The organism is Paenibacillus sp. NPDC057967 (assembly GCF_042887015.1).
In the GTDB taxonomy this organism is placed as follows: Bacteria; Bacillota; Bacilli; order Paenibacillales; family Paenibacillaceae; genus Pristimantibacillus.
The window spans coordinates 548674-605929 of sequence record NZ_JBHVQB010000003.1 but is presented as its reverse complement, the minus strand read 5'-3'; the positions used below and the strand labels follow the sequence as shown (position 1 = coordinate 605929).

At 52.8% G+C, this 57256-nt stretch carries 57 protein-coding genes, 1 tRNA gene and 1 other annotated feature (1 of these 59 cut by a window edge); of the genes, 51 read left to right on the top strand and 7 right to left on the bottom strand.

From position 1 onward, the window contains the following. The 3 genes from ACFVSO_RS10175 to glpX all read left to right on the top strand — a co-directional run. Positions 1 to 490, top strand: the end of a protein-coding gene (locus ACFVSO_RS10175; RefSeq protein WP_387472814.1) for a sensor histidine kinase. It extends 1274 nt beyond the left edge of the window; the window shows 490 of its 1764 coding nt (coding positions 1275-1764); its start codon lies beyond the left edge, outside the window; its stop codon occupies positions 488 to 490. 143 nt (positions 491 to 633) lie between these two features. Next, positions 634 to 2343, top strand: coding sequence for an extracellular solute-binding protein (locus ACFVSO_RS10170; protein WP_387472812.1), 1710 nt, complete (start codon positions 634 to 636; stop codon positions 2341 to 2343). Between the two features lie 225 nt (positions 2344 to 2568). Beyond that, positions 2569 to 3537: a class II fructose-bisphosphatase gene (glpX, locus tag ACFVSO_RS10165; protein WP_387472810.1), complete on the top strand. Its 969-nt coding sequence runs from the start codon at positions 2569 to 2571 to the stop codon at positions 3535 to 3537. Between the two features lie 83 nt (positions 3538 to 3620). Here the strand turns inward: glpX and ACFVSO_RS10160 are convergent, their stop codons facing one another. Further along, positions 3621 to 4163: a phosphatidylglycerophosphatase A family protein gene (locus ACFVSO_RS10160; protein WP_387472808.1), complete on the bottom strand. Its 543-nt coding sequence runs from the start codon at positions 4161 to 4163 to the stop codon at positions 3621 to 3623. 129 nt (positions 4164 to 4292) lie between these two features. Here ACFVSO_RS10160 and ACFVSO_RS10155 point away from each other — a divergent pair, with 129 nt between their 5' ends. The 4 genes from ACFVSO_RS10155 (at position 4293) to ACFVSO_RS10140 (ending at position 7514) form a co-directional block, all read left to right on the top strand. Next, positions 4293 to 5360, top strand: a complete 1068-nt coding sequence (locus ACFVSO_RS10155) for a GerMN domain-containing protein (protein WP_387472806.1) — start codon at positions 4293 to 4295, stop codon at positions 5358 to 5360. A 193-nt stretch (positions 5361 to 5553) separates the two neighbouring features. Next, positions 5554 to 5967, top strand: a complete 414-nt coding sequence (locus ACFVSO_RS10150; RefSeq protein ID WP_387472804.1) for a DUF6843 domain-containing protein — start codon at positions 5554 to 5556, stop codon at positions 5965 to 5967. 145 nt (positions 5968 to 6112) lie between these two features. After that, positions 6113 to 6850, top strand: a complete 738-nt coding sequence (gene rph, locus ACFVSO_RS10145; protein ID WP_387472802.1) for a ribonuclease PH — start codon at positions 6113 to 6115, stop codon at positions 6848 to 6850. A gap of 4 nt (positions 6851 to 6854) precedes the next feature. After that, the gene (locus ACFVSO_RS10140; RefSeq protein WP_387472800.1) at positions 6855 to 7514 is read left to right on the top strand and encodes an XTP/dITP diphosphatase; all 660 of its coding nucleotides are present in this window, start codon (positions 6855 to 6857) and stop codon (positions 7512 to 7514) included. A gap of 156 nt (positions 7515 to 7670) precedes the next feature. On the opposite strand, the gene asnB is transcribed toward ACFVSO_RS10140, so the two are convergent. Then, the gene (asnB, locus tag ACFVSO_RS10135; protein WP_387472798.1) at positions 7671 to 9515 is read right to left on the bottom strand and encodes an asparagine synthase (glutamine-hydrolyzing); all 1845 of its coding nucleotides are present in this window, start codon (positions 9513 to 9515) and stop codon (positions 7671 to 7673) included. 149 nt (positions 9516 to 9664) lie between these two features. On the opposite strand from asnB, the gene ACFVSO_RS10130 reads away from it, so the two are divergent. The 4 genes from ACFVSO_RS10130 (at position 9665) to ACFVSO_RS10115 (ending at position 11520) form a co-directional block, all read left to right on the top strand. Beyond that, a complete protein-coding gene (locus ACFVSO_RS10130; protein WP_387472796.1) occupies positions 9665 to 10006 on the top strand; it encodes a hypothetical protein in 342 nt (113 codons plus the stop codon). A gap of 22 nt (positions 10007 to 10028) precedes the next feature. Then, a complete protein-coding gene (locus tag ACFVSO_RS10125) occupies positions 10029 to 10364 on the top strand; it encodes a hypothetical protein (RefSeq protein ID WP_387472794.1) in 336 nt (111 codons plus the stop codon). 49 nt (positions 10365 to 10413) lie between these two features. Then, positions 10414 to 11004 carry a P-loop nucleotide/nucleoside kinase family protein gene (locus tag ACFVSO_RS10120; RefSeq protein WP_387472792.1) on the top strand — a complete coding sequence of 197 codons (591 nt, stop codon included), beginning with the start codon at positions 10414 to 10416 and terminating at the stop codon, positions 11002 to 11004. Positions 11005 to 11379: 375 nt separating this feature from the next. After that, a complete protein-coding gene (locus ACFVSO_RS10115) occupies positions 11380 to 11520 on the top strand; it encodes a hypothetical protein (RefSeq protein ID WP_387472790.1) in 141 nt (46 codons plus the stop codon). Positions 11521 to 11775: 255 nt separating this feature from the next. Here ACFVSO_RS10115 and ACFVSO_RS10110 read toward each other — a convergent pair. Further along, positions 11776 to 11852, bottom strand: a tRNA-Arg gene (locus ACFVSO_RS10110). 229 nt (positions 11853 to 12081) lie between these two features. Here ACFVSO_RS10110 and ACFVSO_RS10105 point away from each other — a divergent pair. The 5 genes from ACFVSO_RS10105 (at position 12082) to ispG (ending at position 17763) form a co-directional block, all read left to right on the top strand. Further along, positions 12082 to 12957, top strand: coding sequence for a hypothetical protein (locus tag ACFVSO_RS10105; protein WP_387472788.1), 876 nt, complete (start codon positions 12082 to 12084; stop codon positions 12955 to 12957). A 94-nt stretch (positions 12958 to 13051) separates the two neighbouring features. Further along, positions 13052 to 14341: a trigger factor gene (gene tig / locus ACFVSO_RS10100; protein WP_387472786.1), complete on the top strand. Its 1290-nt coding sequence runs from the start codon at positions 13052 to 13054 to the stop codon at positions 14339 to 14341. 240 nt (positions 14342 to 14581) lie between these two features. Further along, positions 14582 to 15172 (top strand): ATP-dependent Clp endopeptidase proteolytic subunit ClpP, encoded by a 591-nt coding sequence (gene clpP / locus ACFVSO_RS10095; protein WP_387472784.1) that lies wholly within the window; start codon positions 14582 to 14584, stop codon positions 15170 to 15172. A gap of 31 nt (positions 15173 to 15203) precedes the next feature. Beyond that, positions 15204 to 16460 carry an ATP-dependent protease ATP-binding subunit ClpX gene (gene clpX, locus ACFVSO_RS10090; protein WP_119798596.1) on the top strand — a complete coding sequence of 419 codons (1257 nt, stop codon included), beginning with the start codon at positions 15204 to 15206 and terminating at the stop codon, positions 16458 to 16460. Positions 16461 to 16653: 193 nt separating this feature from the next. After that, positions 16654 to 17763: a flavodoxin-dependent (E)-4-hydroxy-3-methylbut-2-enyl-diphosphate synthase gene (gene ispG / locus ACFVSO_RS10085; protein WP_387472781.1), complete on the top strand. Its 1110-nt coding sequence runs from the start codon at positions 16654 to 16656 to the stop codon at positions 17761 to 17763. A gap of 71 nt (positions 17764 to 17834) precedes the next feature. Here the strand turns inward: ispG and ACFVSO_RS10080 are convergent, their stop codons facing one another. Genes ACFVSO_RS10080 through ACFVSO_RS10065 form a run of 4 tightly spaced genes read right to left on the bottom strand, consistent with a single transcriptional unit; the run spans position 17835 to position 18632 of the window. Next, the gene (locus ACFVSO_RS10080; RefSeq protein WP_387472778.1) at positions 17835 to 18041 is read right to left on the bottom strand and encodes a hypothetical protein; all 207 of its coding nucleotides are present in this window, start codon (positions 18039 to 18041) and stop codon (positions 17835 to 17837) included. 15 nt (positions 18042 to 18056) lie between these two features. Continuing rightward, entirely contained in the window at positions 18057 to 18194 is a 138-nt protein-coding gene (locus ACFVSO_RS10075) for a hypothetical protein (RefSeq protein WP_387472776.1), read from the bottom strand. Continuing rightward, the gene (locus ACFVSO_RS10070; protein WP_387472774.1) at positions 18166 to 18300 is read right to left on the bottom strand and encodes a hypothetical protein; all 135 of its coding nucleotides are present in this window, start codon (positions 18298 to 18300) and stop codon (positions 18166 to 18168) included. The genes ACFVSO_RS10075 and ACFVSO_RS10070 overlap by 29 nt, the downstream gene beginning before the upstream one ends. Further along, complete coding sequence (locus ACFVSO_RS10065) at positions 18297 to 18632, bottom strand: hypothetical protein (RefSeq protein WP_387472772.1); 336 nt, start codon at positions 18630 to 18632, stop codon at positions 18297 to 18299. Before ACFVSO_RS10065 ends, ACFVSO_RS10070 begins: the two co-directional genes overlap by 4 nt. A gap of 263 nt (positions 18633 to 18895) precedes the next feature. Here ACFVSO_RS10065 and lonB point away from each other — a divergent pair, with 263 nt between their 5' ends. From lonB to obgE, 35 genes are all read left to right on the top strand, one after another. Next, a complete protein-coding gene (lonB, locus tag ACFVSO_RS10060; RefSeq protein WP_387472770.1) occupies positions 18896 to 20599 on the top strand; it encodes an ATP-dependent protease LonB in 1704 nt (567 codons plus the stop codon). A gap of 37 nt (positions 20600 to 20636) precedes the next feature. Next, complete coding sequence (gene lon, locus ACFVSO_RS10055) at positions 20637 to 23006, top strand: endopeptidase La (RefSeq protein ID WP_387472768.1); 2370 nt, start codon at positions 20637 to 20639, stop codon at positions 23004 to 23006. Next, positions 23003 to 23590 carry a ribosome biogenesis GTP-binding protein YihA/YsxC gene (yihA, locus tag ACFVSO_RS10050; protein ID WP_387472766.1) on the top strand — a complete coding sequence of 196 codons (588 nt, stop codon included), beginning with the start codon at positions 23003 to 23005 and terminating at the stop codon, positions 23588 to 23590. The genes lon and yihA overlap by 4 nt, the downstream gene beginning before the upstream one ends. A 219-nt stretch (positions 23591 to 23809) precedes the next feature. After that, on the top strand, positions 23810 to 24400 hold the full coding sequence (locus ACFVSO_RS10045) for a non-ribosomal peptide synthetase module (RefSeq protein WP_387472764.1): 591 nt from the start codon (positions 23810 to 23812) through the stop codon (positions 24398 to 24400). Positions 24401 to 24742: 342 nt separating this feature from the next. Further along, on the top strand, positions 24743 to 25141 hold the full coding sequence (speD, locus tag ACFVSO_RS10040) for an adenosylmethionine decarboxylase (RefSeq protein WP_387472762.1): 399 nt from the start codon (positions 24743 to 24745) through the stop codon (positions 25139 to 25141). Between the two features lie 194 nt (positions 25142 to 25335). Then, positions 25336 to 26712, top strand: a complete 1377-nt coding sequence (hemA, locus tag ACFVSO_RS10035; protein WP_387472760.1) for a glutamyl-tRNA reductase — start codon at positions 25336 to 25338, stop codon at positions 26710 to 26712. A 68-nt stretch (positions 26713 to 26780) separates the two neighbouring features. Further along, positions 26781 to 27587, top strand: a complete 807-nt coding sequence (ccsA, locus tag ACFVSO_RS10030; RefSeq protein WP_387472758.1) for a cytochrome c biogenesis protein CcsA — start codon at positions 26781 to 26783, stop codon at positions 27585 to 27587. A gap of 27 nt (positions 27588 to 27614) precedes the next feature. Further along, positions 27615 to 28271: a precorrin-2 dehydrogenase/sirohydrochlorin ferrochelatase family protein gene (locus ACFVSO_RS10025; RefSeq protein WP_387472756.1), complete on the top strand. Its 657-nt coding sequence runs from the start codon at positions 27615 to 27617 to the stop codon at positions 28269 to 28271. Positions 28272 to 28273: 2 nt separating this feature from the next. Next, positions 28274 to 29236, top strand: coding sequence for a hydroxymethylbilane synthase (gene hemC, locus ACFVSO_RS10020; protein WP_387472754.1), 963 nt, complete (start codon positions 28274 to 28276; stop codon positions 29234 to 29236). A 4-nt stretch (positions 29237 to 29240) separates the two neighbouring features. Continuing rightward, the gene (gene cobA, locus ACFVSO_RS10015; RefSeq protein WP_387472751.1) at positions 29241 to 30791 is read left to right on the top strand and encodes a uroporphyrinogen-III C-methyltransferase; all 1551 of its coding nucleotides are present in this window, start codon (positions 29241 to 29243) and stop codon (positions 30789 to 30791) included. Further along, positions 30791 to 31786 (top strand): porphobilinogen synthase, encoded by a 996-nt coding sequence (hemB, locus tag ACFVSO_RS10010; protein ID WP_387472883.1) that lies wholly within the window; start codon positions 30791 to 30793, stop codon positions 31784 to 31786. Before cobA ends, hemB begins: the two co-directional genes overlap by 1 nt. Before the next feature lie 4 nt (positions 31787 to 31790). Next, on the top strand, positions 31791 to 33092 hold the full coding sequence (gene hemL / locus ACFVSO_RS10005) for a glutamate-1-semialdehyde 2,1-aminomutase (RefSeq protein ID WP_387472749.1): 1302 nt from the start codon (positions 31791 to 31793) through the stop codon (positions 33090 to 33092). Positions 33093 to 33115: 23 nt separating this feature from the next. Then, on the top strand, positions 33116 to 34099 hold the full coding sequence (locus tag ACFVSO_RS10000; protein WP_387472747.1) for an RluA family pseudouridine synthase: 984 nt from the start codon (positions 33116 to 33118) through the stop codon (positions 34097 to 34099). A gap of 96 nt (positions 34100 to 34195) precedes the next feature. Continuing rightward, positions 34196 to 35569, top strand: coding sequence for a LysM peptidoglycan-binding domain-containing protein (locus tag ACFVSO_RS09995; protein ID WP_387472745.1), 1374 nt, complete (start codon positions 34196 to 34198; stop codon positions 35567 to 35569). A 916-nt stretch (positions 35570 to 36485) separates the two neighbouring features. Then, positions 36486 to 39128: a valine--tRNA ligase gene (locus ACFVSO_RS09990; RefSeq protein WP_387472743.1), complete on the top strand. Its 2643-nt coding sequence runs from the start codon at positions 36486 to 36488 to the stop codon at positions 39126 to 39128. 25 nt (positions 39129 to 39153) lie between these two features. After that, positions 39154 to 40542, top strand: a complete 1389-nt coding sequence (locus tag ACFVSO_RS09985; protein WP_387472741.1) for a bifunctional folylpolyglutamate synthase/dihydrofolate synthase — start codon at positions 39154 to 39156, stop codon at positions 40540 to 40542. A 7-nt stretch (positions 40543 to 40549) separates the two neighbouring features. Next, a complete protein-coding gene (murC, locus tag ACFVSO_RS09980; protein WP_387472739.1) occupies positions 40550 to 41953 on the top strand; it encodes a UDP-N-acetylmuramate--L-alanine ligase in 1404 nt (467 codons plus the stop codon). A gap of 139 nt (positions 41954 to 42092) precedes the next feature. Beyond that, positions 42093 to 43463 carry a hypothetical protein gene (locus ACFVSO_RS09975; RefSeq protein ID WP_387472737.1) on the top strand — a complete coding sequence of 457 codons (1371 nt, stop codon included), beginning with the start codon at positions 42093 to 42095 and terminating at the stop codon, positions 43461 to 43463. Positions 43464 to 43524: 61 nt separating this feature from the next. After that, complete coding sequence (locus ACFVSO_RS09970) at positions 43525 to 43767, top strand: DUF4321 domain-containing protein (protein WP_387472735.1); 243 nt, start codon at positions 43525 to 43527, stop codon at positions 43765 to 43767. Between the two features lie 63 nt (positions 43768 to 43830). Next, a complete protein-coding gene (locus ACFVSO_RS09965) occupies positions 43831 to 44469 on the top strand; it encodes a Maf family protein (protein ID WP_387472733.1) in 639 nt (212 codons plus the stop codon). A 70-nt stretch (positions 44470 to 44539) separates the two neighbouring features. Continuing rightward, a complete protein-coding gene (gene radC, locus ACFVSO_RS09960) occupies positions 44540 to 45229 on the top strand; it encodes a RadC family protein (RefSeq protein WP_387472731.1) in 690 nt (229 codons plus the stop codon). Between the two features lie 41 nt (positions 45230 to 45270). Then, entirely contained in the window at positions 45271 to 46302 is a 1032-nt protein-coding gene (locus ACFVSO_RS09955) for a rod shape-determining protein (protein WP_387472729.1), read from the top strand. Between the two features lie 61 nt (positions 46303 to 46363). Further along, complete coding sequence (mreC, locus tag ACFVSO_RS09950) at positions 46364 to 47227, top strand: rod shape-determining protein MreC (protein WP_387472727.1); 864 nt, start codon at positions 46364 to 46366, stop codon at positions 47225 to 47227. After that, positions 47224 to 47748, top strand: coding sequence for a rod shape-determining protein MreD (gene mreD, locus ACFVSO_RS09945; RefSeq protein ID WP_387472725.1), 525 nt, complete (start codon positions 47224 to 47226; stop codon positions 47746 to 47748). The genes mreC and mreD overlap by 4 nt, the downstream gene beginning before the upstream one ends. A gap of 87 nt (positions 47749 to 47835) precedes the next feature. Then, positions 47836 to 48480 carry a septum site-determining protein MinC gene (gene minC, locus ACFVSO_RS09940; protein ID WP_387472881.1) on the top strand — a complete coding sequence of 215 codons (645 nt, stop codon included), beginning with the start codon at positions 47836 to 47838 and terminating at the stop codon, positions 48478 to 48480. A gap of 3 nt (positions 48481 to 48483) precedes the next feature. Next, positions 48484 to 49275, top strand: a complete 792-nt coding sequence (gene minD, locus ACFVSO_RS09935; protein ID WP_387472723.1) for a septum site-determining protein MinD — start codon at positions 48484 to 48486, stop codon at positions 49273 to 49275. Positions 49276 to 49282: 7 nt separating this feature from the next. After that, entirely contained in the window at positions 49283 to 50434 is a 1152-nt protein-coding gene (locus ACFVSO_RS09930) for an FtsW/RodA/SpoVE family cell cycle protein (protein WP_387472721.1), read from the top strand. A gap of 159 nt (positions 50435 to 50593) precedes the next feature. Next, positions 50594 to 51583, top strand: a complete 990-nt coding sequence (locus ACFVSO_RS09925; RefSeq protein WP_387472719.1) for a peptidoglycan DD-metalloendopeptidase family protein — start codon at positions 50594 to 50596, stop codon at positions 51581 to 51583. Next, positions 51576 to 52454, top strand: a complete 879-nt coding sequence (locus tag ACFVSO_RS09920; protein ID WP_387472717.1) for a M50 family metallopeptidase — start codon at positions 51576 to 51578, stop codon at positions 52452 to 52454. The genes ACFVSO_RS09925 and ACFVSO_RS09920 overlap by 8 nt, the downstream gene beginning before the upstream one ends. Positions 52455 to 52489: 35 nt before the next feature. Further along, entirely contained in the window at positions 52490 to 53719 is a 1230-nt protein-coding gene (locus ACFVSO_RS09915) for an Rne/Rng family ribonuclease (RefSeq protein WP_387472715.1), read from the top strand. 100 nt (positions 53720 to 53819) lie between these two features. Beyond that, positions 53820 to 53908, top strand: a sequence feature (ribosomal protein L21 leader region). A 14-nt stretch (positions 53909 to 53922) separates the two neighbouring features. Further along, positions 53923 to 54234: a 50S ribosomal protein L21 gene (rplU, locus tag ACFVSO_RS09910; RefSeq protein WP_387472714.1), complete on the top strand. Its 312-nt coding sequence runs from the start codon at positions 53923 to 53925 to the stop codon at positions 54232 to 54234. 12 nt (positions 54235 to 54246) lie between these two features. Next, positions 54247 to 54582, top strand: a complete 336-nt coding sequence (locus tag ACFVSO_RS09905) for a ribosomal-processing cysteine protease Prp (protein WP_387472713.1) — start codon at positions 54247 to 54249, stop codon at positions 54580 to 54582. Positions 54583 to 54628: 46 nt separating this feature from the next. After that, positions 54629 to 54940, top strand: a complete 312-nt coding sequence (rpmA, locus tag ACFVSO_RS09900) for a 50S ribosomal protein L27 (protein WP_120107824.1) — start codon at positions 54629 to 54631, stop codon at positions 54938 to 54940. A 226-nt stretch (positions 54941 to 55166) separates the two neighbouring features. Beyond that, positions 55167 to 55904: a Spo0B domain-containing protein gene (locus ACFVSO_RS09895; protein WP_387472710.1), complete on the top strand. Its 738-nt coding sequence runs from the start codon at positions 55167 to 55169 to the stop codon at positions 55902 to 55904. Between the two features lie 13 nt (positions 55905 to 55917). Further along, positions 55918 to 57243: a GTPase ObgE gene (obgE, locus tag ACFVSO_RS09890; RefSeq protein ID WP_387472708.1), complete on the top strand. Its 1326-nt coding sequence runs from the start codon at positions 55918 to 55920 to the stop codon at positions 57241 to 57243. Positions 57244 to 57256: the final 13 nt, after the last annotated feature.

Genomic DNA, 57256 nt, shown 5'->3' with positions numbered 1-57256 from the left:
GACGCTGAATCGGGGGGAGATGTTCATCCCGATCGGCAAGGAAATCGAAATTATTGAATCTTATTTGAGCATCCAGAACATTAAATACGCAAGCCGGATCATCATCAGGTTCGAGATTGACGACTCGCTGCTGGCATTCAAGACGGTCAAGTTCGTCCTGCAGCCATTCGTCGAGAACGTGCTGGAGCACGCCTGGTATGATGATCAGATTGAGATTGACGTTGCCGTATTCGCCGAGAACAGCGGGGAAATTGTGATGGAGGTTCGAGACAACGGGCTTGGCATGAAGGACGAGACGATTGCGGCAATCTTCAGCGAATCGGGCAACGGCATCGGGTACGGGATTCGTAATGTCGAGCAGCGGATCAAGCTTCATTTTGGCCAGTCCTACGGGGTTACTATCCGGAGCATGATCGGTCACGGGACGGCGGTGCGGCTGCGCATTCCTGCTGTGGCCGAGGTCGAGAAGGCAAGCGGCGAGAGGGATTGAATGAAGGAAACTCCCGATCGTAAACGTTTGCAAAAAGCGTCATTGATTTAGTACACATTTCGTTGATTGGGACGATTTTTTGCCTCCCCTATCAATTTTATAATGAGCATGTAGCACATAATCAAGAGAGGGGCAAATGATCCATGAACAGCAAAAAATCGTTTCAAGCGCTTATCGTGCTAGCGCTTAGCGTCATCCTCGTGCTTAGCGCTTGTTCGAGCAAAAATGAACCGGCGCCTTCGCCAAGCCCGACAGCATCGCCAAGCGGCAATGAACAAGGTTCCGGCAACGAAGGAGGGGAAGGCGGCGAGGTCTCCACAGATCCGCGTGCCAAGATAAAGCCGGTAACCTTCACGCAATACGTGCATTATGACTGGTTTACAGCGCCTTCGTGGGAAGAGCGCCCGCATGGCAAATGGATTACAGATAATTTGGGCGTTGCGATCGAGCCGATTCAATCCAACGGTGCAGCGGCTCAGCGCCTCAACTCCATGATCGTATCCAACGAGCTGCCGGATGCACTTGTACTGGACAAAGGCAAGGATGTAGAGCGTCTGGTGGAAGCAGGCAAGCTGGTTGCCCTTGATCCATATCTGGAGAAATACCCAGAGTTCGTAGCAACAATCGGCGAAGAGACACTGAACATGCTGCGCAGCGCCGACGGCAAGCTCTATCAGATTCCGAACTGGTACATTAATGGCGACCAAGGCAACGGCAACGCAGCGTACATCGTTAATAAGAAAATTTATAAAGACCTGGGCTCTCCACCGCTTGAGACTTGGGATGACCTGGAAGCTTACCTGAAGCAAGTGAAAGACAAATATCCGAACATTATTCCTTTTGACGCAGGCGAAGTGCGCGACGGCTCCGAGCTGCAATTACTCGGCATGCTATATAGTGGCGCGGCTAACGGCAATACGCCTCAATTCATCTCTCCTGGCGGCGTATTCGGCGTACCGCAAGGCGACAAGATCGTCTCGATCTTCCAGGACCCGTCTTTCCAGGAAGCGGCGCTGTATACGAGCCGTCTGTTCCGCCAAGGGCTGACATCCCAGGATATGTTCACCCAAACTCGCGACCAGATCAACGAGAAGCTGAGAGCGGGCAATATCGCCGTATTCGCAGCCTATGACGCTGTAGTTGAAGGCATCGGACGCGAGGCGAACAACGTACTGAAAGCAAAAGATCCAGAGGCGGGCTATGATGTTATCTGGCCGGTTCACAAGGCAGGCGTAGACAAAAATCAGGTATTCCCGTCCGGCTACAATGCACTCGGCTGGAACGTCAACGTGATTACGACCAAAGCGGCTGATCCGGAAGCGATCTTCGCTTACATGAACTGGGCTACGAGCGAAGAGGGCCAGCGCGTATTCTTCTTCGGCCCTCCGGGATTGTTCTATGACGATGTGCAAGACGGCGTCCCGGTTCCGAACGATGCTTACATCAACCGCGATCCGAAAAAATACGATGAGCTGAAAATCGGCGAATTCAACTGGTACGGCAACACGGTGTATATCGATACAACGAAAGGCAAGCGCGAGCAATTGCTGCCTGAGGAAGCGCAAGACTGGACGACTGTCGGACAAACGACCGTATCGTTCAAGACGTCCAAAAACATTACGGAATTCTCCAATATGACGCCGGTTCCAACGTCGGAGGAAGGCATCATTATGCAGCGTCTCACCGATTACTATAAGCAAGCCGTCTCCCAAATCGTCTTCGCGAAGAGCGATGAGGAAGTCATCTCGCTGATCCAGAAGGCCGATCAAGAGACACAAGGTCTTGGCTACCAGAAGCTGCTGGACTGGAAAAGCGCAAAGTGGAAAGAAAACCTTGAAATTATGAAAAAATAATCGGATTTTAAAATCCCTTCGAATTTGCAGGGAAGCCGTCGATGAACGGCTTCCCGCTGCAAAGAGAGGGGATTTTTTGTGTGTGAAGCTTCCGGAAAAAAGGTTTTTCATTACATGATATATTGCACATTAATGAATTATATGTTACGCATTATATATATTTAATACATCATATATAAAGATTCATGACGGTTAGTTCGAATGAAATTAAGGGGGAGAATGCGCATGGAGAGAGAACTGGCACTGGAGATTGTACGTGTAACTGAGCTTGCGGCACTGGCTTCCGCACCATGGATGGGAAGGGGCGACAAGAACAGCGCTGATGGGGCTGCAACAACAGCTATGCGAACGATGTTCGACTCCGTATCGATTCGGGGAACGGTCGTCATCGGAGAGGGCGAGATGGATGAAGCTCCAATGCTCTATATTGGTGAAGAAGTAGGAAGCTTGCAAGGACCAGAGGTTGATGTTGCGGTCGATCCGCTGGAGGGCACCGAGATTGTAGCAAAGGGGCTGAATAATGCGCTGTCAGTCATCGCCGTAGCGGGCAAAGGCCAACTGCTTCATGCGCCGGATATGTACATGGAGAAGCTGGCGTACGGGCCTGCGCTTGTTGGCAAGCTGAGCATTACCGACCCCATGGAGACGACCTTGTACAAAGCGGCCGACGCGCTGAACAAAAAGGTATCCGATCTGACCGTCATGATTCTGGATCGGGTGCGTCATGAGTCAATCGTCAAGGTGCTGCGTAAAGTAGGCGTCCGCATCAAATTCCTGTCGGACGGCGACGTGGCAGGGGCAATGGCTCCCGCATTCCCGGAGGCGGGCATAGACCTCTATGTGGGCTCGGGAGGGGCGCCGGAGGGGGTGCTGGCGGCTGCGGCCTTGAAGTGCATGGGAGGCGAGCTGCAGGGCCGTCTCATGCCGGCAGACGCTTCGGAATACGAGCGCTGCGTCCAGATGGGCATTGAGGATCCTTACCGTGTGTTGACGATGGAGGATATGGTCGGGACGGAGGATGTGATATTCGCGGCGACGGGAGTTACGCCAGGAGAGTTTTTGGGCGGGGTGCGCTACTTTCCTGACGAGCGTGCGGAGACGCATTCCATTGTGATGCGGGCGAAGACGAAGACGGTCCGATTCATCCGCTCCATTCATTATTTGCCCAATAAGCCGCTGCTGCAGCCATCCTGAAAGCGGACCTAAGAATAGGCATAGAAAAAGAGGCCGTTCCGGCAAGGTTTAGCAACCTTCGGAACGGCCTCTGTTGTTGCGCACTAGTCAAGCGGCGGCGTGGTGACGCCTTCGCGCTCGGCTTGCTTGCGGTGGGCGATGCGGCTGGCTGCGGAAGCGGCAATCGCACCAACGATATCGTCGAGGAAGGTATGTATTTCGCCGTCGGTTTTGCTGTTCAGGCGAACAAGAATGCCCGGCTTTACTTTATCGACATAGCCGAAGTTCGTAAATCCGATGCTTCCGTATACGTTCACGATCGACAGAGCCAGGATTTCATCGCAGCCGTACAAGCTTTCATCATGCTTGATCATGTCTTGCAGCGGAGGCAGCAGCTTGCCTTCTTCTGCTAGAATATCGAGCTGAATGCCGGTCAATACGGCGTTCTGCACTTCACGCTTGGACAATACGGCGTCAACATGCTCCAGGCAATCTTCTGCAGTCAGGCCGGGAAAATAATCCTTCTGCAGGAAGAGCACAAGCTCTGCGATGTCCCCCTTGGTCACTCCGCGTTTGGCGAGCCATTCATCCGTTGCGGCAGCTACTTTCGAGCTGTTCAGGCTGTAGATATTCGCGTTCTCTTTCAATATGGTTCCCCCTCATGATTTTATGGACAAAACTGGTCTAAAACAGGGAAGGGCTCGTATACATATTACTACAAATGAGGAGTTGTACAAAGCCGACAGGCTAAAATCAATTGGGGAGGAATTATCTACATGATTCAGAAAAAATGGATTCGCCGCACCGCATACGTTGCCCTTCTGGCGCTGCCCGTTCTGACCGCAGGATGCGGATTGTTCTCACAGCAAACAAGCAAGTCAATTGATCCGCCGCAGCAGCAGGTGGAGGAAACCGACGGCATCGAGGGCGAAAATAAACCTACCGGACAGGCTCCGGCAGATGGCGTAACGGCCTCCACACTGACCGTTTATTTGCAGGATGGCAATGGCTATTTGGCTCCGGTAACGGTGCCGGCGGCTTTGACCGCCAAGGAATCAGCGCCGCAGAAGGCACTGGAAATTATGGTCGACAGCGGTGCATACGCTTCGCTTCTGCCGGAAGACTTCCGTGCGCTTCTCCCTCAAGGCACACAGGTGCTGTCGTATGAATATGATCAAGAGCGCAAAATCGCGAAAATCAATTTGTCCGAGTCCTTCACAAATTATCCGGAGCAGGACGAGCGCGCGATTGTAGAAGCGATCACGTGGACATTAACGGCTATGAGCGGCATTGAAGGCGTAGAGCTCCAAGTGGAAGGAGAGCCGCTCGAGGCGATGCCGGTAGCGGGCTTCCCGATTCAAGGCGAGCTGACGCGCACGATCGGCATTAATATCGAGCAGGCTGACGGCGTTAGCATCGCCAGCTCCTATCCGGTCACGCTCTACTTCTCCGCCGAGACGCTGCATGAAGAGGAATATTATGTTCCGGTCACAAGACTCATTGAACGTTCCGATTCCACGGCACACGCTGCGCTGGAGCAATTGATCGCAGGGCCGCTAGATAAGAAAAAGCTGACAAGCGTTATTTTGCCTGATGTGGAAGTGACGAACATCGAAGAGAAGGATGGTGTCCTTGTCGTAGACCTGCAAGACGAGTCTTATGTTACAGGACTGCCTGTCCCATCCGAGATGCTGCAAGCCGTTGTGCTGTCGCTGACGGAGAGCACAGAGGCGAGTCAGGTTCAAATCCGGATTAACGGTGAGACCAACCTGGTGGACGACAGCAACAACTCCTATAGCCAGCCTGTTGGCAGACCGCATCATGTTAATGCGCTGAAATCTTAAAGAGAGTTGCAAGACCTTAAAAAGACTGACCCAGCGGGTGCTGTTGCTGCCGCGGGTCAGTTTTTTTATGAGCCAAGCATTAGTGGATATCCACCATATTGCAACTTTGACCCTCTAATTGCCGTTCTGTACTCTAAAGCGGGTAATAATCCAGAGACCATAGGCATGAATGGACGGATAAGGAGGTATTGCAGTGAAAAGGCTGGCGCTGATCGCTTTTGTGATTCTTTTGGCAGGCTGCGGCTCGAATAATAGAGGAACGTATGACCTTTTTTTGATACCGGAGCATTATGAGGGCATTATCCGAGTGACCTACAATGTGCCGAATGCACCACTTCTCTCAAAAGAAGGGAAATACGACGTTATTCCTGTGGGCGACAAAGGCAGGTACGATACGTCCACTCCCATGTTTGATGCCGGCACCGTCATTAATCGTTACTATTATGTGAATCGGGAAGGCAAACGCATGGACATTGATCCTTCTTGCATTAATGTTAGAGGAACGGGCGGCACCGATATAGACGGAGTACGGACTCACTTTACAGAAATCGAAGTTACAAGCACCGCGTGCAGCGACCGATTCAAGTTCAAAGGGTCCGCGCCTTGATCCATCTAGCGGCTCAATATGATATGTCCTTAGAGTGGGTGTGTATCATGGCGATTGTAATTTGCGCCTTTAGATGCATTCCATCCTCGACTTTGTTAAAATAGGAAGGGTTAAAAATGGATGAATGATTCAGGAGGCTTATCAAATGAGAAATGACAGCCGGGAGCCGAACCAGCTTCGGCCGGTATCGATTACGACGAATGTAAACAAGCACGCGGAAGGATCGGTCTTGATCGAGGTAGGCGATACGAAGGTCATCTGTACAGCCAGCATCGAGGAGCGGGTGCCGCCTTTTATGAAGGGGCAAGGCAAGGGCTGGATAACGGCAGAGTATTCGATGCTGCCGCGAGCTACCCATTCGCGCAACCAACGCGAGTCCGCCAGAGGCAAGCTCACAGGGCGCACGATGGAAATTCAGCGCCTCATTGGCAGAGCGTTAAGATCTGTCGTTGATCTAAGCGCGCTGGGCGAGCGCACCATTACGCTGGATTGCGATGTCATTCAAGCGGACGGCGGTACGCGTACGACGTCCATTACGGGCGCATTCGTGGCATTGGCTCTTGCGGTGCATCATATTTCGAAGACGGCTTCCTTCAATAAATATCCGATTCGCGACTTCCTGGCTTCCGTCAGTGTAGGCGTTATTCAGGAGAGAGCCCTGCTGGACCTGAACTACGAGGAGGATTCCAAGGCGAAGGTCGACATGAACGTCGTGATGACTGGACAAGGCAAATTCGTCGAGGTGCAAGGGACGGGCGAGGATGCGCCATTCTCCCGCGAGGAGCTAAACGAGCTGCTGGCGCTTGGTGAAGCGGGAATCGCAGAGCTGATCGAGAAGCAGCGCGAGGTTCTGGGCGAGGTTGGCGCTCGTATTGGAGGTTAAGTGGATGGCGAACAACTGGCTTGAAGGTCATGATACGGTCGTCGTCGCTACCAAAAACGCCGGCAAAGTGAAGGAATTCGCCCATGCGCTCCAGAAGCTGGGGAAAGCGGTCGTCAGCCTGCACGACTATCCTTCCATTCCCGACATCATAGAGGATGGAGATACATTCGCTGCCAATGCCAGGCTGAAGGCGAAGGCAACCGGAGACGCGCTTGGCGTGCCGGCGCTTGCGGACGACTCCGGCTTATGTGTGGATGCGCTGGAGGGAAGACCAGGCGTCTATTCCGCACGATATGCGGGAGAAGGAGCGACTGATTCCGCTAATAACGCGAAGCTGCTGCAGGAGCTAGGCCAGACTGGCGCCAAGCTGCCGGGGCACACGCTGAGCGATGGCTCCAAGGCGCTAAGCCGTGCTCAATTCGTATGTGCGCTTGCGCTGTACGATCCTGCCACGGGCGAGTTCATCGAAGCGGAAGGCACCGTGGATGGGATCATCACGGACCGTCCGCATGGAGACGGTGGATTCGGCTACGATCCGTTGTTCTGGCTGCCGCAGCTCGGCAGAGGGATGGCGGAGCTGTCCAAAGAGGAGAAGGGCGCAATCAGCCACCGAGGCGAGGCGCTGAAGGTTCTGATGACGAAGCTCGGTATTTCGAACGGCTAAGCCTATGAGTAGAGCAAGAACCCGGAAGACATTCCTGCTGGAATGCGCTGCCGGGTTTCTTTTGTTTCGTTCTTAGGGGAAAGAAGGAAATTGAGGGTAACAGAAAGGGCTGCCGCAAGTCGCGATGACTTGATGGCAGCCCTTCTCTGCTATATGCTAACCGATCGAAACTTTATAGTGCTTCAGCCACAGATTGACTTGATAGAGATACGCGAACAGCTGCGGTCCGGACATCAGCTGACCGAACCACGGGAGGTTCGAGCTGGCTGTATCGGATTCCGCAAGCTCCCTGATCTTTTTCACATTGATTAAGGGAAGCAGGGGGGAGGTAGGATCATCTAATACATCCAGCAGCAAGCCTTTGACGGCCGTAAGATAATTCGGGTTATGCGTCTTCGGGTAGGGGCTTTTCTTTCTCCACAGGACGTCGTCGGGAAGAATGCCTTGCAGCGATTGGCGCAGGATTCCTTTTTCCCGGTCGCCCGCTGCCTTGATCTCCCACGGAATGTTCCACACGTACTCCACCAGGCGATGATCGCAGAAGGGGACGCGGACTTCGAGCCCGGCAGCCATGCTCATCCGGTCCTTCCGATCCAGCAGTGTGGGCATAAATCGCGTGATGTTCAAATAAGACATGCGCCGCATCCGTCTGCGTGTCTCGTCCTCACCCACCAGCTGAGGCACCTCCGCTACCGCGTCAGCGTAGCGGTCGCCGATGTATTCCTGCGGTCTGATCCAGGCTGCAATGTCGGGCGAGAGCAGGTCTGCGCGCATCGTTGTGGCGAGCGACCACGGGAAGGTATCAGCCTGAAGCGCTTCCTCCCGGTGGAACCACGGATAACCGCCGAATATTTCGTCTGCGGCTTCACCCGAGATGGCGACAGTCGCCCCCTTCTTAATTTCATGGCAGAAGAGCAGCAAGGAAGCATCCACATCGGCCATACCCGGCAAGTCGCGGGCGAGCGTCGCATTGTGCAGCGCTGTAACCAGCTCCGGTGTATCGAACTGGATCGGGTGATGGACCGTACCCAGATGCGAGGTCATTCGTTCAATCCAGGGCGCATCGCTATTGGGCTGGAAGGCATGCGCCTGGAAGTGCTTGTCGTTGTCTTGGTAATCGACGGAATACGTATGGACGTTGCCTTGCCCGTTCTTGGCATAATAGTTGACCGCCAGCGCCGTCAGCGCGCTTGAATCCAGACCGCCTGACAGCAGTGTGCATACGGGGACATCGGAAATAAGCTGGCGGATGACCGTATCCTCCAGCAGCTCTCTGACATGCTCCGCTGTTTGCTGTACGTCATGCTCATGCGGCGTGCTTCTTAGCTGCCAATATGTGATCGTCTTCACTCCCGCCCGGTTTACGACCATGCACTGCCCGGGCTTTACTTCGCTCAAGTCTTTATACACGCCGTGACCCGGCGTTCGCGCCGGACCGATGACAAAGATTTCGGCCAGACCTTCCGCTCCAACCTCCGCCTTGACGGCTGAGTGCTCCAGAATGCATTTTGGCTCTGATCCAAAAATAAACAAGCTATCCCGTTGGCTGAAAAACAACGGTTTGACGCCTAGCCGGTCTCTGGCGAGAAACAGCTCTTGGGCGGTCATGTCCCAAATGGCAAAGGCGAATATGCCGTTGAATCGCTCCACGCAAGCTCTTCCCCACTCCATAAAGGCGACAAGCAGCACTTCCGTGTCGCAGGTTGTCGTGAAGGAGCGTCCGCGGCTCGCAAGCTCCCTCTTGAGCTCTGGAGCGTTATATAGCTCTCCGTTATAGACGACCACGTACTGATCGTCTCCCGTATACCGAATCATGGGCTGGGCGCCATTCTCCGGATCCATAACGGAGAGGCGGCGATGTCCAAGCGCGCAATGGGTCGTAATCCAGGTGCCCGCCGCATCGGGGCCGCGCGGGGCAAGCGTATCCGTCATGCGCTCCAGATTGTCGCTTTCTCTGGTCAAGTCGCTGTTCCAATCAATCCAGCCGGTTATTCCGCACATCCTTCTCATTCCTCTCTATGCTGGACTCCAGTTGCGATAATAACAGTTATATGCTGAAAAAAGGGATAAAATGTCTGTCCAACGGGGGAAGCTAAGCTGGATAGCATGACGTTGAGAGGCAATTTGAAAATGGAAGGAATGGGTATAAAATGATGGATGAGCATCGTCATGAAGAAAGGTTTGAAGGCAATAAAACCTTTTATGTGTCCGTACAAGCCGGACAAATATTAGAGGATCAAGGGGCGGCGGCTTATGAGCTGGAGATTCATGCGAACGAAGATCAGGTCAATCTGCTCAGGGAGCTGTTTGAGGAGCTGTCATCCATGGATGAAGCGCAGACGTTCCACTTCGCAGGCAGTCCCTACTCGCCCAATAACGACGAGTCACTGAATGGCGCATATGACGACATTATTAGCCGCATTTATAAGCTGCTGCATGAATGCGGCACTAGCGATACGAAGCATCATATTGAATCGATGGAACTATTTTAACGAGTGAGAGGAGATAGAGACAGTGAACGTTAGAAGTGCTCGGGTAAGAGGAATCGTGCGCCGCGGAGAAGAACCATGCGCTGAGGTTGAGGTGGAGACGGATTCCGAATCCGCACCGGTCGTGCTGGCTTACTTTGCGAATGAGGGCGGTGTTGCCGTCCTGCGGTCGGTGCTTCGCAATGATGCGGACCGGGAGACGGACTGGTTCGACAACAATTTGCATCAAGCCTTTAAAGACATGACGTCGTCCGCGCTCTATTCAGATGATGAGACAGGACGCAATTCGTTTCAGGAGAGCGTGTTGGCGGACGAGCATATCAGGCGTGATGTGGAAGCGGTGCTTGCAGATACTCTTTGATCGGCATCCATGTTATAATTTGTCCTAAAATGTTTTGGGGGCGTACAGGATGCAAAAACTGGTGTTTTTTGTAGGAGTAGCAGGAACAGGGAAGACGACGGTGGCGCGGAAGCTTAGCCAGTTTATGCCGGCGGCGTTTCTCGATCGGGATACGATTGGCGGACGATTTGTGGAAGCGATACTGGAGATGCAGGGTCTGGACCCTAAGGACCGTGATTCCGATTTCTATAAAAAGAACTTGCGCGATTTGGAATACGACACCGCCAAGGATGTATGTATCGAGAACTTGGCTGCAGGGCAAAACGTCTTTATGATTTCACCGTTTACAGCGGAGCTGAAAAATCAGGCGTGGATCGAGGATGTCCTTGCTGCTGCGCGGCTTACCAAAGCGCAGGTGGACGTAAAGGTGATTGTTGTAACCTTGCAGGACATGGAACTGCAGCACAGCCGGATTGTCGGCAGAGGAACAGAGCGCGATACGTGGAAGCTGGAGAATTGGGGCGATTTCCAGAAGCGGGTTGATTTTGTGCCTGCGATCAACTGGGACATCCCTGAGAGCAGCATCCTGATCTTCGACAACAGCGGCGAGCTGACAGAGGAGAAGGTAGAGCAGTTGCGCAAGTTTGCGCTGGGGGAGTAGCGCGAAGAGAAGGTAGAGCAACTGCACGGATGGTGAGTAGATGTAGTGTGTATGTGTCTGTCTCTCCGGCAAACTAGCCTTAATCGTGCGCAGGTCTTTGTAACTAGCTTGTAATACGTCCAGGTGAACGATATGGGCGTGCCTGTGGTTATATAGGCGGTGCGGTGGAGCTTTGGTAGTATGCAGCTGTTTTGGAGGGGAGTTTCATCAATGGTCAGCTGACAGTGTGATGAGGATGAGGCCGGTTGTCGATTGAAATTTCTAGCAGCATTAGATAGTGACCGGATTTATTCGAGCTTCCCCGCAAGATTCGCGCGGGGAGCTTTTTCGTTTCCGTTTCGGACGAACGAAAAATGGGTATGTAGGATACGAGTCATGCAAGCGGCAGAAGCCTACAGCGCCCAAGCCCGGCTGAAAGCAGTCTGCAGGCCGAGAAACTCGGCTTACAGCGCCCAAGCCGAGCTGGAAGAGCCTGCAAGCCGAGAAACTCGGCTTACAGCGCCCAAGCCGAGCTGAAAGCAGTCTGCAAGCCGAGAAAATCGGCTTACAGCGCCCAAGCCGAGCTGGAAGCAGCCTGCAAGCCGAGAAACTCGGCTTACAGCTTGAGCAAACAATCACATACGCGAAATGCTTACAAGTATACAAAAAAATGTTTGCACAAATACATACAACAAGCATGCATCCGTATAACAAAGCGCATCGCCAAACAACAAAAAAGCCGCTCCCAAAGCCGGATATCGGCTTCAACGAGCAGCTGTATATGCGATGCTATGGCGTCCCAGGAGGGATTCGAACCCCCGACAACTCGCTTAGAAGGCGAGTGCTCTATCCGACTGAGCTACTGGGACGCGTGAGTAATAATATAGCATGCGACGTAGAGGTATTGCAAGCCATTTTTTAGATATTCTCAAAAAAACTTCGGCATTTTTTTCTTGCGACTCGGCGTGTTATAATCGTACCCAAGATTACAGGCTGATTCCTTAAGCAAGACGGGAGTTACTCGAAGGCGGTGTTATCATTACAACTCCTCAAGACCCTCATACAGAGGGTAAAGACAATGTTTATTTATTTCCCAGCATGCTGGATCAATATCAAATTCAATTGACCCGAATGCTGGAGGCGGAGCAATATGGCGAAGCCAAAGAGCTGTTAACCTTTCTTCTGCAGTGCCAAGGTCAGGAGAAGCGGCATTACGAGGAATGGGACAGTCTGCTTGGCTGGCTGGAGATGGCATTCCCCGACGATACGCAAAGAGGCGCTGGCCTCGAGACGGACGATGCCGAGAATGAAGAAGCTACGCTCCGGGAGCAATTGCTGAAGCCGCCCGTTCAAGATGAAGCTTACATCCATCAAGTGATGTATATTATGCAGCATCATCCCATGATGGATCAGCAAATGCTCGCGCTGGAGAGAGCGGCATACATAGATGACAGTCAAGTAACCGAGACGATATTGGAATGGCTGCGAAGCGAGACGATTCATCCGCTCCTGCAATTCAAAGCTCTGCAATGCTTGCGCAAGCGCGGAGTATCGGGTACGCTGACGCTTGAGCGGCTGGACGAGCACGCAGAGCTGGAGATCGAAGCGACGCCGCTAACGTTGGATGAATTCCCGCAGCCGATCGGGCGCATTCTGGATCGAACGGCGACGATCGCCGAGACGGATGATCCGACGCTGCCTCATTTTGCCAGAGAGCTGTGGAAGGAAAGTCTGGAATATTTGTACGGCACATCCGCATACAGATGGATGCTGCACGACAATGACGAGACCGTCGATTGCTACGCGGCAGCGCTGCACTTGACACTTAACTTGACGGTCTACGGTTCGGCGAATGACGACGATATACGCGATACATATGGGATTACGGATAGCCTCAGATTCCGCTACGAGCAGGCGTGCAGAACGCTTCGCGGAGTGGCCATGCTGCTCCAAACTGGCGGCGATGAAGGCTAGCCTTGAAAAGCTTGTCCATCTTGTTTATAATGGAATGGTTTATGTAACGTGAAAACTTGTGATGCATGCGCATTTTTGGAGGGGAAGGCATAAAATGAAAGCAACTTGGGAAAAAATAGACAAGAACCTCGTCTCGATCGACGTCGAGGTAGACGCTGAGAAAGTAACGGTCGCACTCGACCAAGCCTTTAAGAAAGTGGTAGCAAAGGTTAACGTACCTGGCTTCCGCAAAGGCAAAGTGCCACGGGGCATTTTTGAATCCCGTTTCGGCGTAGAAAGCTTGTATCAGGACGCAATCGACATCCTGCTGCCTGAAGTGTACACAGCTGTTGTGAAAGAAAACAATCTTGAGCCGGTTGACCGTCCTGAGATTGACGTAACGCAATTCGCGAAGGGCCAATCCTTCAAATTCAACGCTAAAGTAACCGTTAAGCCTGAAGTTCAGCTTGGCGAGTACAAAGGTCTTGAAGTTGAAGCGGTTCAAGCGGAAGTGACGGAAGAAGAAATCGCGGCTGAGCTGGAGCGTCTGCAAGGACGTCATGCCGAGCTGACAGTTGTAGAGGAAGGTCCTGCTCAAAACGGCGACATCTCCGTTATCGACTTCGACGGCTATGTAGACGGCGAGCAATTCGAAGGCGGCTTCAGCGAGCGCTACTCCCTTGAGCTGGGTTCCGCATCCTTCATCCCAGGCTTCGAAGAGCAAGTAGTAGGCATGGAGCTTGGCGACTTCAAGGACGTTGAAGTAACGTTCCCAGAGAGCTACCACGCTGAGCACCTGGCAGGCAAGCAAGCGATCTTCAAAGTAAAGCTGCATGAGCTGAAACGCAAATCCTTGCCGGCACTTGACGATGAGTTCGCAAAAGACGTCAGCGAATTCGATACGCTTGAAGAGTTCAAGAAAGATCTTGTAAGCAAGTTGAAAGTGAATAAGGAAAAAGAAGCGGAGCAAGCTCGCGAAGTAGCTGTCGTGGACAAAGCGACTGCAGCGGCTGAAGTGGAAATTCCTGAATCGATGATCGACACTGAAACAGATTACATGGTGAAGGATTTCGAAAACCGCCTGCGTATGCAAGGCATGAACCTTGATCTGTACTACCAGTTCTCCGGTCAAAGCGAAGAAGTGCTTCGCGGCCAAATGCGTTCCGATGCTGAGAAGCGCGTTCGCAACAACCTGGTGCTGGAAGCAATCGCGAAAGCTGAAGGCTTCGAGGCGACTGATGCTGATCTGACGGAAGAGCTGGAGAAGCTGTCCACGCAATACAACCGTCCTGCTGAAGAGCTGCGCGACATCTTCGAGAAGAACGGCAACATCAGCAACCTGGAAGAAGATATCCTGCTTCGCAAAACGATTCAGTTCCTTCTTGAGAACAGCAAAACTGCTTAAGACATCCCCGGCTTTGGCTGGTATAGAAGAATAGGAAGTACCCCAAGATAAGGCGCGTGTATAATACGTGCCTTATTTTTACCCTACATATTGGTTTTTAGCTTTGCATATGCGGATAATCCGCGTACATATCGATTGACCGTCGCCGTATACTGTAGTATTCGGAAAAATGACATGAAAACAAGTACGTGATACAATGAGTGAGCAATATACACTCCAAAACGAAAAGAGGTTGGTCGCATGAATCTGGTACCGATCGTAGTTGAACAGACGAATCGCGGAGAACGATCCTATGATATCTACTCCCGGTTGCTGAAGGATCGCATTATTTTTCTTGGAAGCGCGATTGATGATGACGTCGCGAACTCTGTTATCGCCCAGCTGCTTTTCCTGGCGGCCGACGATCCGGAGAAGGACATTCATCTCTACATTAACTCTCCTGGCGGTTCTGTAACGTCGGGCATGGCGATATTCGATACGATGCAATACATCAAACCGGATGTATCCACGATCTGCATGGGCATGGCTGCAAGTATGGGCTCGCTCCTGCTTACGGCGGGCGCCAAAGGCAAGCGCTTTGCGCTGCCTAATGCCGAAGTAATGATTCACCAGCCGCTTGGCGGCGTGCGTGGCCAAGCGACAGATATTAAGATTCATGCTGACTGGATTCTGAAAACGAAGCAGAAGCTGAATGAAATCTATGTCGATCGTACCGGACAGCCGTACGAGAAGATTGACCGCGATACTGATCGCGACTATTTCATGAGCGCGGATGAAGCCTTGGCCTATGGTTTGATCGATAAGGTCATTACTTCTCCGGGCCTTGTATAATTGACGATGACCTATACGAAGGGGTGAGTGCATGTTTAAGTTCAATGACGAGAAAGGCCAATTGAAATGCTCGTTCTGCGGAAAATCCCAGGATCAGGTGCGCAAGCTGGTAGCCGGTCCTGGCGTATATATATGCGATGAATGCATCGAGCTGTGTACAGAGATCGTAGAAGAGGAGCTCGGCAATGAAGAAGAGCTCGATCTGAAGGACATTCCGAAGCCGAAGGACATTCGAGCTATTCTCGATTCCTATGTTATCGGTCAGGAATCCGCGAAGAAATCGCTGTCTGTAGCGGTATACAACCACTATAAGCGGATTAATTCCGGCAGCAAAATTGAAGATGTCGAGCTTCAGAAGAGCAATATCTTGCTTCTGGGACCTACGGGCTCCGGCAAGACCTTGCTGGCTCAGACGATGGCAAAAATTTTGAACGTGCCATTCGCAATCGCGGACGCCACTTCGCTTACAGAAGCGGGTTATGTCGGTGAGGACGTCGAGAACATCCTGTTGAAGCTAATTCAAGCCGCGGATTACGACGTTGAGAAAGCGGAGCGCGGCATTATCTATATCGACGAAATCGATAAAGTAGCCCGCAAGTCGGAGAATCCGTCCATTACGCGTGACGTATCCGGCGAAGGCGTGCAGCAAGCGCTTCTGAAAATCTTGGAGGGCACGGTTGCATCCGTACCGCCGCAAGGCGGCCGCAAGCACCCGCACCAAGAGTTCATCCAGATCGACACGACAAACATTCTGTTCATCTGCGGCGGCGCATTCGACGGCCTGGAGCAGCTGATCAAGCGTCGTATCGGCAAAAAAGTGATCGGGTTCAATTCCTCCGGCGAAATGCAAAAAGACCTGAAGCCGGGCGAATACTTGTCCATGGTATTGCCGGAAGATCTGCTTAAATTCGGTCTCATTCCGGAATTCGTAGGACGTCTTCCGGTCATCTCCACTCTGGAGCCGCTTGACGAAGATGCGCTTGTTCGGATTCTGTCCGAGCCGAAGAATGCGCTTGTGAAGCAGTACCAGAAGCTGCTGGAGATGGACAATGTGAAGCTCGACTTCGAGCCGGCGGCACTCGACGCTATCGCGAAGGAAGCGATCAAACGCAATACAGGCGCACGCGGACTCCGGGCGATTATCGAGGGCATTATGCTTGAGGTCATGTATGAAGTGCCATCGCGCGACGATGTCAGCACTTGCCTTATTACCGAGAAATCGGTACAGGACAAAATCATGCCTGAGCTCTCCGCCAAAAAAGGCAAGAAGAAGGAAGAAAGTGCTTAACTCTGATATAGGATGATGAGTCCACCCCATGGTCTTAGTGCGTTCGCACCCGGCCATGGGGTGGACTTTCGTGTTTTAATGTAAGATAATATAAATGATTCATGATTCCATACATCTTCCAATTCGGTAAGCATGTATGGGCATTTACATCCGAGGCTTATGGGTCTTATACGTTTGATGGGAGAGATCACTTATGTATTTGCGTCAGGACACAGTTGCGGTGAAGGTTGGAGATCTGACGATCGGCGGCAGCAATGAAGTTATTATTCAAAGCATGTGCACAACCAAGACGGCCGACGTGGAAGCAACCGTCGCGGAGATTTTGCGACTGGAGGAAGCGGGCTGCCAGATCGTACGCGTAACCGTGAACAACAAGGAAGCCGCGGATGCCATTAAAGAAATAAAGAAACGCATTCATATTCCGTTAGTTGCGGACATTCATTTCGATTACAGGCTCGCACTTGCCGCCATCGAAAATGGTATTGATAAAGTCAGAATCAATCCGGGCAACATCGGTCGCCGCGAGAAAGTGGAAGCCGTAGTTAAAGCCTGTAAGGAAAAAGGTATTCCGATCCGTATTGGCGTCAATGCGGGCTCGCTTGAGAACCATTTGCTGGAGAAGTATGGTTATCCGACACCAGAGGCAATGGTAGAGAGCGCCTTGTTCCATATCGGCATTCTGGAGGAGCTGGACTTCCACGATATTATCGTGTCGCTTAAAGCTTCCGATGTGCCGATGGCAATTGCGGCATACAGCATGGCGGCTGAGAAAATCAAATATCCGCTCCATCTGGGGATTACGGAAGCGGGTACGCTTCATACCGGCACAATCAAGAGCTCTGCGGGTATTGGCGCCCTGCTGGCGATGGGGATCGGCAATACGGTGCGTATCAGCTTAAGCGCAGACCCTGTTGAGGAAGTGAAGGTAGCCAGAGAGCTGCTGAAGACATTCGGCCTTATTACAAATGCGGCAACGCTTGTATCTTGTCCGACTTGCGGACGCCTCGACATCGACTTGTTCTCGATTGCCAACGAGGTGGAAGAGTATATATCCAAGATCAAAGTACCGATCAAAGTATCCGTGCTTGGCTGCGCGGTGAACGGCCCGGGCGAAGCACGCGAAGCGGATATCGGCATTGCCGGCGCTCGCGGCGAGGGCATGCTGTTCCGTTACGGAGAGATGATTCGGAAAGTGCCAGAGGCGGAGCTGCTTAACGAATTGAAAAAGGAAATTGATGAGATCGTGCGCGTATTTGAGGAAACAGGCGAAATCCCTGGCCGCAAGAACCATGCACACGCTTAATCGCTGAACAACGAAGAGGACTTTACCCTTTACAGGGCAGAGTCCTCTTTTTCACTTGGCTTCCGTTAGCATTAAGCCGGTGGCTGCTGGGAGGAAGGCTGCAGTAATTGCTTCAGCTTTTCGATGAGTAGTAGAAAGTCCTCTTTGGATAGCTCGGCTTGTCCGATGGCGGCTTCCAGCTTCTCCAAGGCTGCATATTGATCATTCAAGACGACCTTGATTTGATCAACAGCTATGATTGTGGCTGCTAGAAGCTTTTTGATATCATCGACGCGCATAGTTAGACACCGCCTTTACCCGGGACTTGATTTCTTGATTGCTTTGATGGCGTCCAGCAAAGCTTTTCGATGCTCCTTCTGCTGCTCCAGAACCGTTTCGACTACGGATTGGATGGATTCGAATTTAATCGTCGTCTTCCTTGTTGCTTGCATTCAACATCTGGATTAGCAGATAAAGAATAATCGGGAGAGCGAGGTTGTCTGCATACGTGATATTGAATGCTTGTCCTCCCAAGCTCGTCCATTGTGATGCTTTCATGATTTGTGCTTCTTTTTGTTTTTGTGCGATGTGATGATTTCGTCTAGCAGTCTTGCCAAACCGTTAGGCCAGTCCAGTCCCGCGACATAGAAGGCAAGCGCATCCTGGTCTCCGAATTTGGGCGAATCGTCTTTGCCTTTAGCGCCATCCGCTCCATTCTCGTCGTCGCCTCCGTGTCCCGGAGCGCCCTGCGCCACTTTACCCGTTACTGTCTCTTGGGTGTGAGGTGCTTGTTCGTCTGTGCCTGCCGTGCCGTTGGCGCTGTCATTGCCCGACTTCCCGTCTTGGCCTGTCGCATGCGCCTCATTTCTTGTCTCACTCAGGTGGATCACCTCTTTTCCTGTTGATATTCATAAGATATGTCGGAAGGACAAGAAAGGTCAGGGTGAGTTGTCCGAAGGCGCGAGCCTTTTTGTTGTGGAGACAAGGAGGGGGACAATTGAAAATGCTACTTTCGTTGTCGGAAGGCGATTATTCCGCATGGCAAGAGGCAATACTGACTTAATACGGATAAAGTTGACGGAGAACATCAGTAATCTCGCAGTACGCCAATAACCGCCGTCTTATGTTTGCGCTTGAAAGGAGCGGGTGAGAAATGAATTTAAGTCTTGTATTAATGTTGGTTCAAGTGTTTTTTGCGGTTGTCATTGGTCTGTATTTCTGGAATTTGCTTCGGAATCAGAAGACGAACCGCTCAGCGGTGGATCGCGAGTCGAAGAAAGAGATGGATAAGCTCAGGAAGCTGAGATCGGTATCGCTGACCAAGCCGCTGGCTGAGAAAACTAGACCGCAGACGATGGGCGACATCATCGGTCAGCGCGATGGCCTCAGGGCGCTTAAGGCAGCGCTTTGCAGCGCCAATCCTCAGCATGTCATCATTTATGGACCCCCTGGCGTAGGCAAGACAGCAGCAGCCCGTGTCGTGCTGGAGGAGGCGAAGAAAAACCCTTCTTCACCGTTTTTGCCGGAAGCAAAATTTACGGAGATTGATGCAACAACAGCCCGCTTTGACGAGAGAGGCATTGCCGATCCGCTTATCGGTTCGGTGCATGATCCTATCTATCAAGGTGCGGGAGCGATGGGGGTTGCAGGGATTCCCCAGCCGAAGCCAGGTGCTGTAACGAAAGCGCATGGGGGTATTCTATTCATCGATGAGATAGGCGAATTGCATCCCGTTCAGATGAATAAGCTGTTAAAAGTGCTGGAAGACCGGAAAGTGTTTTTGGAGAGCGCTTATTATAATTCGGAAGACGCGAATATTCCGCTCTATATCCATGATATCTTCCAGAATGGCTTGCCGGCAGACTTCCGCCTGGTCGGGGCGACAACACGTTCGCCGCAGGAGATTCCGCCTGCTATCCGGTCGCGCTGTATGGAAGTGTTCTTCCGCCCGTTGCTTGCCGATGAGATAGCATTGGTAGCAGAGAACGCTGTGAAGAAAATCGGCTTTGGTCCTTGCCCGGAAGCGATTGATGTCGTTAAGCGCTATGCAACTAATGGCAGGGAAGCGGTCAATGTCATTCAATTGGCGGCAGGCGTAGCCTTATCGGAGAAGCGCGATCAAATATCGGCGTCTGATATTGAATGGGTGGTCAATAGCAGCCAGATTCCTCCGCGTCCGGACCGTAAGGTGCCAAGCGAGCCTCAAATCGGCTTCGTGAACGGTCTTGCCGTATATGGACCGAATATGGGAACGCTGCTGGAGATCGAGGTAAGCGCCATAGAAGCACTGAAAGGCAAAGGACAGTTTACGATTACAGGCGTTGTGGATGAAGAAGAGCTTGGCGGCGGCTCGCGCACGCTGCGCAGGAAAAGTATGGCGAAGGGTTCCGTAGAAAATGTGCTGACCGTGCTCAGACGCATCGGGCTTCGTCCGCAGGATTACGATCTGCACATTAACTTCCCAGGCGGTACGCCGATCGATGGTCCATCGGCTGGCATTGCCATGGCAACGGCCATTGCGTCCGCTATTACAGGCGTGCCTATCGACAATAAGCTGGCGATGACGGGCGAGGTTGGCATCCATGGCAACGTGAAGCCTGTTGGCGGCGTACTGGCTAAAGTGGAAGCCGCATTCCAGGCCGGTGCCGTGCAGGTTGTCATTCCAAAAGAGAACTGGCAGGCGATTTTTGGTAATTTGGACGGCCTGAAGGTCATACCGGTTGACAAGGTAGAAGAAGTGTTCGACCTCGTATTTCCCCAGTCGGCACGGGCAGAAGAGCAGTCTGAAAAACCATTTGGAACAGATGCTTTTATCTCGACAAACGTTCCGTATTTGCAGGCGGATTCAGCTGAATGATAATATAAGGTAGATGTTAATGAATGGAGGTGCTGGTATGGGACCTGGCAAATCGAAAGGTCGTCGTCTGCCCTTGCTTCCGCTAAGAGGACTGCTCGTGTATCCCAGCATGGTGCTCCACCTGGATGTGGGCAGGGACAAATCGGTTCGCGCGCTGGAGAGAGCGATGGTAGAAGATCATATGATTCTGCTTTGCTCGCAGTCGGAAGTGAATATTGAAGATCCGACCGAAGAGGATATCTATAAAATCGGCACCATTGCGAAAGTGCGGCAAATGCTCAAGCTTCCGAACGGAACGATACGCGTCCTTGTGGAAGGCGTCGTGCGCGCGGAAGTGCAAAGCTACGTGCAGAATGACCAGTACTACGAAGTACTGGCGAAGGAGCTCCCCGAGCAGGAGACCGATGATCCTGAAGTGGATGCTTTGATGCGGACGGTGCTGAGCCAATTCGAGCATTATATCTCCTTATCCAAAAAGGTAACGCCGGAGACGTATGCCGCAGTATCGGATATCGATGATCCGGGCAGGCTGGCGGATGTCATTACCAGTCATCTGTCGCTTAAGATCAAGGATAAGCAGGATATTCTGGAGACGATCGACGTCGCAGCAAGGCTGGAGCGGCTGCTCGACCTGCTGAACAATGAGCGTGAGGTGCTTGAGCTGGAGCGCCAGATCAACCAGCGTGTCAAGAAGCAGATGGAGAAGACGCAGAAGGAATATTATTTGCGCGAGCAGATGAAGGCGATCCAGAAGGAGCTTGGCGACAAGGAAGGTCGCGCCGGCGAAGCGGAAGAGCTTCGCGCGCAGCTGGCAGAAGCGGGCGTGCCGGAGTCTGTGATGGAGAAGGTTAACAAAGAGATCGACCGTCTGGAGAAGATGCCGCCATCCTCTGCCGAGGGAGGCGTCATCCGGAATTATATCGATTGGTTACTTGCTTTGCCGTGGAGTAAATTAACGGAAGACGATCTTAGTTTGTCGAAGGCCGAAGAAATTTTGAATGAAGACCATTATGGTCTTGAGAAACCGAAGGAGCGCGTGCTGGAGTATCTGGCGGTGCAGCAGCTGGTCAAGAAGCTGAAAGGCCCGATTCTGTGTCTGGTGGGTCCTCCCGGCGTCGGCAAGACTTCATTGGCCCGTTCCGTTGCCAAGTCGCTTGGACGCAAGTTCGTCCGCATTTCACTGGGCGGCGTCAGAGACGAAGCAGAAATACGGGGTCATCGCCGTACATACGTAGGCGCGATGCCAGGCCGCATCATGCAAGGCATGAAGACCGCTGGCAGTCTTAACCCGGTATTCTTGCTGGATGAGATCGACAAGATGGCATCCGACTTCCGCGGCGATCCTTCTTCCGCTCTGCTGGAGGTGCTGGACCCGGAGCAGAACGGAACGTTCAGCGACCACTATATCGAGGTGCCGTTCGATCTCTCGAACGTCATGTTCGTCACGACGGCTAATGCGCTCCATAACATTCCGCGTCCGCTGCTGGACCGGATGGAGGTGCTCTACATTCCGGGGTATACCGAGCTTGAGAAGCACCAGATCGCTGTACGCTATTTGCTGCCTAAACAGAAGCGGGAGCATGGTCTTGGCGAGGAGCAGCTTCAAGTCAAGGAAGAGGCGCTGCAGCTTCTTATACGGGAATATACGAGAGAGTCTGGCGTGCGTAATCTGGAGCAGCAGATTGCGGCGGTGTGCCGGAAGGCGGCCAAGCATTTTGTCGCTGATGAAAACAAGGATTCTGCCGAAGCGCTTACGGTGGATGAAGAGCGGATCAAGGAATGGATCGGTCCGCCGAAGTTCAGGTATGGCCTTGCCGAGAGCGAGAATCAAATTGGCGCGGTTACGGGGCTGGCATGGACAGAGGTGGGCGGCGATACGCTTGTCATCGAAGTGACGGTCATGCCCGGCAGTGGCAAGCTTACGCTGACAGGCAAGCTGGGAGATGTGATGAAGGAGTCGGCTCAAGCCGCCTTCAGCTTCACGCGTTCCCAAGCGGAACAGCTCGGCATCGATCCCCAATTCCATGAGAAGAATGATATTCATATTCATATACCCGAAGGCGCAATTCCGAAAGACGGACCATCTGCGGGCATTACGATGGCGACAGCGCTGATCTCGGCGCTGACGAACCGGCATGTCGACAAGGAAGTGGCTATGACGGGCGAGATTACGCTGCGGGGAAGAGTGCTTCCGATCGGCGGGCTCAAAGAGAAGTCGCTCGCAGCACATCGTGCCGGTATTAAAAAAGTGCTGTTGCCCAAAGACAATGAGCGCGATCTGCGCGATATACCGGACAGCATTCGCAGCGAGCTGGACTTTGTGCCGGTAAGCCACATGGACGATGTGCTTAAGCATGCCTTGCTGCCGGCAGCAACTGAAGAGAGGGCAGGGACAATCATTTCATGAAAATACTAGACGCACAATTTATTATAAGCGCGGTCAGTCCGCATCAATATCCGGAGGATGCCTTGCCAGAGATCGCTCTGGCGGGGCGTTCCAACGTCGGGAAATCATCCCTGATTAATAAGCTTATCATGCGCAAAAACTTGGCTAGAACGAGCTCGCAGCCGGGCAAGACGCAGCAGCTCAACTACTACCGGGTGAATGACTCGGTCTATCTGGTGGACTTTCCGGGCTATGGATATGCGAAAGTATCCAAGACGCAGCGGGAGAAGTTCGGCGAGATGATCGAGACCTATCTGCAGAGTCGCGAGCCGCACAAACTGCAGCTTCTCGTTATCGATATCCGTCACGAGCCGTCCAAGGACGACGTGCTGATGTATCACTGGCTCAAGCATTACGAGATTCCCACCTGCATTGTTGCGACCAAAGCCGACAAGATTCCGCGGTCGAAGTGGGACAAGCATATCAAGATGATCAAAACAACACTGGAAGCAGACCCGCGCGATTCCGTCGTGCTCTTCTCTTCCGAGACAGGGCTTGGCCGCGAGCAGCTGTGGGATGTAATTAACGAAGCGATTGCCACATAAGGCAGAAAGTACGGGAAGTTCTCGTATAATTTAAAGAATACAGTGCAATTGTTGCGATTCCTTCTGGAATCCTCCGATTTTTCTTGAAATATGCGCAAAAATGAAGGCTGGCCGGCAGGAATAAAAATGATGGATCACGTATAATAAACATAAGCAATGCTGAAAAGGCTGCTACTGGCGCAAAAGTCGGTGGGGTCTCAAAGAATTGAGGAGATTTTTATGGCTAAGCGGCTAGCCACAGAGTATGTAAATGCCAAACTGCAGTTAAATCAAGAAGAAATGTCAAAGTTCATCGCTTTTATGGAGGATCAGCAGCTGCGCATGCAGGTATTGGTACTCGATAACGGCAACCAGGAACTCCTTCTTCACGATATCGCAGGGAGGGAAGAAGTCCGATTGACCTTCGAGCGAAGGCAAGGATATTATGTTTGCGAGCTTTCTTGCCGTCTTGTAGAACCTAAGCTGACCAACGCGCTTCGCAAAGCGGTGACCGCTTTCCGGGGCAACGCGATCGTCAACCGCATTTACAGCCATTATACGATGATCTATCACTATAGGAACGGCGCCGTCCAGAAGATTGTGGAGAGCTCGGAAGCCGGCGAGCGTATCGTGTTCGAACACAAGGATACGCTGGGTCAGCTGGAGCGTGTATTCCGCAGTCGACTGATTGAACGGGAGATCGGCTTGATTGGGGGCGCGGTGAATGAACTGCTTGATCTGCGCAACCAGACAACCGACCGCGTTGAAATTGCCACCATTGACCAGAGGCTGACGGAGCTTACTCACAAGCTGTTTGTGCTTGAAGCGTAGAAGCACACGGGAACGCCCGAAGCAAAAAAGGAAAGGCCGGTAAGCCGGTCTTTCTTTTTTTATAGGCACGGTTTCAGGACAATCTGCTCGTACATAGATTGATACGTAACGGAATGAGCTGCTGCCAAATGGAGCCTAAATAAAAAAAGGTATTGCATTTCTCGCGGATAGATGTTATTTTTATTCTCGTTGAAAACATTGTTGCTCTACAATATTAGGAACCAGGATTCACTCAGGACATAGTTATGTTGCGAGAGATTAGTCCCTCGGGAAGTGAATGACGTAGGTCCTAGCGGATGAAATTTTTTAAACATTTTATTCCTAGGAAGGGGGAACCGGAAGATGGAATACTCAACTTTCGGAAGACACGTTGCTGTTGATGCTTGGGGTGTAGATTTTGAATTGCTGAACAGCGCTGAATTTTTGCAATCTCACATGGTAGAGGCTGCTGAAGCTTGTGGCGCAACTGTAATGTCGGTACAATCCAAACAATTTGAACCTCAAGGCGCGACGGTACTCGTGCTGCTGTCGGAGAGTCACCTCTCGATTCATACGTACCCTGAGAGAGGCTTTGCTGCGCTTGACTGCTATACCTGCGGTGAAACTGTTGATCCTCAGCTCGCGATCGATTACATGCTGACGGTGCTTAAGCCAAAGACGACCCACGCGAAGAAGCTGGTTCGCGGCATGGGCGAGCTGCAAGTCGAAGAACCGAAAATGAAACAAATCGAGCTTGTGTAAGGCTCATTATTGTAAGATACGGGAATAACCATGGAGCCATTCCATGGTTATTTCTTTGTGAATTCAGGGCATACTGTGAATGTATTTTTCAAACATTATTCATAAATGAACCCAATATGAATGTCGAACTATGCTATAATATTCGATAACATCAAGGGATTGGACCAGCATCAGAAGGAGGCAGGAGATCACACATGCACATTATCGTAGTAGGTCTGAATTATAGGACAGCTCCTGTAGAAGTGAGGGAGAAATTCGCATTTGCCGAGCATGAGCTGCCGGCTGCGCTTAAGGGCCTCATGGAAACGAAGAGCATTATGGAATGTGTTATCGTGGCTACGTGCAACCGGACGGAGATTTATGCCGTAGTGGATCGCCATCATCTATGCGGTCATTATATCCGAAGCTTTATGGAGAAGTGGTTCAATCTGCCTCGTGCGCAGTTTACAAACCATTTATATATGTATGAGGACGTCAAGGTGATCGAGCATCTCTTCCGGGTAACAAGCGGACTGGATTCCATGGTGATTGGCGAGACTCAAATTTTGGGACAAGTGAAGGATGCCTTCTTGCTGGCGCAAGCCGAGAAAAAGACAGGCACAATCTTCAACATGCTGTTCAAGCAAGCCGTGACAATGGCCAAGCGCGCCCATTCGGAGACGATGATTGGGGAGACGGCGGTGTCGGTCAGTTATGCAGCAGTGGAGCTTGGCAAGCAGATCTTCGGCCAATTCAACAAGAAGACCGTTATGGTGATCGGAGCAGGTGAGACGGGTGAGCTTACAGCCAAGCATCTGTATGCGAATGGGGCGGACCGCGTGCTCGTCGTCAACCGTACGTTCGAGCGTGCCGCAGCGTTGGCTGACAAGTTCAACGGCGTGCCATGCTCGATGGAAGAGGCGGCCAAGAAGCTGCATGAGGTCGATATTATTATCAGCTCCACCGGAGCGAATGGTTATGTGCTGAACCGTGAACAAGTGAATCAAGCGATGCAGCGCCGCAAATCAAAGCCGCTCTTTATGATCGATATTGCGGTTCCTCGGGACCTCGACCCGACGATTGCAGCAGTAGAGAACGTCTTCCTGTACGACATCGACGATTTGGAGGGCATTGTGCAGAGCAACCTGGAACAACGCCGTCAGGAGGCTGCGAAGATTGAAGTGATGATCGAAGAAGAAATCAAGCTGTTCGAGCATTGGTACAAGACGCTTGGCGTCGTGCCGCTTATCCGGGCCTTGCAGACGAAGTCGGCAGAGATCCATGAGGATACGATGAACAGCCTGACAAACAAGCTGCCTGATCTGGACGAGCATGAGCTGAAGGTCATTCGCAAGCTGACCAAAAGCATCGTCAATCAAATGATGCAGGATCCTATACTTCGTATCAAGGAAATGGCCGGCGAGAAACGGGCGGATGAAGCGATGGACATGTTCGTGAAGCTGTTCGCACTGGAGAATCAGCTGGAACAATCCCGTGAGCAGGAGTTGGCTGCGGCCCAGGAGCCAGCGTCTGCTGCCGTACAACCTAAACTCGTGCATTCCCATGCCGCTCCCGTATTTGCCCGCCCATAACCGGCTCATCACTTTGATATCGAAGTACTCGCCTGTCAATCCGTGAAGGGCTGTGAAGTGGAGGAGCTATGGAAACGGCTAACTGGATATACGACGCGATACTTTATATTTACGCCCTGAGCCTGCTGTTTTACTTTTCCGACTTTATGCATGCAAGTCGGAAAGCGAAGCGGATAGGCACAGGGCTCCTTGTTTTTGTATGGATATTGCAGACTGGCTATCTGGTAGCCAAGCTGTACTTGGGACACCCCGATCAGAACACCTTCTTATATTGGCTGGCCTTCTCTTGGCTGCTCGCCACGGTGTCTCTGGTTATCAGTCGTTTTTTTCATATTGATTATATTGTGTTTTTCGTGAATGTGGTCAGCTTCGCGGTTCTGGCCCTTAATTTGTACAGCGGGATGGGGGGCGGCACATCCTATGAGCCTTGGCAGGCAACAAGAGAGCTGCTAATCGTCCATATCAGCCTGGTGTTATGCGCCTATGTCGCGCTGACGATTGGTGCGCTGCTTGCCGGGATGTATCTGTTCCTCCATCACCGGCTTAAGCGCAAGCGTTGGTCACAGGTTGTGCGCAGGTATCCCAGTCTGGACACGATCGAGCGTTTCGCCGATCGCGCCGTCATTATCGGCGTTCCCTTGCTGGCCATGTCGCTTGCAATTGCGACCGTGTCGCTGATCGTGGAGGGCAGGGCGATGCTGCTGCTGGACTGGAAGGTGTTGACCTCCTTTGCGTCCCTTGTCATGTATATTGCCTATGTGTATCAACGGGCAGTGAAGGATCGTCCCGGCCATCAGTTGGCCAAGCTTTATATCGTTGCCTTTTGTATGCTTCTTTTGAATTTGCTGACGAACTCATTTTCTTCATTCCACTAGCGGCAACAGGAAAGGATGGACTCCGGCATGGAAGACTGTACGCCTGGCGGCTTCTACCCCGTAGCATTAAGGCTGTCCGGCAAGCTCTGCATGATCATTGGCGGAGGCAAGGTGGCCGAGCGCAAGCTCAAAGGGCTATTGGAGTCGGGAGCTGACCGGATTGAGCTCATCAGCCCCGTTGTGACGGAGGCCATCGAGGCATGGGCTGCTGCCGGCCGGTTGATCTGGCGGAGCCGTCCATATGCGGCATGCGACATAGAGGGAGCTTGGCTCTTGATTGCGGCGACCGACGGTCGCGCGCTTAATGCCAGCCTTGCGATGGAAGCGGACAGGCTGGGCATCCTGTCCAATATTGCGGATGATTATGAAAGTGGAAGCTTTATTACGCCAGCCGTTACGCGCAGGGGACCGCTGGTAATCACGGTTACCACATCAGGAGCTAGCCCCGCGCTGGCTAAGGCGCTGAACAAAGAGCTGGACGAAAGATACGGGGAACGCTATGGTGAAGCGGCAGCGAGGCTTGGAGAGCTTCGCAAGCTAATGTTGACTAGAGCAGGTATTCGCGAGGAGAGGGATGAGCTGCTCCGGCTGGCATCGAGGGAAGCGCTTGACGGAGGAATAGAGAATATAACCGCGGATCAATGGTTAGAGAGCTTGATTGCAAGGACTAAAGGGAGGGCTTAATCGTGAGCAATAACTCGAATGGACAACGCGTAATCGTCGTAGGAACCCGCCAAAGCGCGCTTGCGCTGACGCAGTCAGGCCAGGTGATCGACGAGCTGAAACGCATTAGCGAGCAGCAAGGCTTGGGTTATACGTTTGAAATCCGCAAGATTGTAACGAAGGGCGACCGGATTCTGGATGTCACGCTGTCAAAGGTTGGCGGCAAAGGATTGTTCGTCAAAGAGATTGAACAAGCTCTTCTGGATGGAGAGATCGATATCGCTGTACATAGCATGAAAGATATGCCGTTCCAGTTGCAAGAGGGCTTGATGAACGGCGCTACGCCAAAGCGGGTTAATCCGCTTGATTGCCTCGTGACGCGGGACGGTCAGGACCTGGATTCGCTGCCTCAGGGAGCTAGGGTCGGGACGAGCAGTCTGCGCCGAGCCAGCCAGCTCAAGAACAGAAGACCGGATTTGCAGCTGGAATCGATCAGGGGCAATATCGATTCCCGTATTCGCAAGCTGGAGACAGAAGGCTTCGACGCGGTCGTGCTCGCTGCTGCGGGCTTGACGCGTATGGGATGGGAAGACCGCATCTCGGCACTCATTCCGGAGGATATATGTATTCCAGCCGTCGGTCAAGGCGCGCTTGGTATCGAGTGCAGGGAGAGCGACTCGCAAGTTAGGGAGCTGCTTGCTCTACTTAATGATCGGGAGACAGAGATTACGGTTCTTGCTGAGCGAAGCTTCCTTGGAACGCTTAACGGCGGCTGCCAGGTTCCGATTGGGGCTCATGCAACGATTGTGTCGGAGGAGGCAGACGGCCCGGTGCTGGAGCTGACTGGTATGGTGGGATCGCCTGACGGAGAGACGCTTCTGAAGGAGATCAAGCGAGGAAAGGATCCGGAGAAGCTGGGTAAGGAAGTGGCCGAGTCGCTTATTGCAAGCGGCGCCGACCGCATTCTGGCGGAGATCGGGGGCTAAAGCCATGAACAAGGGGAAGGTTTATTTGGTTGGCGCGGGTCCAGGAGATCCGAAGCTGATCACCGTACGAGGATTGGAGTGCTTGAAGGATAGCGATGTGGTCGTCTATGATAGGCTGGCTAGTCCCAGATTACTGAGATATGCCAAGCCGGGCGCGGAGTTGGTCTATGTCGGCAAGCTGCCGGATCGCCACACGATGAAGCAGGAGGAAATTAACCGGCTGCTCGTGGATTTGGCGCTGGCAGGCAAGACCGTTACTCGTCTGAAAGGCGGCGACCCGACGATCTTCGGACGGGTTGGCGAGGAAGCGGAGCTGCTGCAAGAGAATGGCATCGCATTTGATATCGTGCCGGGGATTACGTCAGCTATTGCTGTACCTGCCTATGCAGGCATACCGGTGACGCATCGTGACCTGGCCTCCTCCTTGTCCATTGTGACAGGGCATGAAAGCCCGGATAAGCTTGACCGCTCGATTCATTGGGACAAGGTGACCAATGCGACAGGTACGCTGTTGTTTCTAATGGGCGTGGCCAAAATCGGATATATTGCGGATCAACTGATCAAGCACGGCAAACCTCCGCAAACGCCTGTCGCTCTTGTTCGTTGGGGGACAAGGGTGGAGCAGGAAACGATTGTCGGTACACTTGAGACCATTGAGGCCATTGTGAAGGAAGCGAACTTCCAGCCTCCAGCCATCATTATCGTCGGCGAGGTTGTCCTTCAGCGGGAGAAGCTGAAGTGGTACGAGAACAAGCCCTTGTTCGGGATGAGAGTGATGATCACCCGCGCAAGAGCGCAGGCGAGCGAGCTTGCGGATGCGATTGAGTCGCTTGGCGGAGAACCGTGCGAATTTCCCGTTATCGACATCCGGGAGCCTCAGGACGAGCAAGTTAAAGATGCAATCCGGACGAGTCTGGAGCAAGCCGAGAGCTACCAATGGCTCATGTTCACAAGCGTGAACGGCGTTGATTATTTCTTCCGGTATCTGCGTCGCTTCGGCATCGACATGAGGAGATTCCATGCCGCCCGCATTGTTGCTGTTGGTCCCAAAACAGCAGAGGCGCTCGCCGCAAAGGGACTAACCGTTGAGGAACTGCCCGTACAATTCTATGCGGAGTCTTTGCTTGATCGGGTAAGCGAGTGGCTGAGGCCCGGAGACAAGGCGCTTCTGCCGCGCGGCGATCTGGCGCGCGAGGTTCTCCCGAAGGAGCTTAGGGCAAGAGGTGTTGAGGCTGTCGAGATCGACGTGTACGAGACGACGCTGGCCGATACGCAGGATGATCTGGCGCTGGAATGGCTTCGTGAAGGCGGCATTCATATGATAACATTCACCAGTTCGTCCACAGTGACGAACCTGCTTGAAGTATTGCGGCGCAGAGGCGTCGAGGAGCCTGTGAAGCTTCTCAAGGACATTCCGATTGCGAGCATCGGGCCAATTACAACCAAGACAATCCAAGAGGCTGGACTGCATGCAGCTGTCGAAGCAGAGGCTTCGACACTGGACAGCTTGCTTGAAGCGATCACTGTCTATAATCAGGGAAGGAGAGGTTTATGATGAGTTTTCCAATCGTAAGACATCGCCGACTGCGCAGAACGGCCGGGCTTCGCAGCCTGGTTCGCGAGAACGTGCTAAGCGCAGATGATTTTATATATCCATTGTTCGTTACCCATGGCAAGGAGGTTAAGGAAGAAATTCCATCCATGCCGGGGGTGTATCACCTGTCCATGGATTTGCTGGAGGCGGAGATTCGTGAGATCGTCGCACTTGGCATCAAGTCCGTTCTGCTGTTCGGCGTGCCGGATCATAAGGATGCGCACGGATCGTCGGCTTATGATCCGAACGGCATCGTGCAGGAAGCGATCCGCGCAGTGAAGGGCTGGGCGCCTGAGCTAGTTGTCGTGGCTGATACTTGCCTGTGCCAGTTCACAGATCACGGACATTGCGGAATCGTTCATCAGGATGAAGCTACCGGTGTGGCGGTCGTTGATAATGACCGCTCGTTGGAGCTGCTAGTCCGTACGGCTGTCTCGCAAGCCGAGGCAGGCGCAGACATCATTGCGCCATCCAATATGATGGACGGCTTCGTACATGCGATTCGCGCGGGCCTGGATGAAGCGGGCTACAGCGATATTGCCATCTTGTCTTATTCGGTCAAATATGCGTCGGCCTTCTACGGACCGTTCCGCGACGCGGCTCATTCGGCTCCGCAATTCGGGGACCGCAAGACGTATCAGATGGATCCGGCTAATTCGCAGGAAGCGCTGCGCGAAGCGGAGTCCGATGTGGCGGAAGGCGCGGACATGCTGATGGTCAAGCCTGCGTTGTCCTATCTGGATATTGTCAAGACGCTCAAGGAGCAATTCGATCTTCCTGTCGTGGCGTATAACGTTAGCGCCGAATATTCGATGGTTAAGGCTGCAGCAGCAAACGGATGGGTCGATGAGCGTGCTATCGTGTTGGAGAAACTGACAAGCATGAAGAGAGCGGGAGCCGATATCATTATTACGTATCATGCCAAAGACGCTGTCCGCTGGCTGAAGGGAGAATAAAGCGATGACTGAGAGCAACAGAAGACGCAATGATACACGTTCCGCCGAGGCGTTCGCCAGAGCGAAGAAAGTGATTCCGGGGGGCGTCAACTCCCCTGTTCGCGCGTTCAAGTCGGTAGGGCTCACGCCTGTCTACATGGAGCGCGGCGAAGGCAGCCGCGTTTATGACATCGACGGCAATGTCTATATTGATTATGTGGCTTCGTGGGGACCGCTTATTATGGGTCATGCCCATCCTGAGGTAATTGAAGCGCTTCGTAAGTCGGCAGAGCGCGGGACGAGCTTCGGCGCGCCTACTGAGCTGGAAACGCTTATGGCCGAGCTCGTATGCGAGCGCGTGCCTTCCGTAGACGTCGTACGGATGGTGAACTCCGGTACGGAAGCGACGATGAGCGCCCTGCGACTTGCCCGGGGTTATACGAAGAGAAGCAAAATTATGAAATTCGAAGGCTCCTATCATGGCCATGCGGACAGCTTGCTGATCAAAGCGGGCTCCGGCGTGGCAACGCTGGGCTTGCCTGACAGCCCTGGCGTTCCGGAGCATGTAGCTTCCCATACGATTACGGTGCCTTACAACGATATCGAGTCCGTTAAGCTTGCCTTTGAGAAGTTCGGAGAAGAAATCGCGTGCATTATCGTTGAGCCGGTAGCCGGCAATATGGGGGTCGTGCCGCCGCTTCCGGGCTTTTTGGAAGGCTTACGCGATGTGACCACGCAATACGGCAGCCTGCTGATCTTCGACGAAGTCATGACAGGATTCCGTGTAGGTTACCAGTGCGCGCAAGGGCTGTTCGGCGTTACGCCGGATTTGACTTGCTTCGGCAAGGTCATCGGCGGCGGACTTCCTGTCGGCGCTTACGGCGGCAAACGGGAGATTATGGAGATGATTGCGCCAAGCGGTCCAATCTATCAGGCGGGCACCCTCTCAGGCAATCCGCTTGCGATGGCAGCCGGCTATACGACATTGAAGCTGTTGACGCCGGAGACGTATGAGCTGCTGGAGAGACAAGCCGTCCGTCTGCAGCTTGGTTTCGAAGCGAATGCGAGCAAGCATGGCATTGCCTCGACGATCAACCGTGTAGGTTCTATGGTCTGCCCGTTCTTCACGGAGAAGACCGTTATTAACTATGAGACGGCGAAGACAGCCGATCTGGAACGATTCAAGACATATTTTGCGGCTATGCTTGATCTGGGTATCAGCATTGCGCCTTCCCAATTTGAGGGCATGTTCATCTCCGCAGTCCACAGCGATGCGGATATCGACGAGACAATCGCTATTCAGGATCAGGTGCTGAGCCGTCTGTAATCAAGGTAGAGGAGGCTCATGGCATGTTGGAGCTGGATCACTATATACGCAGAACCGGGGAATGGCTGTTGCTGGATGCAGCTGCGCTGCAGAATCATGCCTCAGAGCTATTCCCTGATAAAGCCGAGATGCCAGGGCTACAGGCCGGCAGTCATCCGCATCATGTGCGGCAATGGCTGCTGGCCTCTTCCTTGTTCCCGGCCAAATGGGTCAACCGGTTATTTTCTGTAGGAGGAATCAAGTGGGTCGGCGATAGCATCGGACTGCTGGCCTTTCCCGCATTGGACCCAGCCAAAGACAAGTCATATCGCAATTTGGCAAGCGGTCCGCCGTCCCAGTCCACAGCCGTTCCTGCTGTGTTGTACGAGGACGATTATTGTCTTGTGCTGAATAAGCCGGCAGGCATGCCGGTTCATGCCGCTTATGAGGGGCATACCGGCACACTGGATGAAGCTGCATGCAGGCTCATGATGGAGAAGAACGACCCTCTGCCGATGCGGCATATCCACCGCCTGGACGATGAGACCTCCGGACCGGTCCTTTATGCCAAAAACGATCTTGCGCAATGGAAGCTCGATGAGGCGATGAGGGAGAAGGAGATCGACCGTATCTACGTTGCCGCCGTGCAAGGTGCGCTAAGGCAGGACAAGGGGAAGATAGACGGGCCCATTGGCAAAGACCGCCATCATGCTTCCCGCAGGCGCGTCACGCCGTCGGGGGATGCGGCTTTGACGACGTACGAGAAGATACGGCAGCTGGATGGCATGACGATCGTCCGTCTCCGGCTGGAGACGGGAAGGACGCATCAAATACGCGTCCATATGAGCCATATCGGCCATCCGCTTGTCGGGGACACCCTCTATGGCGGCTCTAGCAGATTGCTTGGCCATCAGGCTTTGCATGGTGAGAGACTGGTCTTCCCTCATCCGCTGACAGGCAGGCTGCTGGACGTGCAGTCGCCTTGGCCGGACTGGCTAAAGCGCTTGTCTCTAGAAACTCGTTCCTGAATAAAATGACAGTCATGCTCCCGACCTATCTACCATATAGATAAGTAGTGAATGTACAGTTAGCCCAAGCATTCAGTACGAAGGGAGGAATATGTCATGTCAACAGGGTCGAACGGATTGCGATTTGACGTATATGAACGGGTTCATCTGCCCGATGACGTCGCAGGAATTGACGAGCTGGAGGAGATCGAGCTTGTTCCCCGTATACAGGTTATTGATCAGGGGGACCAGGCAATATTGAAGGGTCAGCTGCTACTAAGCGGTGTCTATCGCGGACAAGATAGCGCGGCAGGACCGCTTGCGCTGGAGCATTGGATACCGGTAGAAATTTCTTTGCCCATGAACCGGGTGTCCCGGCTCGATGACATTTCAATCGAAATCGATAACTTTGATGTGGACCTGCTGTCAGCCCGCACCTTGAACATTACGGGGGTACTCTCGCTTCGCGGCATATCCGTTGAGCCGGTGGAGGAAGAGGGATTGCAGTGGGAGGATGAGTCTTTTACGGCAATCCATCAGAGGGCGCTGCAGGAGCCCAATGAATTCGAGGACGACTCGGATACTAAGGTATACCAGGGGCTGTTATCGAATGAGGCCGAATCGGAATACCAGACAGCGAGGGACAGCGAAGAGCAGGGCGCGGACGAAACCTACATAGCGGAACAAAGTGCGCAGGCCGCCGAGTGGCAGGAGGCGGCAGAAGAGCAGGAGATACCGCTGGCGCCAAGGGAAGAGCTTTCTGAGGATAGCTGGCTGCAGTGGAATGCACAGCCGCAGCAAATGGAGCAGAGCCAGTCCTATCAGCAGGCCTCTGCTCAGCAGCCATACCAGCAGCAGGGCATCTCGCAGCTGGCATCGCTGTACCAGCAATTCCAGCAGCCTGCATATACGCCGCAGCCCCCACAGTCTGCGCAAGTGAGCAGGGAAGAAGCGGAGTGGAGCGAAAGCCAGGCTTATCGCCCGGAAGAGGAGACAGAAGCCGCAGAGGAGCCTGTATTCGCGCAGCATGAGGGAGAGCTGTCCATTCAACCTGAGGAAGAGGCGCCGGTATTCCAGGAGCTCGAAGCGGAGGCGGAGCCTCGCAAGCCGCAAGAGGTGCAGATCGCATTCACCGGCAAACCGCCGGCCGGGGCGAATGAGGCGCAAGGGGATCTCGGCTTCCGTACGCTGCTGCAGTCCAGCAAACGCGAGCAAGCCGCCCGGGAAGCTGCCGAGCAGACGCTTACGGAGCAAGCGGAGGCTGCAAGAGCCCAGACAACATCCGAGGAAGAGATCGAGTGGAAAAAGCTGTTCCTCAGCAAGCAGGCCGAGGAGAATGAGTTTCGCAAAATCCGGGTATGCATCGTGCAGCGCGAAGAAACGCTGGAGCAGATTGCGCTCCGTTACAGCCTGAATCCGCGCGAGCTGCTTGTTCATAACGGCTTGCATGAATCTTCGGTTGCCGAAGGTCAGCTGTTATATATTCCATAATGCCATGGCAGGCAGGCTGTCTAAATGGTGAAGTCTTTCACCCAAGGATGGCCATCCCTTATTGGATAAGTGGATTACAATTAATGGCGTGCTCAGGAGTATCATTCCTGGCATAGCCATTTTTTGTGTCCAGACCAGGCTTTTAAGAATAAGCGTTTTGAAGGATATCACTGAATAGCCGAAAAAACGGAGTAAGAAATACTTTAGAGAAGCGAAGCGTGAAGCCACACGCCACTATTTTGCTCCAATCGCCGAATCAGCGTATTTAGTTGTGTCACACACCGCTATTTCGCTCCAGTTTCCGAATCATCACCATTTAGTTGTGTCACACACCACAGTTTCACTCCAATCTCCGAATCAGCGCATTTAGTTGTTTCACACACCACTGCACAGGCGGCAACAAACGAAGCAAGATATGTTCTGGAGAAGCGATAGCGTTCGCCTGTTATCTGGAAGAATATATCTTGCGCAGTTTGTGTGTTTAGACATGAAATGTCTTTTTATCGTTGCACATATGTCTGGAATGAAGATAAGGAACAGTCCTTTATAGCTTTTGCCTATATCGTGATAGGATCAGGTTGACTCCGAACCGCAACAAAGGTATGATAAAACATATATGTGTGACAACAACGTTGAAGGGGATTAGTACGCAGCGAGCCTTCAGAGAGCGGAACCGTTACGCTGAGAGGTTCTGCAGGATGAGACTGCATACGGGTCGCCCCGGAGTTGCCTATACGAACCGCGGGATCATCTCGCGCTAATGTGGGCCGGTAGCAGCCGTTATCTGTTCGAGTGCCGTGAGATAGGATTCTCAGCGGAACAAAGGTGGTACCACGGAAGCATGACCTTTCGTCCTTTATTGACAGGACGAGAGGTCTTTTTGCATGTGTAGAAGAATAAGTGGAGGATGAAATCAATGTCAGATGACCAATTCAAACCGGCAATGCCAACGACTTACGATCCCAAATCGGCAGAACAGAAGTGGTATGAATACTGGGTAAAAGGCAATTATTTCGAAGCGGGCAAGCGTCCTGATGCGGAACCATACACTATCGTTATTCCGCCTCCGAACGTTACGGGCATGCTGCATATTGGCCATGCGCTCGACTTCACGCTGCAGGATATATTGATCCGCACGAAGCGGATGCAAGGCTATGATGCGCTGTGGCTTCCGGGAACGGATCACGCCGGCATTGCAACTCAGACTAAGGTAGAGCAGAAGCTCCGCGAGCAAGGCACTTCCCGCCACGATCTGGGACGCGAGGCGTTCCTGGAGAAGGTATGGGAGTGGAAGGACCAATATGCGAATACAATCCGCGAGCAATGGGCGAAGATGGGTCTGTCCCTGGATTACTCCAGGGAACGGTTTACGCTCGATGAGGGCTTGTCCAAGGCGGTTCGCGAAGTATTCGTTCGCCTCTATGAGAAGGGCTTGATCTACCGCGGCAAAAAGATTATTAACTGGGACCCTGCGGCACGCACGGCACTGTCGGATATTGAAGTGGAATACAAGGAGCTGAACGGCCACCTGTATCATTTGCAGTATCCGCTTAAGGACGGCTCCGGCCACATCACGGTGGCGACGACGCGTCCAGAGACGATGCTGGGCGATACGGCGGTTGCCGTTCATCCGGAGGATGATCGATACAAGCATCTGATCGGCTCCATGATCGTGCTGCCGGTAGTCGGCAGAGAGATTCCGATCATCGCCGACGAATACGTCGAGAAGGAATTCGGCTCCGGCGCGGTGAAGATTACACCAGCTCATGACCCGAACGACTTCGAGGTAGGCGAGCGCCATAGCCTGCCGCAAATCATCGTGATGGACGAGACAGGCACGATGAACGCTGAAGCGGGCCCTTACCAGGGCATGGACCGCTTCGAATGCCGCAAACAGCTGGTGAAGGACTTGCAGGAGCAAGGCGTCTGCGTGCGCATTGAAGACCATGTGCATCAAGTCGGCCATAGCGAGCGCAGCGGCGCAGTCGTTGAGCCTTATTTGTCCACGCAATGGTTTGTTGCGATGAAGCCGCTGGCGGAAGCGGCAATTGCTGCTCAGAAAGCAGGCAAAGGCGTACAATTCGTGCCAGAGAGATTCGAGAAAATCTATCTGAACTGGATCGAAAACGTCCGCGACTGGTGTATCTCCAGACAGCTATGGTGGGGCCACCGGATTCCGGCATGGTACGACGATGCGACTGGCGAGATGCATGTATCCCGTGAGGATATGAAGGGCGACCATCTCCGTCAGGACAACGACGTGCTGGACACTTGGTTCAGCTCCGCATTGTGGCCATTCTCCACGCTGGGCTGGCCGGATCAGACCGAGGACTTAAAACGGTACTACCCAACGAATGTTCTAGTTACCGGCTACGACATTATTTATTTCTGGGTAGCCCGCATGATCTTCACTGCGCTCGAATTTACCGACGAGATGCCGTTCAAGGACGTGCTGCTGCATGGCCTTGTACGCGACAAGGACGGACAGAAGATGTCCAAGTCGCTTGGCAACGGCGTAGATCCGCTTGACGTCATCGAGCAATATGGCGCTGATGCGATGCGCTTTATGATTTCGACGGGCAGCACGCCTGGCCAGGACTTGCGCTTCCGCTATGAGAAAGTAGAGCAGGCGCGCAACTTCGCGAACAAGATTTGGAACGCTTCTCGTTTTGCGCTGATGAACCTGGAAGGGTTCAGCGCAAGCGATATTGATATTAACGTGAAGCTGGGCACAGCGGACCGCTGGATTCTGCATCGCCTGAACGAGACTGTACACGATGTGACAAGAATGATCGACAGCTATGAGTTCGGCGAGACCGGCCGCGTACTGTACAACTTTATTTGGGACGATCTATGCGACTGGTACATTGAATTCTCGAAGCTCAGCTTGAATGGCGGGGATGAAGCGGCGAAGCGCGCGACGCAATCAGTGCTGGCTTACGTGCTGGACCGGACACAGCGCCTGATTCATCCGTTCATGCCGTTTATCAGCGAAGAGATTTGGCAGCATCTGCCGCATGAGGGCGAGACGATTACGCTGGCTCCTTGGCCGACATACGAGACGGCGCTGGAAGCTCCTGACGCGGTGAAAGAGATGGAGCTCCTCATGGAGATGATTCGTGCGGTGCGCAATATCCGGGCTGAAGTGAACGTGCCGATGAGCAAGAAGGTCGAACTGCTGATCAAGCCGGCTGGAGAGTTCGAAGCTGCAATTCTATCCCGCAACGAAGAGTTCATCAAGCGCTTCTGCGGCACGTCCTTGCTGGAGAGCGGAATCTCCATTGCCGCGCCGGATAAGGCGATGACCGCCATTATTACGGGAGCGGAGCTATACTTGCCGCTTGCAGGCCTGATTGACATCTCGCAAGAAATTGCCCGGCTGGAGAAAGAACTGAAGACGCTGATCTCTGAGGTAGAGCGGGTGGAGAAGAAGCTTGGCAATGAAGGCTTCGTAGCGAAGGCGCCTGCCAAGGTTATCGAGGAAGAACGCGCCAAGATGGCGGACTACGCCGAGAAGAGAGACAAAGTGCTGGCACGCATCACAGAATTGCGAGGTTAGTCCTAAAGCGGAAGAAGGGATAGACATGACAGATACAACGATGCAACAGCATAGGGAGAGCGAAGCTCTCCCTACCTATCAGACGGCGACGGATTGGATCACGGGCCTTGTGCCGTTCGGCATCCGTCCCGGACTTGACCGGATTGAGGCGCTCATGGAGCGTCTTGGCAATCCGCACCGCCGATTGAAGTTCATTCACGTTGCTGGAACGAACGGCAAGGGATCGGTATGCGCGTATTTGACCAGCGTGCTGTTCCAGAGCGGATATGATGTAGGTACGTTCACATCGCCTTATATCACGAAGTTCACTAACCGGTTTCAATATAACGGCAAGGACATTGAAGAGAAGGATCTGATGGTTCTGGCTAATGAGCTGAAGCCGCATGTCGAGGCAATCGCGGAGACGGAGCTCGGTTCGCCGACGATGTTCGAAGTATCAACAGCGCTCGCAATTCTTTATTTTGCCAAGGTAACTTTCCCGGATTATGTTGTTTGGGAGACCGGTCTTGGCGGTCGGCTGGATGTGACCAATATTGTCTATCCGGTTATATCTGTTATTACCAATGTCGGACATGATCATATGGACCGTCTTGGCGACACGCTTGCGCAAGTGGCGGAGGAGAAAGCGGGCATCATTAAGCCAGGCATTCCTGTCGTCAGCGCAGTAACACAGCCGGAAGTGGTCGACGTGATTCGGCGGGTAGCCAGCGAGAAGAGCAGCACGCTGTATATGCTCGGCGAACAGTTCAGTGAATCGGCTCTCGATGTGAGGGAGGATGAGCAGCAGTTCCGCTTCCAGGGCATGTTCCGGACGATCGATCCGCTTCGCATCTCCCTTAACGGGGCGCATCAGCGGACGAATGCGGCTGTGGCTGTTATGACATTAGAGGTGCTGCGGCAATATCAGGCGCTTGTCGTCGATGACGACGCCCTGGAAGAGGGATTGCTCAAAGCGGCATGGCCGGGCAGACTGGAGATGGTGAAGCGCGATCCTCGCATTTTGCTTGACGGCGCCCATAATCCAGAAGGTGCGGAGATGCTGGTGAAGGCCTTGAAAGAGACTTATAAGTACGAGCGTCTTCATGTTGTGATGGGGATGCTGGAGAATAAGAATCATCGGGAGACATTTAAGCATATACTACCAATAGTGGATACGCTTATCTTAACCGAGCCCGATTATCGGATGAAGATGGAAGCGCAGGACTTGGCTGCTATCGTAGAGGAGCTGCGCCAGGAGCTGCAAGGCGGGAAGCCGTTCGAGCTTGTCATCGAGAAGGATTGGAAGCAGGCATTGCAAACATTACAACAGGTTACCGGGTCTTCGGATCTTGGGGTCGTGACAGGGACGCTTTATTTGATAGCGGACGCTCGCGCCCGCTTGCTGTACAACTCGGATTCTGAAAAAGGTTGGTGAACCGTCTTTGAATACGGCAGAACACGTTCATTTCATCGGGATCGGCGGTTACGGCATGAGCGCGATTGCACGCGTCATGCTGGAGATGGGCTATAAGGTAACCGGTTCCGATGTCGCGCGGCAGGAGCTTACGGAGAAGCTTGCTGCAAAAGGGGCTGATATTTATATCGGCCATCAGCCGGAGCATGTGCGAGGCGCCGATCTGGTCGTGTACTCGACAGCTCTGACGAGCGACAATGTGGAGCGCAGAGCGGCGGAAGAACTTAATATTCCGGTGCTGCATCGCGCCCAAATGCTGGCAAGGCTAATGAATGCGGGGAAGGGCGTTGCCGTAGCGGGAGCGCATGGCAAGACGACTACTTCCTCCATGATCGCACTTGTCATGGAAGCATGCAAAGCCGATCCTACTTACATCATCGGCGGAGAAATCGTTAACGTTGGCACCAACGCGAAAGCCGGAAAAGGTGAATATGTGGTGGCGGAAGCGGATGAGAGCGACGGCTCTTTCCTGCAGTATCATCCCTCCATCGGGATAGTTACGAACATCGAGCCGGATCATCTGGAAAATTATGATGGCGACTTCGAAAAGCTGAAAGCTGCCTACGTGCAGTTTCTTCAGCAGGTGAAGGATGGCGGCAAAGCAATCGTCTGCGCCGACAGTGAGACGGTAAGGGAGCTTCTGCCTCATATCTATAAGGATGACGCGGACCGTGAAGCGTCCCAGCTCGTTACGTTCGGCATTCATGAGGACGCGATGTACAAGGCAGACAATGTCATTCTTGGCGACCGCAAGGTATCCTTCGATATGTTAAAGCACGGCGTGCTGCTAGGCAATATCGAGCTGTCTGTTCCCGGACTTCACAATGTGTCGAACGCGATGGCGACCGTCATAACCTGTCTGGAAGCGGGCCTTGATTTCGACGCGATCAAAGCGGCGATCAGCTCCTTCCGCGGAGCTAAGCGCCGGTTCCAGGTACTCGGGGAAGTGAATGACATTCTCGTTATTGACGATTATGCTCATCACCCGACTGAGATTCAAGCGACCATCAGCGCGGCCAAGGCAACAGGGAAACGCATCATTGCCGTATTCCAGCCGCAGCGCTATACGCGAACGTTTTTCCTGTTCGAGCAATTCAGCAGATCGTTCTCGGAAGCGGATGAGGTTATCATTACGGATATTTACTCTCCGGCTGGCGAGAAGCAGATCGAAGGCGTGACCTCCGGCAAGCTGGTTGAGCTGATTCGCAAGAACAGTCATGCCAAAGCGGAGTATATCGCAACCAAGGAAGAAGTGCTCAGCGTGCTTAAGGAGCGGGTCGCTCCAGGCGATCTGGTGATCACGATGGGTGCAGGCGATATTTGGAAAGCGGCTGACGCTTTGGCCAAATATTTGACTTCCGTATCATCTTGATTCTTTAAACGAATAATATAAGAAGCGAGGCTGTCTTTAGACGGCCTCGCTTCTTTTTTTGAATCTCTCATTATCCCGTCATAACTCTCTTTTTCATTTCATAGACTAATAGCAGACAATGGGACGAGGAGAGATGGACATGAAGCCAAACAACCGGATAACCTATCGTTTTGATCAACATGGCCAGCAGATCGGCAACAAGGAAGACAAGCAGCCGCGAATGGACGAGCAGCGGAGGAAACAATCGCCAACTGGCAATGTAATCCCCTTATATCAGCCGTTGGCTTCGAATGGTATAGATGACACTCATCCATGGGAGGGCGCCTTCCATGAGGATGTCGGCGCACTGGAGAAAATGATCCGTGATTCTGCCGATGGTTCAGAGGAAAAAAATTATGCGGCGCAAGCGGGGTTCCGAGGCCCTAAACGGAACCATAGCGCAGATCGGGAGTCTGAGGAACACCAGAAGCTTGAGTTGGCTGATCCGTGGTCTTCCCTGCAGCATGATATTTCCATGCCGGAAGTGAAGGAGAGAAAGTCTGCATATGATTGGGGCGGCGATCGTGACCATCAGCCGGTGCTGGAGGAAGAAGGGCCGATTGTTCGCAAATCAGGCGGACCATCATGGTTCAACGTCTTCCTGTCGGTTGCAGGTGCGCTGGCGACGGGCGCTCTGTTCGGTTACTTTATTCTGACCTTGTTCACGGGCGGTATCATCTGGCCTGGAAGCGCCCAGAATGGCAAGTCGGTAGAAGGGAATGGTGTCACGCTGGACGATGTTGTGAATCTTCCAGTCACCGGAGCCATCGGGGAAGAAGGCAAGGAGAATACCGGTACAAAGACTCCGCCTGCCGCGCAGCCGGATAAGCCTTCCGCTGCAACGGTAAGTCTGGGCGGAGAACAAGCGTATTCCGTGCTGCAATACGGCGTGTTCAAAGGAACGGAGGGACGCGATGAAGCTCTTAAACAGCTTGCGGCAAAAGGATTGCCAGGCGCCACGATTCATTCGGGAGATTCCTATTATGTGTATGCGGGTCTAGCGATGAACCAGAAGGAAGCCGGGGTGCTGGCTGCCCAGATGCCAGATATGCTTATTTACAAAAAAGAGCTGAAGCTTGCTCTCCCGGATAAGCTTGCCTTCACAGGCAGCGAAGATGACGCCAGGCTGTTCTTTGACCGCACGCATGGACTGGTTGCTGCGTGGTCGTCGCTGATTGTGACGCAATTGGAGCAGGCCGAGCTGTCCCCAATCGGAGGAGCTGCATCCAAGGCGTGGCAAGACAAGCTCAGTGAATGGAAAACCTCTGCCGAGACGATGAAAAAAGGGGTTGGCAACGGCAAGGAAGGTGATTATCTAGTGAAGCTGACGGATGCGATCAGCGATGTCGGCGACGCGATGCTCGCTTATGACAAGGCGACGAGCAAAGCGAATCTGTGGAAGGCTCAGGAAGCCTTGATGCGCGCTGTACTGGCCCAAAAAGAATGGTTCGAGTCTATGAGCGCATTGTAAAGAGCGGGCAACCTGCGTATAATAGAGTTAGGTGTCATTTCGTGGCGAAAGGGATTGAACGATGAAGAAAAATGGCTGGATCCTTTTCTTGTTTATCGTGCTTGGACTTGTAGCCGGCGCTCTTGTAGCCCGCTGGCTGGAGCCCGTTCAAGGGCTGTCTTTTTTGACCAAGCCGATCGTGACAACCTGGTCGCCTGCGCTTGACTTGTATGTGCTCAGCTTTGATTTCACGCTGAAATTGCAACTGAGCCTGTTCAGCATCGTTGGGGCGGCGCTCGCTATTTGGCTGTATCGCAAGATGTAGGATGCGGTCCGGCGATTGGACCATTATCGCGATTGGATAGGCAATCTAAGGAGAATACGAAGCATGACAACCAATCAAAATGTAATCGAATCGATAAGCCGGATCGTACTGGCTTCATCGTCACCGCGCCGGAAGGAACTGGTCGCATCTCTAGACCTTTCCTTGCCGGTTTATATTTTGTCTACGGATGCGGACGAAACGGTCCTTGACCACTGGACACCGCAAATGACCGTAGAGGAGCTCAGTCTGCGCAAAGCGACAGCGGCGCTGGCGATGCTTCGCAAGCGGGAGGACAAGACCGCCGGAACCTCCGATCTAATTATTGCTGCAGATACGATCGTGGCGCTGGATGGAGATATTCTGGGGAAGCCGCGGAACGACGATGAGGCGGCAAGCATGCTGGAGAGGCTGTCGGGACAACACCATGACGTCTTTACAGGTATTGCTTGCATCGCTGCGGATTCCGGCAAGACGCTGGTCGCCAGCCGGAGAACCAAAGTGAAAATGAAAGAGCTTGGCAACGAGCGAATCAGGCGCTATGTGGCGACTGGCGAGCCTCGGGACAAGGCAGGCTCATATGGCATTCAGGGACTTGGATCTACGTTTGTGGAAGAAATTGAAGGCTGTTATTTCAACGTCGTCGGCCTTCCATTGTCGTTATTATCCGATATGCTGGAGCATTACGGCATACGCACTGTTTAAGGGAATGTATGACCGCGTCATGAAGAGGGATGAAGTATCATTATTTTGAACAAGAAAGCAGGTTAGGGACATGGTTGCGCATACATCAGGTTTGCGGAATGTCCCCCATGAAGAACGTCCAAGAGAGCGCATGATGACATATGGGGCTGAAGCTTTAAGCCATGCGGAGCTGCTGGCAATATTATTGCGGACAGGCACCCGGAATCAGTCTGCTGTACATGTAGCAGGCACGATTCTGAAGCAATGCGGAAGTCTGCGCAATTTGATGGACATGAGCATGGAAGAGTTGACGGCCATATCCGGAGTCGGTCCGGCCAAGGCGCTCCAGCTGCGTGCTGGGATCGAGCTTGGACGGCGTATTACAAGGAGCAGGCTTGGCGATGTCACGACGGTGAGAAGGCCGAAGGATGCTGCCGACTATATTATGGAAGAGCTTCGTTACCTCAAGAAAGAGCATTTTGTATGTATGTTTCTCAACACCAAAAACCACATTATTGCCCGGGAAACATTGTCAGTAGGAACGCTTAACGCATCGCTTGTGCATCCAAGAGAAGTGTTTCGGGCAGCGATCAAATATAACAGCGCATCTATTATATGCGCACATAATCATCCTAGCGGCGACCCTGCGCCAAGTCCGGAGGATATCTCCTTGACGGGGAGATTGGCGGAAGCGGGACAGTTGGTCGGAATTGAACTGCTCGATCACCTGGTTATCGGAGACGGCAGATTCGTCAGTTTGAAGGAGCTAGGCCATCTGTAATATAATATAAGGGATTGTCGTAATGAGAAGGGAGCAAGAACATGTTTGGAAGCTTTTCGAAAGATTTGGGAATTGATTTGGGTACGGCAAACACTCTTGTTTATGTAAAAGGAAAAGGCATTGTCGTAAGAGAACCATCGGTGGTGGCTCTGCGTACTGATACAAAAACAATCGAAGCGGTTGGCGAACAAGCCAAAAAAATGATCGGCAGAACACCGGGCAACATCCGCGCGATCAGACCGATGAAGGACGGCGTTATCGCAGACTTCGATACAACGGCGACGATGATCAAGTATTTCATCCGTTCCGCTCAGAAGCAGCGGTCGTTGTTCCCGCGTCATCCGAACGTGATGGTCTGTGTGCCTTCCGGTATTACAGCTGTCGAGCAGAGAGCGGTAGAGGATGCAGCCAAGCAAGCAGGCGCGCGCGAAGCGTTTATCATCGAGGAGCCGTTCGCAGCGGCTATCGGAGCCGATCTTCCGGTATGGGAGCCGACTGGCAGTATGGTTGTCGATATCGGCGGCGGTACGACTGAGGTTGCCGTTATCTCGCTGGGCGGCATTGTAACTAGCCGTTCGATCCGCGTAGCGGGCGATGAGATGGATGAGGCGATTATTCAATACATCAAGCGACTCTATAATTTGATGATCGGCGAGAGAACGTCGGAGCAGCTCAAGATGGAGATCGGATCGGCGCTTCAGCTGGACAAACCGGAGACGCTTGAGATTCGCGGCCGCGATCTGGTATCGGGCCTTCCGAAAACACTCGCGATTACATCGGATGAAATTACGGATGCGCTGACGGATACGATTAATGCAATCGTCGATGCGGTCAAGATTACGCTAGAGAAGTGTCCGCCGGAACTGTCCGCCGACATTATGGATAGAGGGATTGTGCTAACAGGCGGCGGAGCTCTGCTACGGAATATGGACAAGCTGCTGCAGCGTGAGACGGGGATGCCGGTTATCGTAGCTGAGAATCCGCTGGACTGCGTGGCAATCGGAACGGGGCGTTCGCTCGATAACATCCATTTGTTCAAGAACAGAGGCTCTTCGGGACGTTCCAAGCGCTAAGCCGGTTTACAATTAACAGGAATGGATAAGGGATGGGCAGGTGATCGGGCTGTTTAATCTAATGAGGAATAAGCGAGTATTCATGCTTATGATCGGATTGATATTGTTCATTGCGATCATCGGCTTCTCATTAAGTGATCGCAAGGAGCTGACCTGGCCGGAGAAGTTTCTAAAAGATACAACCGGTTATGTGCAGCAATGGTTCTACAAGCCCGCTGGTTATATAGCGGGCTTCTTTGAGGATATCGCAAAACTGCGTCAAGTCTATGAAGAGAACGAACAGCTTCGCCTGACTGCGGCGGCTTACGCCCGCGACAAGGTGAAATATAATTTCATTCAGAAGGATAATGAGCGGCTGCAACGGGAGCTTAATTTCACCGAGCAGCAGAAGCAGATGCACAACTATAATTACTTGATCGCGCAGGTTATATCGGTCAACAACGATGCGAACAATCGTACGATGAACATTAATCTGGGCTCGAAAAACGGCATTAAGCCGAATATGGCGGTGACGACAGTCGACGGACTGATCGGCTTGGTCAGCTCTGTCACGCCTTATACGGCTGCTATTACGCCGATTACCGAGCTGAATGAAGTATCCATTACGTTTAATTCCATTGCCGCTACGATTGAGGGACGGGAGAATGAATCGTTCGGTATCTTAAGCAGCTACAACCGCGATACCGGCATGCTGGTCATGACGAAGATTGCCGAGACCGACAAGATGGAGATCGGCGATACCGTCATTACATCAGGTCTTGGCGGCATCTATCCACGCGGACTCCGCGTCGGTACTGTGGAGACGAAGCAGGTCGGCGATTTTGGCCTGACGTATACCGCCTCAGTTAAGCTGTCTGCCAGCTTCGATCACTTGACGGAGGTATTCGTCGTTCAGCCGCCGGAGACACCGGAGGAGCAGGAATGAGCATGAATCGGATAGTTGGCCTCATGCTGCTTCTATTCCTACTTGAGGGCGCCATTATGCCGTGGATTATTCCAGCCGGGTTCGGGGATCGGATCATTCCGCACTTTATTTTTGTCATTGTGCTTTATTCGGCTCTCTATGGCAATCGCCACCAGGCATTAATGCTGGGTGCGGGCTTTGGCTTGCTGCAGGATTTGATCTATTATGGGCATTTGATCGGCGGACATTTCTTCATGATGGGTCTGATCGGCTATTTTACCGGCGTGCTGCTGGAGCGCAAGCGCGTGACGGTGATGATGGCGCTGACGGTCATCGGCTTTGCTTGTATCGTATACGACACGGCATTGTTCTATATCTACAAAGTATTCCGAATTACCGATGCTGCCTACGCATGGGCGCTGCTGAATCATATATTGCCAAGCTTGTTTCTTCAACTCGCGTTCGCGCTTGCTTGCTATATTCCGGTCAGACGCATATTCGAATCCCGCAGCAAGGCTTTGCCTGATAGCGACGATGAATAATCCTGCTTGCAATTGCAGGAATTCGGCATAGCCAGCAAGAATTCATTAGGTTGGGGAGGGACGGTTGTGACCGAGAAGCAGCATATCATGATTAAAGGCGTCAAGGAAGGTCTATTGTTCCTTCTCGATGATCAATGCGAATTCGATGCATTGCTAGCCGAATTGCAATATAAGCTGGAGAAGACTCACCAGCAGTTGCTGACCGGACCGCTTGTTCATATTCATGTCAAGCTGGGTTCGAGAATAGCTACCGATGAGCAAAAGGAGCAGCTTGCAAGCATTATCCGAGCTCAAGGCAATCTCATCATCGGATCGATGGAGTCAGATTTGCCGGAGCCTTTGGACCATACATCAAACACATCCAAACTTCATGTCATCACGTCTATCGTGCGCTCGGGGCAGACGCTGGAGCATGACGGCGATCTCTTGCTGATCGGCGACGTGAATCCGGGCGGTACCTTGTTGTGTACGGGCGATATCTATGTACTGGGCGCGCTGCGGGGAATGGCTCATGCCGGTGTAGCGGGGCGGATGGATGTCGTCATTGCTACGTCACTTATGAGGCCGACACAGTTGCGTATAGCGGATGTCGTAAGCAGACCGCCGGAGGAATGGCTGACCGGAGACGCTGCGATGGAGTTTGCTTATTTGGAAGAAGGACAGATGCAAATCGACAAGCTATCTCAATTATTCCGAATCAGGCATAATCCTATAATGTTTAAAGGGGTGTAGAGCATGGGAGAAGCGATCGTGGTAACATCGGGCAAAGGCGGAGTAGGCAAAACGACGACCTCAGCCAATATCGGAACAGCGCTTGCGCTGCTAGGCAAAAAAGTATGTTTGATTGATACCGATATCGGGCTTCGCAACCTGGATGTTGTGATGGGCCTCGAGAATCGGATTATATATGATCTGGTAGATGTAGCGGAAGGACGGTGCCGCCTCAGTCAAGCACTTGTCAAAGACAAGCGGTTCGATGAGCTGTATATGCTCCCCGCTGCTCAGACAAAGGATAAGGATTCCGTCAAGCCGGATCAGATCCGGAATATGGTGCAGGAGCTGAAGCAGGATCATGATTATGTGATCATCGATTGCCCAGCAGGCATCGAGCATGGTTTCCGCAACGCGATTGCGGGAGCGGATCGCGCGATTGTGGTGACAACGCCGGAAAATGCCGCTGTTCGCGATGCGGACCGCGTCATCGGTTTGCTGGAGGGTGATAAGATCCCGTCCAAGCTTGTTATTAACCGTATCCGCCAGTCCATGGTGAAGAACGGGGAAATGCTTGATATTGACGAGATCTGCCAAGTATTAGCCATTGATTTATTGGGGATTGTGCCGGATGATGATAAAGTTATTTCAGCGGCCAATAGCGGTGAGCCGACCGTCATGAATCCGGCTTCCAGGGCAGCGATCGCCTATCGCAATATTGCACGCCGCATTCTGGGCGATATGGTGCCGCTTATGGTGCTGGACGAAAAGGCGGGTGCCTTCAAGCGGTTCCGCAAGTTCCTGGGAATAGGATGATTGCCTTGTGCTTAACAAACTGAAAAAACTGGATTGGGGCATCTTGATCATTCTAGCTTGTCTGATGGGGATTAGCGCACTTGTAATCCACAGTGCGACAGCCAACAATCCGATGTATCACAATAATGACATGAAGCAATTGGCTTTCTTCGGCCTTGGCTTTATCGTCGCCATTGTATCCGTACTGTTCGACTACCGCATCGTGCTGAAGTTCTGGTATGTATTTTACGGCATAGGTGTTGCGCTGCTCATCCTGGTTTATTTCTTCGGAGCCGAGATTAACGGTGCCAAAGGATGGTTCAGACTCGGAGAGTCGATCAACTTCCAGCCAGCGGAAATGATGAAGATTATTCTGATTATCGGTATTGCTTACATTATGGGCAGGCGGCAGGGCGATAAGCTGAACTTTACGAACGATATCCTCACAATTGGAGCTTTTGTATTCCTTCCGTTCCTGCTCGTTATGATACAGCCTGACCTTGGCAATGCCATCATCTATCTGGTTATCGTCATTGGCATGTTGTGGATCGGCAATATCAAATATACGCATGTCGCGATCGGACTTGCGATTGTCGTAGGCAGCATTATGCTGTTCGTCTTTCTGTTCAACAGCTTCAACACGGAAATCAAAGAATATTTGGATGGACACAAGAAGACGCACTGGTATGAACGCATCAATACCTTCATTAATCCAAGCGAAGCCAGCGCGGATGCGCGGCGTCAGTCGCTGAATGCGCAGATCGCGATCGGATCGGGCGGCTTAAACGGCGACGGCTTCCTGCAAGGCGATATGAAGAACGGGGGATTCGTTCCATACACCTATTCGGATTCGATTTTCGTCGTCATAGGGGAAGAGTTCGGATTCCAGGGCGCGGCGGTGCTGTTGCTTCTTTATTTCCTGTTGATCTATCGAATGATTATGATTGCCTTCAAGTGTTATGACAGGCGAGCCTCATTCATTGTCATCGGGGTTGTATCCATGTTCGTATTCCAAATCTTCCAGAACATTGGCATGATGATCGGATTAATGCCAATTACGGGTATTACGCTTCCATTCATCAGTTATGGCGGCACATCGCTGCTTCTCAATATGCTGTCCATCGGGCTGGTATTCAGCATAAAGGCGCATCAGGAAGTTTATGAGCTGGCCGATAATTAATAGTCGAAGAACAAGCATTGGATGCTGGAGCTCCGCTCTGGCAGACGATGCTTTTTTTGTGTAGCGCAAGTGCGAATACTTGTCTCCTTCCTCTCATAATTATGAGTGAAGAGATCTGGGCGGCAGCGGGAGCGGTCGCCGATTCGGGGAGGACAAGCCATGGGACTTAGAGATGACGTGAAGCAGCGCAGACATGAGAAAATTAGAAGTCTGCTCCATCATTATAATGAGATACCGGACAATGGACCGGATAAGCAAGCCAGTGAATGGAACTCCGGCCCAGGCAGCAACATGGATGCCGGTACAACGCACCAAGAGGAACCGGTTGCGAGACATAACGCTGACAAGACCTTGCGGGCTGCTGTTGATCCTTCCGCTTCTGGCAAAGGAAAGGCGAGACCGCTTGATCCGGAGCTGGCATGGAAGCAAAATCCGAATCCTTGGGCTGCCTGGGATGAGGAACGGCAGTCGGGAGAGACTCGAAGCTACGTGAAATCGCAGCATACGGATGACTTTGATCCACCGGGATCAAGCGGGTGGAGGAGATTTCGCAAAGAACTGGCATGGAAATTTGCGGTATCCGTCGCATTATTTGGCGGGATCTGGGCGATGTTTGAAACCGAATATCCCTGGACGGCAAAAGGCCAGGCTTTTGTATCGGAAGCGATGACGAGTGAGATTGATTTTGCCTCTGTGGCTACTTGGTACAAAGATGTATTTGCGGGGGCGCCATCCTTTATTCCGATATTCGGAGGCAGTAGCGGTCAGGCGACTTTGGTGGACGGTCAGCCGAAGCAGCCGGTCGTCTCGCCTTTAGAGAATGCGACGGTGGTCCGGACATTCGCCGAATTGCTGAACGGCGTGGAGTTGGCGGGCGACCCGGAGGCGGCTGTCGTGGCGGCAGAGACGGGAAGGGTCATTCAGGTTTCGGTGCAAGGGGACAGCGTATTGATCCAGCATGCCAATGAGCGGACGACTATATACGGCAAGCTGGCAGCGGTGAATGTAGCCGTCAATGATTGGATTGAAGCGGGACAGACGATCGGCAAGCTGCAGCCGGCCGGGTATGACGGCCATAGCTTCCTGTATTTTGCGGTGAAGCAGAAGGACCGGTACATGGACCCGCTGGACGTGATACCGATTGATTAAATGGGGAGGCATACGCTGGTCGATTCATCCCTTATTCGTAATCGTGATGCTTGCATCCGCCATAACGGGATATTTTGCCGAGCTGCTTACGCTTTTTATTATTGTATTGGTTCATGAATTAGGCCATGTCGTCGTTGCCAAAGGGTTTGGCTGGACCATCCGGGAAGTGAAGCTTCTTCCCTTCGGCGGCGTGGCGGAAGTCGAGGAGGCAGGCGGCATATCGGCCAAAGAGGACGCGATCGTAGCTATCGCGGGACCTCTGCAAAACGTATGGATGGGCGCGCTTGCCTGGGGACTAGGCGCGACGGGTGTCTGGGATGAGGCATGGGCTCAATATGTGGGCGGGGCCAATCTGATGATTGCCTTGTTCAATTTGCTGCCCATTTATCCGCTTGACGGGGGGAAGCTGCTGCAAGCGCTTCTCAGCTATATGATGAATTATTACCGGATGCTGATTTGGTCCGCACGTTTAAGCCTGTTATTCAGTACTTTCATGCTGATAAGCGCTTTTCTTCCCCTCCTCGGCGGGGGAGGCATTCAGCTCAATCTCTTTATTGTCGGCGTGTTTCTATTACTCTCGAACTGGACATACCATCGCAATATCCCTTATTTGTTCTACCGCTTCCTTACCCATCGCAGCAACGCAGCCTCTGAAGCGGGAGACCAAGGCAAGTCTGTCAGCCCGCTTATCGTAAACGGCACACAGTCGATTCTATCCGTCGCCAGGCTGTTCAGCAGGGAGCGCTATCATCTTGTCTATGTGATGGATTCCGCTGCACCGGGCTTGCTTGTGCTTACGGAGGGCAAGATCGTAGAGGGCTGTTTGTCGGGACTAAGCCCGTATCGTGCAGTGAGCGAGCTTTTCAGTTAAACTAGAGAAAAGGCTTGCTGGGAGGGACGGTATGGATGAAACAATTGCTGATGCATATTGAAGGGGATGCGCTGCAAACGGTTGTTTTGCGGGACGGCTGTCTGGACGAGTTTTTTATGGAGAGATCCGGTGGCTTAAGCCTCGTCGGCAATGTGTACAAGGGCAGGGTCGTAAATGTACTGCCGGGCATGGAAGCGGCTTTTGTGGATATCGGGCTCGGCAAAAACGCATTTTTGTACATCGATGATATGCTTCATCCTCATGCGGACAAGCAGCCTAAGCAGAAGCCGGCGGTTGCCGATATTGCATGGCCAGGGCAGGAGCTGGTGGTGCAGGTCGTGAAGGACCCGCTCGGTGGCAAGGGAGCGCGTGTAACGACACACTTCAACTTGGCGGGTAGATGGCTGGTCTATATGCCGAGCGCGGGCTACGTTGGTGTATCCAAGCGGATCGACAGCGAGGCGGAGAGAGAGCGTCTGCGGATGCTTGGCGAGCGTCTGCGCTGTGATGACGAGGGCATCATCATGCGAACGGCGGCAGAAGGCGAGGGCGAAGAATCGCTTGATGCGGACGTGGGCAAGCTGCGTGATCTGTGGCGGGCAGTAGAAGCGCGTGCTGACGAAGCAAAAGCGCCGGCAATGCTCCACAGCGAAGCTGGACTTATGCATCGTGTCGTACGCGATTCACTCATGCTGGATATCGATGAAGTATGGATCGACGGTCCGTCGCGATTCGACGAAGCTTCGCGGCTGCTGGCAGACATGGCTCCTGCGCTTAAGGAACGGCTGCGCTTATATGAGCCGGATGGGAATCCGGGCGGTTTGTTCCAGGCTTTCGGAGTTTCTGCGCAGATCGAAGAAGCGTTCGGCAGGCGCATTCCGATGAGAAACGGCGGCTATCTGATCTGGGAAGAGACGGAAGCGCTCACTGTCATTGATGTCAATACGGGCAAGTACACGGGAACGGACAATCTGGAGGATACCGTCTTCCGCACCAACATGGAAGCGGCTGAGCTTATATCCAGACTGCTTCGCGTACGGGATGTTGGAGGTATTGTCGTCATTGATTTTATCGATATGCAACAGGACGACAGCAAAAGTAAAATTTTGTCCAAAATGACAGAAGAGACCAGACGCGACGGCACCAAATGCACCATCGTCGGATGGACAAGGCTTGGCCTGATGGAGCTGACGCGCAAGAAGGCGAGAGACAATGCGATCCGCCAGATGAACGGCGTATGCAAAACCTGCGGACGAGGCAGTTAGTTGGGCTTTGCAGGGCGTTCCTATCATTAGAATGGAAATAGGTTGTAATAGATTGACGGTTGTGATAAACTGTTTGGGTGTATGTTCCGTATCTTGAGGTGCGAATGTACAGGTACCGCTCCGATCAGGTACATAAGCGCACTGGCTTTGGCCGTGTGCCACCTACATCAGGCGAGTCTTCGAAAATAAGGAGGTGCACCACAATGTTCGCAATTATCGAAACTGGCGGCAAGCAATACAAAGTTCAGGAAGGCGATGTTATCTACATCGAGAAACTGGACGGCAACGAAGGCGAAAACGTAACGTTCGATCGCGTTCTGGCCGTATCTGGCAAGGACGGATTGGTTACAGGAGCTCCGGTTGTATCCGGCGCAACGGTAACTGGCAAAGTCGAGAAACACGGCAAAGGCCAAAAGATCACCGTTTACAAATACAAAGCCAAAAAGAACTACCGTCGTAAGCAAGGTCATCGTCAGCCTTACACAAAAGTAACAATCGGAAAAATCCAAGCGTAAGAGGATTGTTCTATGATTACTGTTACGTTTGTACGCAATGAGACTGACAAGCGCATCGTATCATTTGCGGTCGAAGGACATGCTAAATATGCGAAGCCCGGCAAGGATATTGTCTGCGCCGGCGTGTCGGCGGTATCGGTCGGCACGGTGAATGCAATTGAGACATTGGCGGGGCTCGAGCTCCCGTACACGATGAAGAACGGCTGGCTGTCTTCGGATATTCCGGTTCTGCCCGATGCGGAAGCGGATGGCCGTATGCAGCTGCTGCTTGAATCGATGGCGGTTATGCTCGAGACGATCGCTACATCATACGGCAAGCACGTCGTTATACAGGAGCGGCTGCAATAAGCGGCTCCACCCGGCAAGGCAACAACTTAAGAAGGAGGGATACACCATGTTGAAACTGAATCTTCAGCTATTCGCATCGAAGAAAGGTGTAGGTTCCACGAAGAACGGACGCGACTCCCGCTCCAAGCGCCTTGGCGCTAAGCGTGCTGACGGTCAAGTCGTTACTGGAGGAAGCATTCTGTTCCGTCAACGCGGAACGAAGATCCACCCAGGCACGAACGTGGGCATCGGCAAAGACGACACACTGTACGCAAAAGTGGACGGCGTCGTGAAGTTCGAGCGCCTCGGACGCGATCGCAAAAAAGTGAGCGTATACCCTGTTGCTCAGGCTCCAGTAGCCGCGGCAGTAGAAGCTTAAGACAGAAACGTAAGCGGCTGGCGCCGTCTTCTAGGCGGCACAGCGTACGTTTTGCGGCGGAATAGAAGCCCGGTATAAGTGCGAAACCTATACGACTTGTATTCCGATAAAGCCCCGGCCGGCATTGCTAGGCCCGGGGCTTTTGTGATTTAAAGAGATGACCAAGCTGGATAGCCATGGTATACTGGATGAGCTAGTACATTAGGGTGAAGGTAGGTTCTTGCGAATGGGACGCTTTAGGACAGCGAAGCATTACGCGGCGGCATCCATCTTGCTGCCGGGAAGCGCCACATTGATCTGGCCGGGCAAAGTCTGGCTGACAGCCTTGTTGCTCATCTGGCTTGTCGCTTGTGCGGCAATCTGGATTCGCGAGGAGCGCAAGGAACATCAGGAGCGGCTCGCAAGAACGATCGGAGCCATGCAGAATGCTGGTATTCGCACCTTGAATCATCATCGCCACGATTGGATGAACGACCTGCAAGTCCTTTTTGGCTACACTAGAATGGGCAAGCTGGATAAGACGATCGGGTATGTGGAGAAAATAAGAGAAAGGATGGCTGCCGAAAGCGCCATCTCGAAGCTTGGTTCACCTTCACTAATCAGTTTTATCCAATCTTTCCGGACTGTTACCAATTCGCTTGCACTGGAAGTGGATATAAAGGGAGACCTTCATCTCAACGAGCTGTCTCTGGATGGAGAGGCTGTTGCAGAAACGATCATACATACTATTAATGCATACCGGTTCGCCGTAAAGGCGGACAGTGCGACTCTGTCCGTGTTGAAGCTGGAATTGAGCGCGGATGAGGATGCGCTGTATGCTTCGTTTTATTATGAAGGCGAACTGATGAATGAACAACAATGGAGTCAAAAAATAAAACAGCAGTTGGAGGGTGCGCCGCTGAAGCCTGTCGGCTCCGTGCAGAACTTCTCCAAGGTGCTGCTAAGGGCGGAAATGCGCGCCTGAACGGAGGCAAGACATGTTTGTCGATAAGGCGAAAATTTTTGTAAAAGGCGGAGACGGCGGAGACGGGATCGTCTCGTTCCGTCGCGAAAAATATGTAGAGAACGGCGGCCCGGCCGGCGGTGACGGCGGCCATGGCGGCGATCTGATCTTCCGCGTGGATGAAGGCTTGCGTACGCTAATGGACTTCCGGTATCAGAAGCACTTTAAAGCGCAGCGTGGAGAACGCGGCAAGGTGAAAGGCATGCACGGAGCGAGCGCCGATGATACGATCGTCCGCATACCTCCGGGTACGGTCATCGTCGATGATGACACGAACGAGATTATTGCGGATTTGACGCGTCATGGGCAACAGGTTGTCGTGGCAAAAGGTGGACGCGGAGGACGCGGCAACATCCGGTTCGCGACTGCGACCAACCCTGCGCCTTATATCTCCGAGAATGGAGAGGAAGGCCAGGAGCGCTGGGTTGTGCTGGAGCTGAAGGTGATGGCGGATGTCGGACTCGTCGGCTTCCCGAGCGTTGGCAAGTCCACGCTGCTGTCGGTCGTATCCGGCGCAAAGCCGAAGATTGGCGCCTATCACTTCACGACGATTACACCGAATCTGGGCGTAGTCGATGTAGGCGACAGCCGCAGCTTCGTTATGGCGGATTTGCCGGGGCTAATTGAAGGCGCTCATGAGGGCGTTGGACTTGGCCACGAATTCCTGCGCCATGTAGAACGGACGCGAGTCATTATCCATGTCATTGACATGGCTGCTTCGGAAGGACGCGATCCTTACGAGGACTGGCAGAAAATTAATGCGGAGCTGTCGCTTTACAATGAGAAGCTGGCGGAGCGTCCACAGATTATCGCAGCCAACAAGATGGACATGCCGGAGGCGGCTGAGCAGCTGGAGCTGTTCAAGCAGCAGCTGGAGCAGTCCGGCAGCGAGCGAGTGTACGAGATCATGCCGATTTCTTCACTGACGAAACAAGGTATTCAGGAGCTGCTGTACAAGGCGGCCGATGTGCTGGATACAGTCGCGGTACAGACCGAGATTGAAGAAGTGAAGGACATCGAAGAGCGTAAGGTATACAGCTATGAGAAGAAGGAAGATATTACGTTTACCATCCACCGCGAAGACGAAGTGTTTGTGGTGGAGAGCGAAGGGATCACCCGCATGATGAAGCGGATGAACCTGAACTCCTACGATGCGGTCATGCGCTTCGCCCGTATTATGAGGAAGCTTGGCGTAGACGACTCGCTCCGCAAAGCGGGAGCGAAGGACGGAGATATGGTGCGTGTAGCGGATTTTGCTTTTGAATTTTTTGAAGGCAGCGACTACAATCCTTACGATTAAGCGGAAGAGACGA

Bases quoted from the DNA above. Each gene is read 5' to 3' on its own strand.
- ACFVSO_RS10070 (WP_387472774.1), bottom strand. From the start codon at position 18,300: ATGAAAGCATCACAATGGACGAGCTTGGGAGGACAAGCATTCAATATC.
- ACFVSO_RS10170 (WP_387472812.1), top strand. From the start codon at position 634: ATGAACAGCAAAAAATCGTTTCAAGCGCTTATCGTGCTAGCGCTTAGC.
- ACFVSO_RS10000 (WP_387472747.1), top strand. From the start codon at position 33,116: ATGTTGGAGCTGGATCACTATATACGCAGAACCGGGGAATGGCTGTTG.
- hemB (WP_387472883.1), top strand. From the start codon at position 30,791: ATGAGTTTTCCAATCGTAAGACATCGCCGACTGCGCAGAACGGCCGGG.
- ACFVSO_RS09990 (WP_387472743.1), top strand. From the start codon at position 36,486: ATGTCAGATGACCAATTCAAACCGGCAATGCCAACGACTTACGATCCC.
- ACFVSO_RS10105 (WP_387472788.1), top strand. From the start codon at position 12,082: ATGCTGGATCAATATCAAATTCAATTGACCCGAATGCTGGAGGCGGAG.
- rplU (WP_387472714.1), top strand. From the start codon at position 53,923: ATGTTCGCAATTATCGAAACTGGCGGCAAGCAATACAAAGTTCAGGAA.
- yihA (WP_387472766.1), top strand. From the start codon at position 23,003: ATGAAAATACTAGACGCACAATTTATTATAAGCGCGGTCAGTCCGCAT.
- mreC (WP_387472727.1), top strand. From the start codon at position 46,364: ATGAGGAATAAGCGAGTATTCATGCTTATGATCGGATTGATATTGTTC.
- ACFVSO_RS10115 (WP_387472790.1), top strand. From the start codon at position 11,380: ATGCAAGCGGCAGAAGCCTACAGCGCCCAAGCCCGGCTGAAAGCAGTC.
- ACFVSO_RS09925 (WP_387472719.1), top strand. From the start codon at position 50,594: ATGGGACTTAGAGATGACGTGAAGCAGCGCAGACATGAGAAAATTAGA.
- ACFVSO_RS10075 (WP_387472776.1), bottom strand. From the start codon at position 18,194: ATGCAAGCAACAAGGAAGACGACGATTAAATTCGAATCCATCCAATCC.
- ACFVSO_RS10140 (WP_387472800.1), top strand. From the start codon at position 6,855: ATGGCGAACAACTGGCTTGAAGGTCATGATACGGTCGTCGTCGCTACC.
- ACFVSO_RS09955 (WP_387472729.1), top strand. From the start codon at position 45,271: ATGTTTGGAAGCTTTTCGAAAGATTTGGGAATTGATTTGGGTACGGCA.
- ACFVSO_RS10025 (WP_387472756.1), top strand. From the start codon at position 27,615: ATGGAAGACTGTACGCCTGGCGGCTTCTACCCCGTAGCATTAAGGCTG.
- minC (WP_387472881.1), top strand. From the start codon at position 47,836: ATGATTAAAGGCGTCAAGGAAGGTCTATTGTTCCTTCTCGATGATCAA.
- clpX (WP_119798596.1), top strand. From the start codon at position 15,204: ATGTTTAAGTTCAATGACGAGAAAGGCCAATTGAAATGCTCGTTCTGC.
- ACFVSO_RS09970 (WP_387472735.1), top strand. From the start codon at position 43,525: ATGAAGAAAAATGGCTGGATCCTTTTCTTGTTTATCGTGCTTGGACTT.
- ACFVSO_RS09905 (WP_387472713.1), top strand. From the start codon at position 54,247: ATGATTACTGTTACGTTTGTACGCAATGAGACTGACAAGCGCATCGTA.
- ACFVSO_RS09975 (WP_387472737.1), top strand. From the start codon at position 42,093: ATGAAGCCAAACAACCGGATAACCTATCGTTTTGATCAACATGGCCAG.
- ACFVSO_RS09985 (WP_387472741.1), top strand. From the start codon at position 39,154: ATGACAGATACAACGATGCAACAGCATAGGGAGAGCGAAGCTCTCCCT.
- mreD (WP_387472725.1), top strand. From the start codon at position 47,224: ATGAGCATGAATCGGATAGTTGGCCTCATGCTGCTTCTATTCCTACTT.
- ACFVSO_RS10045 (WP_387472764.1), top strand. From the start codon at position 23,810: ATGGCTAAGCGGCTAGCCACAGAGTATGTAAATGCCAAACTGCAGTTA.
- ACFVSO_RS10120 (WP_387472792.1), top strand. From the start codon at position 10,414: ATGCAAAAACTGGTGTTTTTTGTAGGAGTAGCAGGAACAGGGAAGACG.
- obgE (WP_387472708.1), top strand. From the start codon at position 55,918: ATGTTTGTCGATAAGGCGAAAATTTTTGTAAAAGGCGGAGACGGCGGA.
- ACFVSO_RS10155 (WP_387472806.1), top strand. From the start codon at position 4,293: ATGATTCAGAAAAAATGGATTCGCCGCACCGCATACGTTGCCCTTCTG.
- lon (WP_387472768.1), top strand. From the start codon at position 20,637: ATGGGACCTGGCAAATCGAAAGGTCGTCGTCTGCCCTTGCTTCCGCTA.
- minD (WP_387472723.1), top strand. From the start codon at position 48,484: ATGGGAGAAGCGATCGTGGTAACATCGGGCAAAGGCGGAGTAGGCAAA.
- radC (WP_387472731.1), top strand. From the start codon at position 44,540: ATGGTTGCGCATACATCAGGTTTGCGGAATGTCCCCCATGAAGAACGT.
- rpmA (WP_120107824.1), top strand. From the start codon at position 54,629: ATGTTGAAACTGAATCTTCAGCTATTCGCATCGAAGAAAGGTGTAGGT.
- hemA (WP_387472760.1), top strand. From the start codon at position 25,336: ATGCACATTATCGTAGTAGGTCTGAATTATAGGACAGCTCCTGTAGAA.
- ACFVSO_RS09915 (WP_387472715.1), top strand. From the start codon at position 52,490: ATGAAACAATTGCTGATGCATATTGAAGGGGATGCGCTGCAAACGGTT.
- ACFVSO_RS09965 (WP_387472733.1), top strand. From the start codon at position 43,831: ATGACAACCAATCAAAATGTAATCGAATCGATAAGCCGGATCGTACTG.
- glpX (WP_387472810.1), top strand. From the start codon at position 2,569: ATGGAGAGAGAACTGGCACTGGAGATTGTACGTGTAACTGAGCTTGCG.
- lonB (WP_387472770.1), top strand. From the start codon at position 18,896: ATGAATTTAAGTCTTGTATTAATGTTGGTTCAAGTGTTTTTTGCGGTT.
- ispG (WP_387472781.1), top strand. From the start codon at position 16,654: ATGTATTTGCGTCAGGACACAGTTGCGGTGAAGGTTGGAGATCTGACG.
- asnB (WP_387472798.1), bottom strand. From the start codon at position 9,515: ATGTGCGGAATAACCGGCTGGATTGATTGGAACAGCGACTTGACCAGA.
- ACFVSO_RS10130 (WP_387472796.1), top strand. From the start codon at position 9,665: ATGATGGATGAGCATCGTCATGAAGAAAGGTTTGAAGGCAATAAAACC.
- ccsA (WP_387472758.1), top strand. From the start codon at position 26,781: ATGGAAACGGCTAACTGGATATACGACGCGATACTTTATATTTACGCC.
- ACFVSO_RS09895 (WP_387472710.1), top strand. From the start codon at position 55,167: ATGGGACGCTTTAGGACAGCGAAGCATTACGCGGCGGCATCCATCTTG.
- speD (WP_387472762.1), top strand. From the start codon at position 24,743: ATGGAATACTCAACTTTCGGAAGACACGTTGCTGTTGATGCTTGGGGT.
- ACFVSO_RS09995 (WP_387472745.1), top strand. From the start codon at position 34,196: ATGTCAACAGGGTCGAACGGATTGCGATTTGACGTATATGAACGGGTT.
- rph (WP_387472802.1), top strand. From the start codon at position 6,113: ATGAGAAATGACAGCCGGGAGCCGAACCAGCTTCGGCCGGTATCGATT.
- ACFVSO_RS10080 (WP_387472778.1), bottom strand. From the start codon at position 18,041: ATGCGCGTCGATGATATCAAAAAGCTTCTAGCAGCCACAATCATAGCT.
- cobA (WP_387472751.1), top strand. From the start codon at position 29,241: ATGAACAAGGGGAAGGTTTATTTGGTTGGCGCGGGTCCAGGAGATCCG.
- hemL (WP_387472749.1), top strand. From the start codon at position 31,791: ATGACTGAGAGCAACAGAAGACGCAATGATACACGTTCCGCCGAGGCG.
- tig (WP_387472786.1), top strand. From the start codon at position 13,052: ATGAAAGCAACTTGGGAAAAAATAGACAAGAACCTCGTCTCGATCGAC.
- clpP (WP_387472784.1), top strand. From the start codon at position 14,582: ATGAATCTGGTACCGATCGTAGTTGAACAGACGAATCGCGGAGAACGA.